Raw genomic sequence first — 57,671 nt, 5'->3', positions numbered from 1 at the left:
GATGACACGGTGATGGCGATTGAAATGACCGCCATGCCGGCGTCGGTGCTGCCCCATCCCCAGGCCATCGGCAATTCGTTGTACGAATACCTGGAAAGCATCGGCAAGCCCATCGTGCGCGCCTTGCAGCACATCCAGGCGATCAATGCCTCGGACGAGTTCGCCGCACTGGTGGGCATCGCCCCCGGCACCGCCATGCTGCTGATGACCCGCGTGGGCTACACCGCCGACAACACGCCGATTGAAATCACCGACACCTACTGCCGCAACGATTACTACGACTTTGTCGCAGAACTGCGCCGCCATGATTATTCCGCCGAATTGCGAACTTAGAGAACTGCCCATGACTGAAGACAATATCCTCACGCCCAGCGGCTGGATGCGCGGTCGCCTGGTGCATGAGCACGGCAAGGTGGTCGCCATTGACGGCACGCCGTGCGACCCGGCCGACAACGACCTGCCCTACCTGCTGCCGGGCTTTATCGACCTGCATGTGCATGGCGGTGGCGGCGCGGACATCATGGAAGGTGCGGGCGCCTTCGAGACCATTACCCGTACCCACGTGCGTTTTGGCACCACCTCGCTGCTGGCCACCACCATGACGGCGCCGGTGGAAGAAATCTCCCGGGTGCTTGGTGAGCTCGGCACGTTCTGCGAACAGCGCCCAGCCGGCAGCGCCCGCGTACTTGGCGTGCACCTGGAAGGCCCCTACATCAATCCGGGAAAACTCGGCGCCCAACCCAACTTCGCCCACACCGCGTTGATGCAGGAAGTGGAAGCCTACCTGCGCCTGGCGCCGATCCGAGTGATCACCATCGCCCCGGAAATCGCCGGCCACGACGGCCTGATCCGCGCCCTCAGCGAACGCGGCGTGCGCATGCAGATCGGCCACACCCTGGGCAGCTATGAAGAAGGCGTTGCCGCCCTGGCCGCTGGCGCCACCAGTTTTACCCACTTGTACAACGCCATGAGCCCGCTGCATCACCGCGAACCTGGCATCGTCGGCGCCGCGCTGGCCCACGCCCAGTACGCCGAGCTGATCCCGGACTTGCTCCACGTGCACCCCGGCGCCATGCGTGTGGCGTTGCGCTCGATTCCTTGCCTGTACTGCGTCACCGACTCCACCGCCGCCGCCGGCATGCCCGATGGCGAATACAAGCTGGGCAGCCACACCGTGACCAAATGCCTGGGCGGCGTGCGCCTGGCCGATGGCACCCTGGCCGGCAGCACCCTGACCATGGATCAGGCGCTGCGCAACCTGGTGAAAATCGGCCTGCCGCTCAGCGAAGCCTCACAACGCCTGTCGCAATTTCCTGCGGACTATCTGGGCCTGGAAGAACGCGGCCGCCTGCAACCCGGCAGCTTTGCCGACTGCGTGCGCCTGGACCGCTCCCTGACACTCACCGACGTAATGGTCGAAGGAGACACCATTGACTTCAAAAATGCTTGAAGAGGCCCTGGCCTCCTGCGACGCCGTCGCGGCGCAACTGCAACGCCTGGACCCGATGCTGGAAGAGATTGCCGGCCGCCTGCGCCGCCAGCCGCCGCAAGTGGCGATGACCATCGCTCGCGGCAGCTCCGACCATGCCGCCAGCTACTTCGCCTACCTGGCCATGCAGCACGTGGGCATTCCGGTGGCGTCGCTGCCGATGTCGGTGGTGACCCTGTTGCAGGCGCCGATGAAAGTCAGCGGCCAGGTGGCGTTTGGCTTCTCCCAATCGGGGCAGAGCCCGGATTTGGTCAACAGCCTGCGCCTGTTGCGCAAACGTGGCGCCCTGAGCATCTCACTGGTCAACGCCGAAGACTCGCCGCTGGAAGCTGCCTGTGAATTCCACGTGCCGCTGTGCGCCGGGCCGGAACTCAGTGTGGCCGCCACCAAGAGCTTTATCGCCACCCTCAGCGCCAGTGCACAGTTGATCGGCCACTGGAATCAAGAAGCCGACTTGCTGCAAGCCTGCCAGGCCTTGCCCGAGGGCCTGCTTGACGCCGCCAGACAGGATTGGCGCACGGCCATCGACGCGCTTAAAGATAGCCAGCGCTTGATGGTGATCGGCCGTGGCGCCGGGTTTGCCATCGCCCAGGAAGCCGCGCTCAAGCTCAAGGAAACCTCGGCGATCCAGGCCGAAGCCTTCAGCAGCGCCGAAGTGCGCCACGGGCCGATGGCGCTGATCGACGAAAACTATCCCCTGCTGGTGTTTGCCCCACGCGGCGCCGAGCAGGCCGGCCTGCTGAGCCTGGCCGCCGACATGCGCCAACGCGGTGCCCGCGTGCTGCTGGCCGCACCGGATGACATCGCCGAACGCGACCTGACCCTGAGCCGCGCCGAACACCCAAGCCTGGACCCGATCCTGGCGATCCAGAGCTTCTATGTGATGGCCGCAGGCCTGGCTGAAGCTCGGGGCATGGACCCGGACCAGCCGCGCCACCTGAGCAAAGTCACCCGCACGCACTAAAGCGGCGTTTTCCTGATGAGTACCGTGCCCATGCCCAACAACAATAATCCATTGACCCTTAGCGCCCCCTTGAGTGGGCCGGTGCTGGCCCTGAACCGCGTCCCCGACGAAGTGTTCGCCAGCGGCGCCATGGGCGACGGTCTCGCTATTGACCCATTGAACGACTGCCTGCAGGCGCCCTGTGACGGCGTGATCATCCATGTCGCCCGCACCGGGCATGCCCTGACCCTGCGCGCCGACAACGGTGCCGAAGTGTTGATGCACATCGGCATCGACACCGTGCAACTCAATGGCGAAGGCTTTGCCTTACTGGTGAAGGAAGGCGCACGGGTGAGCCAAGGCCAGGCGCTGGTGCAGTTTGACCTGGACCGCGTTGCGCGCCAGTGCAAGAGCCTGGTGAGCCTGATCATCCTCACTAACAGCGACCGTTTTGCGCTGACGCCTGTGGCAGTGAAAAGCGTAAAGGCCGGTGAGCCGCTGATGCAACTGGCCCCGCGTTCGGCCACCGCCGTGCAAGCAGCTGTGGATAACTCCAGCGCCGAAGCCAGCGCCAGCGTGCACATCACTCACCGTGGCGGCTTGCATGCGCGCCCTGCCGCACTGGTGCGCAAGACGGCGCAAGGTTTCAGCAGCCAATCGCGGCTGCACATCGGTGATAAATCAGCGGCGTGCGACAGCCTGATCGGCCTGATGGGGCTGGGTATTGGCGAAGGCGACGAGGTACGGGTGACCTGCCGTGGCACCGATTGCGAAGCCGCGTTGCAGGCATTGGTCGCCGCGCTGTCTGTGGTGGTGCATGAGGAACATCACGCGCCGGTCGTGGCCACGCCCCGCCGCGTGAATACCCAAGCCAATGTACTGCAAGGCGTGTGCGCGGCACCGGGCCTGGTGTGCGGGCCTTTGTTCCACCTGACGGGCATCGAGCTGCCGGAGGACACCGGCGCTCACAACATCGACGAGCAACGGCAACGGCTGGATACGGCCCTTGAGCAAGTGCGCGGCGAAATCCGCAGCACCCTGGACCACGCTCGCCAACGCAAGAACGTCGAGGAAGAAGACATCTTCGCCGCCCACCTCGCCCTGCTGGAAGACCCTGCATTGCTCGACGCGGCCACCGCAGCCATCGCACAGGGCAGCGCCGCCACCCACGCCTGGCGCGATGCGATCCAGGCCCAATGCGCCGTGCTGTTGGCCTTGGGCAAGCCGCTGTTTGCCGAGCGCGCCAACGACCTGCGCGACCTGCAACAGCGAGTACTGCGTGCGTTGCTGGGTGAAGCCTGGCATTTCGAACTGCCGGCGGGGGCGATTGTCAGTGCCCATGAGCTGACACCTTCGGACTTGCTGCAACTGAGCGCGCAGCAGGCGGCAGGCATCTGCATGGCCGAAGGCGGCGCGACTTCCCATGTGGCGATTTTGGCCCGAGGCAAAGGCCTGCCGTGTCTCGTCGCCCTGGGCAATGAAGTGCTCGACGTTCCCCAAGGTCAACGGGTGGTGCTCGACGCCGCCAACGGCCGCCTGGAACTGGCCCCCAGCGAAGCGCGCCATGCCGAAGTCCATCAGATTCGCGAAACACAGAAATTGCGACGCCAGCAGCAACAGACCCAAGCCCGGCAAGCGGCACTCACCACTGACGGCGTGACGGTTGAAGTCGCGGCGAATGTCGCCTCCAGCACCGAAGCCCAACTGGCGTTTGCAAACGGCGCCGATGGCGTCGGCCTGCTGCGCACCGAATTCCTGTTTGTCGACCGTCGCACCGCGCCGGATGAGCAGGAACAACGCCAGGCTTATCAGGCCGTGCTGGATGCCATGGGCGACAAGTCGGTGATCATTCGCACCATCGATGTGGGCGGCGACAAGCAGCTCGACTACCTGCCGCTGCCGGTCGAAGCCAACCCGGTGTTGGGCCTGCGCGGCATTCGCATGGCCCAGGTACGTCCGGAACTGCTCGACCAGCAATTGCGCGCCTTGCTGCAAGTCTCGCCGCTGGGGCGTTGCCGCATCCTGCTGCCGATGGTCAGCGAGGTGGAGGAACTGCTGCAGATTCGTCAGCGCCTGGATGAGTTGTGCGTGGAGTTGGCACTGACCGAGCGCCCCGAACTGGGGGTGATGATCGAAGTGCCTGCCGCCGCGCTGATGGCCGAAAAGCTCGCCGAGCATGCGGACTTTTTGTCCATCGGCACCAATGACCTGTCCCAGTACACCCTGGCCATGGACCGCGACCACGCAGGCCTGGCCGCCCGTGTCGACGCGCTGCACCCGGCGCTGTTGCGGCTGATCGCCCAAACCTGCATCGGCGCAGCCAAGCATGGCCGTTGGGTTGGCGTGTGCGGCGCGCTGGCATCTGACCCGCTGGCCACGCCCGTGCTGGTCGGCCTGGGCGTCACCGAGCTGTCGGTGAGCCCGCCGCAGATCGGAGAGATCAAGGACCGCGTTCGCCACCTGGACGCGGCGCAATGCCGGCAACTGAGCCAGGAGCTGCTCGACCTGAGCAGCGCCAAGGCCGTTCGCCAAGCCTGTCAACACCACTGGCCGCTGAGCTGAAAACAACAAGAATAGGGAGACACGCCATGTACCAACACTTTATCGAAGGCCTGCAACGCCTTGGCCGCGCCTTGATGCTGCCGATCGCGATCCTGCCGATTGCCGGCCTGTTGCTGCGCCTGGGCGACACCGACTTGCTCAACATCGCGGTGATGCACGACGCCGGCCAGGCGATCTTCGCCAACCTGGCGCTGATCTTCGCCATCGGCATCGCCGTGGGTTTTGCTCGCGACAACAACGGCACCGCCGGCCTGGCCGGGGCGATTGGCTACCTGGTGATGATCTCCACACTCAAGGTGATGGACACGTCCATCAACATGGGCATGCTCGCCGGTATCGCCAGCGGCCTGATGGCGGGCGCGCTGTATAACCGCTTCAAAGACATCAAGCTGCCGGAGTACCTGGCGTTCTTTGGCGGGCGACGCTTTGTACCGATTGTCACCGGTTTTTCGGCGGTGGGCCTGGGCGTAATCTTTGGCCTGATCTGGCCGCCGATCCAGCACGGCATCAACAGCTTCGGCGTATTGCTGATGGAAAGCGGCAGCCTCGGTGCGTTCGTGTTTGGCGTGTTCAACCGCCTGCTGATCGTCACTGGCTTGCACCACATCCTCAACAATATGGCGTGGTTCGTATTCGGCACGTTTACCGACCCGGCAACCGGCGCGGTGGTCACGGGCGACCTGACCCGCTACTTCGCCGGCGACCCGAAAGGCGGCCAGTTCATGACCGGCATGTTCCCGGTAATGCTGTTCGGCCTGCCAGCGGCGTGCCTGGCGATGTACCGCAACGCGTTGCCGGAGCGGCGCAAAGTCATGGGCGGGATTTTCCTGTCGATGGCGCTGACCTCATTCCTCACCGGGGTGACCGAGCCGATTGAATTTGCCTTCATGTTCCTGGCGCCGTTCCTCTACTTGCTGCATGCGCTGCTGACCGGCCTGTCGATGGCCGTGACCAACATGCTCAATATCCACCTGGGCTTTACCTTCTCCGGTGGTTTTATCGACATGGTGCTGGGCTGGGGCAAGTCTACCAATGGTTGGCTGGTGGTACCGGTGGGCCTGGCCTACTCGGTGATCTACTACACGGTATTCAGCTACTGCATCCGCCGCTTCAACCTGAAGACGCCGGGCCGGGAAGATATCCAGGTGGTGCAGGCTGAAGCGATGAGTGATAACCAACGTGCGACGGCTTATATCCAGGCGCTGGGTGGGGCTGAGAATCTGCTGAGTGTGGGTGCTTGCACCACGCGGCTGCGGTTGGACATGGTTGATCGCAACAAGGCGGTGGATGCAGAGTTGAAAGCGCTGGGTGCCATGGCTGTGGTTCGGCCGGGGAACGGCGGCAGCTTGCAGGTAGTGGTCGGGCCGATGGCCGATAGCATTGCTGATGAGATTCGCTTGGCGATGCCGGGGTTTGTTGCCGCAACGCCTGTAGCGGTTGCGCCTGTGGATAAGCCGGTGGCGGTGAATGTACACGAGGCCGAAAAGTGGCTGAATGCCCTGGGTGGCCGAGAGAATGTGCGCCAACTGGAAGCGGTAGCGATGACCCGGTTGCGGGTGGAGTTGGGGGATGATTCGGTGCTGTCTGAAGCGGACCTCACTGCGCTGGGTTGCAAGGGTGTGAGCCAGCTGGATAGCGGGGTTTGGCACTTGTTGATTGGTGACAAGGCTTTAGGTTTGGGTGAGGCTTTGGAGCGGTTGGTTACCCGCCCTATCAACGCCTGACCGATCGTTCCCACGCTCTGCGTGGGAATGCCGCCCCGGACGCTCTGCGTCACGCCCTGCGCAAGGGTGACGCTGAGCGTCACAGGATGCATTCCCACGCGGAGCGTGGGAACGATCAGTTAGCCGTGGCTGCTGACACTTCGTGAAGATCCAGCACCCGATCCACCATCAACTGGATCCCTTCCACCATCCGATGAATCCCCAGCACTGCATCACGCAGGGAGCCGTCGACATCAAAAGCCAGTTGACCCGCCAGTGCCTGCACGGATGCCAGGTCTTGGGAGGCGTTGGCAAGCAGGGTTTCGGTGTTCAGACTGGGTAGTACGGTGAAGATCTGGTCGGACGGTGAATCACCAGCTTGGCGGGACTCGGCTTGAGATGAGATTGAACCAGTTAGCAAGTTGTCGCTGATCATCATTAAACTCCATATGGAATAGGCTCCTAGTGATTTTTCAGGCTTGCAGTCCCGGTCACTGAATTGGCAGCGACTCGAGAAGGTTAGTTGTGCGAGTTCCGACGGACAACCTGAAAGGCTTGTCGGAAATCTCCTAGAGCTGAAGATATCGCAGACAGCAAAAACTCGGCCTAAGCCGTAATGCCGTTCAGTTAAGGCATTTTGTAGGAGCGAGCTTGCTCGCGAAAAACTCACAGGCGCCGCGTTCATTCAGGAAGCACGCGTTATCGTTGACGCTTTTCGCGAGCAAGCTCGCTCCTACAGAGGGCGATATACGCTTAACTGAACGGCATTAGGCCTAAGCCGGGTTCTTTGATAGCTATCTATACCTAGGCAGACGCCGCACGCTGTTCGGCTTCATAGTGGCGGGTCTGAAAAGGCATCAAGGTCTGAACCTTCAAACCCAGACCCTCACTTAACCCCCAGGACATTGCCAGTTCGTCACGACGACTGCGCAACGCAACAACGCCTTGTGGTTTCACGTATTGCCTGGACGCTGAAAACAGTTCAAGCGCCTTCAACGCTTCCTTTACCCGACTATCTGTCGCACACGAAAAGCGCGTGAATCGCTCAAGCAAATAACCCGCGCGACGAAGCTCCACCTCACTGGAGTGTTCCTCCATGAACACCCTCACCTCGCCCACAAGATTCGTATCCGAATACCACACAGCTTTCGCTGCACTGACCAGGGCAGCATCATCAGCCTGGTTCAAAGGGCTTTTGACCAGTGTGTCCAAGGCGGACGAGAGGACTGGACCGTTAAAAGGCTTCGCCATCCGCTGTCTCCAGATAATCATGCAAGATATTAGTGAGTATGGATTGGGGTGACTCTTTGTTGCCAACATACATATCAATCGCCTGCAATGCCAGCTGACGGAGCTCAGCGGTCACTATGAAGCCAGCCTTGAGCAACGCCATGATGTCATCTAGATCCTGATCAGTGGCTCTGCCCAGTTTGGAGATTGCAATGTCGATAGGCGCAGCTATATGAAGATGCAATGCAGACTCAAGAGGAAACTCTTCCAGGGGAAGACTTCGCTCCCAGTAGTCTTCGTGAAGCGGACCAAAGCTAGTGTTGTATTGGAGGTCATAGTTCAGCTCCATCACACGGCCGGACTGCTCATCGAAAAACTGCTCCGGAAACTCTGCCAACAGTGTCTGTAGACGCAGCTTGTCTCGAAAATTCGCACAGTAGATCTCCGCATCAACATCTGTGGAAATACGATGGTGCGTATATAGATGGACAGCACAACCGCCGAAGACAATGACCTTGACCGCGCCAGGTTTGGCCCCCTCAAGCGTCAATTCCACTTCAATGGATCTGAACATTGAAACCAAGGCTTGTCCTAGTGCGCTACTTGTATTGAGGCGGGGAACAACGGTATTTGGCAATTCCATCACTGACTATCAAACCCGAATGCAAGATTACAGGGCGGGCCTTGAGTTCAAATCCCGATCACTGAACTGACAGCGACCGAAGAAGGCTATTGAGACAGGTTCCGAGGGACAACCTGAAAGGCTTGTCGGAAAGTTCTGAGGCGCCTGCACCGGCGCCATCGCAGGCAAGCCAGCTCCCACAGTGGGTTGATGCATAACAGGACAACATGATCAAACTGTGGGAGCCGGGCTTGCCCGCGATGAGGCCCTCACAGGCACCAAAAAACCCGCTGACCAAACTGGCCCAGCGGGTTTCTTGTTTACGCAATCAACGAATCAAAAATCCGCCAACTGCCACACCTCATACGCCGGTGTCTCATACGGGTGACTGAGTTTCAAAGCAGCCACAACAGCCACAATCAACTCATCCGCCACCACCAGCTCAACCTTCCACTCTTCAACCACTTCAACCTGGCCCACCTGCCCGATAAACGGCTGGCTGCCGTCCAACGCGCGAAATTGGCCCTGGCCCAGCACTTGCCAGGCGCAGCTGTCGTAGTCGCCGATGCGCCCGCCGCCAGCGGTGAAGACGGCGGTTTTCACCGTATCCACATGGCTGTCGGGCACGAAGAAGGCGAGCTTGTACACGGCCTTAGTTCACCCACACGCGGGCGTTGCGGAACATGCGCATCCAGGCGCCGTCTTCGTTCCACTCTTCCGGGCGCCACGAGTTCTGCACGGCGCGGAATACGCGCTCCGGGTGCGGCATCATGATGGTCACGCGGCCGTCGCGGCTGGTAAGGCCGGTGATCCCGCGCGGCGAGCCGTTCGGGTTGGCCGGGTAGCTTTCGGTGACCTTGCCGTGGTTATCGACAAAGCGCAGGGCAACGGTGCCGGACAGGTCGGCTTCAAGCAACGCTTCTTCGCTGCTGAATTCGGCGTGGCCTTCACCGTGGGCGATGGCGATTGGCATGCGCGAACCGGCCATGCCCTGCAGGAAGATCGAGTTGGATTCCTGCACCTGCACCATGGCAACACGGGCTTCGAACTGCTCGGAACGGTTGCGCACAAAGTGCGGCCAGAACTCGCTGCCCGGGATCAGTTCGCTGAGGTTGGACATCATCTGGCAACCGTTGCACACACCGAGGGTGAAGCTGTCGTTGCGCTCAAAGAAGCCTTGGAACGCATCGCGGGCACGGCTGTTGAACAGGGCCGACTTGGCCCAGCCTTCACCGGCACCCAGCACGTCGCCGTAGGAGAAACCACCGCAGGCCACCAGGCCCTTGAACTCGTTGAGGTCAACGCGACCGGCGAGGATATCGCTCATGTGCACGTCGATCGCATTGAAGCCGGCACGGTCGAACGCGGCCGCCATTTCCACCTGGCCGTTGACGCCCTGCTCACGCAGCACGGCAACCTGTGGGCGGATGCCTTTTTTGATATAAGGCGCGGCAATGTCCTGGTTGACGTCGAAGCTGAGCATGGTGCTCAGGCCCGGGTTGTCTTCTTCCAGGATCACGTCGAATTCCTGCTCGGCGCAGTCGGCGTTGTCGCGCAGGCGCTGAATCTGGTAGCTGGTCTCGGCCCACTGGCGTTGCAGCAAGCGGCGCTGACCAGTAAAGACCGTGTCGCCGTTGAACGAGATATTGACTTCGCCGTTGTTGATCGGCTGGCCAATCACCGCCACGCACTCGGCCAGGCCAGCGGCGCTGAACTGGGCGAGCACGTCTGGGGTCGCGTCCTGGCGCACCTGGATCACCGCACCCAGCTCTTCGTTGAACAGGATGCCGTTGATTTCGGCAGCATCCTCGGCAACGCTGTCGAGCACGATGTTCAGGCCGCAATGACCGGCGAAGGCCATTTCGACAACGCTGGTCAGCAAACCACCGTCGGAACGGTCGTGGTAAGCCAGCAGGTGGCCGTCGGCATTCAGGCCCTGGATCACGGCAAAGAAGGCTTTGAGGTCTTCGGCGTCATCGACGTCCGGTGCCTGCTTGCCGAGCTTGCCATGGGTTTGCGCCAGGATCGAGGCGCCCATGCGGTTCTGGCCACGGCCCAGGTCGATCAGGATCAGGTCGGTGGTGCCCTTGTCCATGCGCAGTTGCGGGGTGAGGGTCTGGCGGATGTCGGTGACCGGCGCAAAGCCGGTGACGATCAACGACAGCGGCGAAGTCACGCTCTTGTCGGTGCCGTCTTCGTTCCAGCGGGTGGCCATGGACATGGAGTCCTTGCCCACCGGAATGGTGATACCCAGTTCCGGGCACAGCTCCATGCCGACAGCTTTGACCGTGTCGTACAGGCGTGCATCTTCACCCGGATGGCCGGCAGCGGACATCCAGTTGGCCGACAGTTTGATGTCGGACAGCTTGCCGATGCGCGAGGCGGCGATGTTGGTGAGGGTTTCACCAATGGCCATGCGGCCCGACGCCGGAGCGTCCAGCAAGGCCAGCGGTGTGCGCTCGCCCATAGCCATGGCTTCACCGGTGTACACGTCGAAGCTGGTGGCGGTGACGGCAACGTCGGCCACCGGCACTTGCCATGGGCCGACCATTTGGTCACGGGCAACCAGGCCTGTGATGGTGCGGTCGCCGATGGTGATCAAAAAGCTTTTGCTCGCCACAGCCGGGTGGTGCAGCACGCGTTCGATGCTGTTGGCCAGGTCCAGCGTGCTTGGGTCAAAATCATCGCCCAGTTCGCTTTCACGTACCGCCGAACGGTGCATGCGCGGGGCCTTGCCCAGCAGCACTTCCAACGGCATGTCCACGGGGCTATTGCCGAAGTGGCTGTCGGTGACGGTCAGCTGCGGCTCGGCAGTGGCTTCGCCGACCACGGCAAACGGGCAACGCTCGCGTTCGCAGATGGCCTGGAAGCGTGCGAAGTCTTCAGGACCGACGGCCAGTACGTAGCGTTCCTGGGATTCGTTACTCCAGATTTCGTGCGGGGCCATGCCCGGCTCGTCGTTTGGAATGTTGCGCAGTTCGAAACGGCCACCACGGTCGCCATCGTTGACCAGTTCCGGGAAGGCGTTGGACAAACCGCCGGCGCCGACGTCGTGGATGAAGCTGATCGGGTTCTTGTCACCCAACTGCCAGCAACGGTCGATGACTTCCTGACAGCGGCGCTCCATCTCAGGGTTTTCGCGCTGTACGGAAGCAAAGTCCAGGTCGGCCGAACTGGTGCCGGTGGCCATGGAAGAGGCCGCGCCGCCGCCCAGGCCGATCAGCATCGCCGGGCCGCCGAGCACGATCAGCTTGGAGCCAACCAGAATCTCGCCTTTCTTGACGTGCTCTTCACGGATATTGCCCATGCCGCCGGCCAACATGATTGGCTTGTGGTAGCCGCGCACTTCATCGCCACGCGGGGTGGTGATGGACTGCTCGAAGGTCCGGAAGTAACCAGTGAGCGCCGGGCGCCCGAATTCGTTGTTGAACGCGGCGCCGCCCAGCGGGCCTTCGATCATGATGTCCAGCGCGGTGACGATGCGCTCAGGCTTGCCGTACGGCACTTCCCACGGCTGTTCAAAGCCCGGGATCTGCAAGTTGGACACGGTGAAACCGGTGAGGCCCGCCTTGGGCTTGGCACCACGGCCTGTTGCGCCTTCATCGCGGATTTCGCCGCCCGAACCGGTAGCTGCGCCCGGGAACGGGGCAATCGCGGTCGGGTGGTTGTGGGTTTCAACCTTCATCAGGATGTGCACCGGCTCCTGCACCGCGCCGTACTGGCGGGTTTCAGGGTCCGGGAAGAAACGGCCGGCGACGGAGCCGACGATCACCGAGGCGTTGTCCTTATAAGCCGACAGAACGCCTTCGCTGTGCATCACGTAGGTGTTCTTGATCATGCCGAACAGGCTTTTTTCCTGGCTTTGGCCGTCGATATCCCAACTGGCGTTGAAGATCTTGTGACGGCAGTGCTCAGAGTTGGCCTGGGCGAACATCATCAGTTCGATGTCGTGGGGGTTGCGCTTCAAGCCGTTGAAGGCGTTGACCAGGTAGTCGATCTCGTCTTCGGCCAGGGCCAGGCCCAGCTCGGTGTTGGCCTTCTCGAGGGCGGCGCGGCCACCGCCCAGCACGTCAATGGCGGTGAGCGGCTTCGGCTCGGCGTGGCTGAACAGGCCGGCAGCCTGTTCCAGCTGGCTGACGATGATCTGGGTCATGCGGTCGTGCAGGCTGCTGGCGATCAGCTCGGCCTCGGCGTCGCTGAACTGGCCTGCCACGTAGAAGGCGATCCCACGTTCCAGGCGCTGGATTTTATCCAGGCCGCAGTTGCGGGCGATGTCGCTGGCCTTGCTCGACCAGGGCGAGATGGTGCCGAACCGCGGCAGAACCAGGAACAAGCGGCCAGTCGGCTCTTGAACGGGAACGCTTGGGCCGTACTTCAGAAGGCGTGCCAGCACTTGCTGTTCGTCGGCGGTCAAGACGCCGGTTACGTCGGCGAAGTGAGCAAATTCAGCGTACAGGCCTGTAACAGCTGGAACCTTCTGGCTCAGTTGCTCAAGGAGTTTGCTGTGGCGAAAGGCAGAAAGGGCAGGAGCGCCGCGCAGGATCAACATCTTCGGGACAGCCTCGGGAAGGGGTGTGCTTTGAGGCCGTGCATTCTAGCGTAAACCTTCGCCAACGGCACCCGAAACGCTACCGGTGGCCGCCGCCGAACGTCAGTTGGCACGCTTTGCCTGCGATCACGGCGTTCTGCAGAGCATTGGGCGCAGTTATTTTAACCGTCACAAACGGTCGCCAAGCCCCGTTTCTACGGGCTGCAGCACAGTTTTGCACTGGCTAGCAGACAAGTGCGCCGCTGTCGAGATATGGCGCCGTGAGCCGTTTGCGTATACTGCGCAAATGTTCTTCCCAACTGTTTCGCGCCTGCGATGTGTCAAATGGCTCATCGCCACCTTGCTCTTCCTGATGCTCAGTGCCTGTGTTGATAAACCCAGCACACTGGAGCGAATCAAGGAGGATGGCGTATTGCGGGTGGTCACTCGCAACAGTCCCGCGACGTATTTCCAGGATCGCAACGGTGAAACCGGCTTCGAATACGAACTGGTCAAACGCTTTGCCGACGACCTGGGGGTGAAACTGGAAATCGAGACGGCCGACAACCTTGACGACCTGTTCAACCAGTTGAGCAAACCCAACGGCCCGGTACTCGCCGCCGCCGGCCTGGTGAGCAGCGACCAGCGCCAGCAGCAGGTGCGCTTTTCCCACCCGTACCTTGAAGTCACCCCGCAGATCATCTACCGCAACGGCCAATCGCGCCCCACCAACGCCGCCGACCTGGTGGGCAAGAAGATCATGGTGCTCAAGGGCAGCACCCACGCCGAACAACTGGCGGCACTGAAAAAGCAGAACCCGGCGATTGAATACGAAGAATCCGACGCCGTTGAAGTGGTGGATTTGCTGCGCATGGTCGACGAAGGGCAAATCGACCTGACCCTGGTGGACTCCAACGAAGTGGCCATGAACCAGGTGTACTTCCCCAACGTGCGCGTGGCCTTCGACCTCGGCAATGCCAGCAACCAGAGCTGGGCGGTGGCGGCCGGTGAAGACAACAGCCTGCTCAACGAAATCAACAGTTACCTGGACAAGGTCGAGAAGAATGGCACCCTGCAGCGTCTGAAGGATCGCTACTACGGGCACGTCGATGTCCTTGGCTATGTCGGCGCCTACACCTTTGCCCAGCATCTGCAACAACGCCTGCCCAAGTACGAGAAGCACTTTCGCGCCTATGCCAAAGCCGAGAAAGTCGATTGGCGGTTATTGGCAGCCATCGGCTATCAGGAATCGCTGTGGCAACCCGCGGTCACGTCCAAGACCGGCGTGCGTGGCCTGATGATGCTGACCCAGAACACCGCCCAAGCCATGGGTGTTTCCAACCGCCTGGACCCCAAGCAGAGCATCATGGGCGGCGCCAAGTACCTGGCCCGGATCAAGGATGAGCTGGACGACAAGATCGCCGAGCCCGACCGTACCTGGTTCGCCCTCGCCGCCTATAACGTGGGCACCGGCCACCTGGATGACGCGCGCATCCTGGCAAAGAAAGAAGGCCTGAACCCGAACAAGTGGCTGGACGTGAAGAAGATGCTGCCACGCCTGTCGCAGAAGCAGTGGTACAGCAAGACCCGCTACGGCTATGCCCGCGGCGGCGAGCCGGTGCATTTTGTGGCGAACATCCGGCGTTACTACGACATCCTCACCTGGGTGACCCAGCCGCAGCTGGAGGGTAACCAGGTGGTGGAAGGCAATCTGCATGTGCCGGGTGTGGACAAGACCAAGCCTGCGCAAGACACCCCACAGCTATAAGAGCCTTAAGGCTTTTGTAGGAGCGAGCTTGCTCGCGAGAAACCCATAGGCGCCGCGTTTATTCAGAAAACACGCGTTATCGTTGGCGTTTTTCGCGAGCAAGCTCGCTCCTACAGAGGGCATTAGGGCAAGCCCTCACACACTTTTAGAGGCCGGTGAGCAGGTGGACCACGCCGCCCGGCAGCACCATCACGGCCGGTATACCCGCCGCCTTCAACGCCGACTCATCCAAACGCCCCGCCTCCCGCAATTGCACCCGCACCCGCGTGAGCGCCACGTGCTGCTGTGAGGTGACGTTGCCCTCCCCGCCCAATGCACTCAGCACCTCGGCCGACAACAGGCTCGGTGTCGGCGTGGTAACCGTCTCCGCCACCAGATCAGGCGTCAGGGCTTTCCAGAACGCACGCTGCAATTTCTCGAACATGCTCAGTGCTCCACGACAGGTGAGGTTTCAACGGTGGCCGCGTGGTACAGGCGCAGGGCCTCGCGTACTTGGTCGGCTTCTTCCAGGCCCAGCACCTGGCGGGCGATGATCTGGCAGTCGTGCAGGTCCAGCTCGCGCACGGCGGCCTTGATGGTGGGGATCAGCGGCACGCTGACCGACAACTCATCCACGCCCAGGCCGATCAACACCGGCACCGCCATGGTTTCGGACGCCAGCGCACCACACACGCCCACCCACTTGCCGTGGGCATGGGCCGCCTTGACGGTGATGTCGATCAGGCGCAGCACCGCCGGGTGAAAACTGTCGGCCTGGCTGGCCAGGCGTGGGTGGTCGCGGTCCATGGCCAGGGTGTATTGGGTGAGGTCGTTGGTGCCGATGGAGAAGAAATCCACATGGGGCGCGAATACATCCGCCATCAGCGCCGCGCTCGGCACTTCGATCATGATGCCCAGCTTGGGTAGTTCACTCAGGCCAAGCGCCTGTGCTTCCTCTTCGAGCATTTTGCGCGCCAGGTGCAGCTCCGACAGCAGGCTGACCATCGGCAACATGATATGCAGCCGCGCCAAGCCGGCGCTGGCAAGAATCGCACGCAACTGTTCACGCAACAGTTCGGGGCGCTCCAGGCATAGGCGGATCCCGCGCAGGCCAAGGAATGGGTTGGTCTCGCTGTCCATCGGCACATAGGCCAAAGGCTTATCGCCGCCCACATCCAGGGTACGCACCACCAGATTTCGTTCGGTGCCGAGGGCGCGGGCGATGGCGCTGTAGGTGTGGGCCTGCTCTTCTGCGCTCGGTGCACGGTTGCGTTCCAGGTAGAGGAACTCTGAACGCAGCAGGCCCACACCTTCTCCGCCCAGGGTCAGTGACTGCTCCACTTCCTGCAACGAGGCGACGTTGGCCGTGACCTCGACATGGTGACCGTCGCGGGTGACCGCCGCCCGTGAGGCCTGCGCCACTTCACGCTGGAGCCGCAGCTTTTGCTGTTGGCGCACGGCCTGCAGTTGTTCGATTTCGGCCAGGTTCGGCTCCAGCTGCAGCTCGCCTTTGTCGGCATTGAGCAGTATCCGTTTACCGTTGGCCAAGGCCAGTACTTGACTGGGTACACCGCAAAGGGATGGCAGGCCGAGGGCCCGGGCGAGGATGGCCACGTGGCTGGTAGCGCCACCGGCGACCGTGACAAAGCCCAGCACTTTGCTGGTATCCAGGCCAGCGGTTTGTGAGGGTGTCAGTTGTTCAGCGACCAGAATGGCGCACTCTGGCAGCTCCATGGACCGCTCTGGCACGCCCAGGATCAACTTGAGCACGCGCTGGCCGACGTCGGCCAAGTCCGCCGCACGCTCAGCCAGCAGCGTTTTACCCAAGCCTTCGAAAAGTCTGGCGGTCGCCACCGTGGCGCTGTTCCAGGCAAAGGCAGCGCTCTTGCCTTCGGCCAGCAGGCTATGGGCTTGTTCAAGCAGGGTCGGGTCTTCGAGCAACTCCTGATGGGCGCGGAAGATCTCGGCCTGGGCGCTGCCGGCTGCCTTGGCCTGCAACGCTTGCAACGCCTCGTTTGCCGCCCGCAGGCCACGGGCCAATGCGGTACGTTCGAAGGTTTCTCCGGCACCGGCTTCGGGAATCTCAAGCGCCGGTTCAGCCACTTGGACAACCTGGCCGAACGCCGAGCCAGGCGAGGCACAGATGCCTCGCAACACGGACGCCGAAGAAGCAGGCGCAGCGGGTTTGTTGATCGTCTCGACCGCCACTGGCAGCGTCTCGCCACAGCCCTCGAGCAACAATGCCACCAGCGCCTGAATCGCCGCCTCGGCATCCTCCCCCGCCGCGCTCACTTGCACGCTGTCGCCCTGGGAGGTCTGCAGCGCCATGATCGCCACAAGCGACTTGGCATTCGCGCTCAAGGTTTGCTTGTGCAGGAAAATGCTGGAACTGAACCCCTTCGCCGCCTGGGCAAACACCGCCGCAGGGCGGGCGTGCAAGCCGCTGGCATTGGGCAGGGTCACTGGCTTGGAGAACAGCGCATTGCCCTCCTCCTCGTCCACCTCAGCTTTCATTGGCCCGGGTGAGACCTGCAACAGTGGCTGGCCGGACTCGACCAGCGCCCGATCGGCCACCAACGGCACAAACGACTCGCCGCTCACAATGAGCATCAAGGTCAGCAGGCTGCGTGCATTGAGCGCGACATAGTCGGCATCGAACTCAATCAGCGGCTGCCCGGCCTCCACCCGCTGGCCCTCCTCGACCAGTCGGGTGAAGCCCTGGCCCGCCAGGTTCACGGTGTCCAGGCCAATATGCAGTAGCACTTGCACACCGTTATCGGCGGTGACGCTGACCGCATGGCCGCTGTCCTGAATGTTGCTGATCACCCCAGCCAACGGCGCGCAGAGGGTTTGCGAGGTGGGGTCGATGCACAGGCCATCGCCAATCACGCGGCCGGAAAATACCGGGTCGGGCACCTGGTCCAGCGCCAGCAAAACCCCGGACAAGGGTGCCAGCAGTTCCAGGGGTTGAGATGTGGTCATGACTTCACCTGTCTGTGTTGTTCTTTAAAAATCATTGGGGGCTACCGGATTACTTCCACCAATATTCGACCTGCATGCCTATGTTCGAGCCATGCCGCGCCGTGCCATAGGCGCCGGTGTCGGACAACGCCGAGCCCGCCGCCAGCTCATTGGCCGCACGCTTGGCCGCTTTGTTCCAGGACGCATAGGTGTAATACAACCGTACTTCCGGCCGCGCCCAGAACTCAGGGCCTTTGGGCGACCAGGTCGGGGCGAAGGTGAATTTGCTCAATTTGCGCGTACCGCCGACGGCATCGACCTGATCGTGCCCCAGCTCAGCGACCAATTTGAATTGCTCGCTGAGCGCATACGCCGGGCGCACACCCAGGGACATCCAGTTCTGATCCTGACGCCCTGGGCGAACATCTTTCTGGTACACCGCTTCAACTTGCCCGCCAAAACGCGGAGTCAGTTGCCAATCAAAGAACTCCACCGCGCGGTAACTTTTGCTGCTCTTGTCCAGCGCGGTATTGCCGGTGTAGCCCAGGCCGGTGCCGGGGCCTTCGCCGTACTGCAGGGCAAACTTGTTCTTGCCACCCAGGAAGGCTGCTTGCACATGCTGCGCCGTCAGCGCCCAGCCGCTGTTGGCGTCACGCCCACCGGCCTTGGCGATGTAGCTCAAGCCCAGTTCCAGTTCGCCACCGGGGTTGGTCTTGAAACCTGCGACGTTGAAGTCGTGACGGGTGGCGTATTCCTTCTGGTACAAGTTGTCCTTGCGCGACAGCGCGTAGCTGTATTTCAAACCGCCGATCAGCAGGTCCTCGATCCCGCCACCGGTGGCGCTCTGGTTCCAGTAGTAGAAGTCGGAGATATGGATATCGTTACGCTTGTAGTAACGCCGCCCGGCCCACAGCGAACCACCATTGAGGCTGGGCAGGTTGGACCATTGCGCATACATCTGCGGCATGCGCGCCGAGCCGTTGTTTTCACCCTGGAACTTCAGGGCGCGGTCGTACTGGTTGTAGAGGGAAGCCATGGCATCGACGCTGAACACCGAACCGTCGTCGAGGGTCAGCAAATCCTGACGCAGTTCCAGCTCGGCGTACTGCTCGCATTCGTTACCCAGGCGGTATTTGGTTTGCGCACCCGGCAGTTGGAAACATTGCTGCTTGCCACTTCCGGTTGACGTGCCCACGCCGCTGCGCAAATACCCGGCAAACTCCAGGGCCTGGGCGCCGAAAGGCAGAGTGAGGCACGTCGCTATAAGGCCCAGCTTTATTGTTGTTTTCATGAAGCGCTCCTTTTATTTTTATTGTTTTTTCTTACGGTCTTGCGTGACGCGATCACCTGTAGGAGCGAGCTTGCTCGCGAAGAATTTGCAGCCTCCACGCAACACCTGGAGGGGCGCGTTTTCGTTGACGATCTTCGCGAGCGAGCTCGCTCCTACAGGGGGTGTTTCAACCTGTCAGGTGCAGCACGAAGGATTCATAAGGACGTAACAGCACAGTGCTGGTACGCAGCGGGCAGTCGGGGTAGTTGCTGATCAGCAGGCGCTGCTCGCTCGCTGCATTGATCACGCCTTCGGGCAGTTGGATCTCGCACGGCGATCCATAGAAGTTGTTGAGTACCAACAGGCGCTCGCCGTGGCCTTCACGCAGGTACGCCCAGACCTGGAGATGGTCTTGCAGCAACGGGCGGTAAACGCCTTCCTGTATCAGCGGTTCGCGACGGCGCAGGTCGATCAGCCTGCGGTAGTGATGCAGCACCGAATCGGGGTCATCCATCTGGCTTGCGACGTTGATCTGCGCGGCATTGGCGGGGATGCCAATCCAGGGTTCACCGCGGCTGAACCCCGCGTTCGCTTCGGTGCTCCACTGCATGGGCGTACGCCCGTTGTCGCGGGACTTCTGCATGATCGCCGCCATGCTCGAGGCGTCGGACTCGCCCGCATCGCGCTTGAGCCGGAAGATGTTCAGGGTTTCCACATCACGGTACTGCGAGATGCTGTCGAAGCCTGGGTTGGTCATGCCAAGCTCTTCGCCCTGATACACATACGGCGTGCCCTGCAAAAAGTGCAGCGCCGTGGCGAGCATTTTGGCCGAGACCACGCGATATTCGCCGTCGTCACCAAAACGCGAGACCACCCGTGGCTGGTCGTGGTTACACCAGAACAGCGCGTTCCAGCCGCCGCCAGCCTGCATGCCCATCTGCCAGTCGGAGAAAATCTGCTTGAGTTGCAGGAAATCGAAATCGGCCTTCACCCACTTTTGCAGGTTCGGGTAGTCGACTTTCAGGTGGTGAAAGTTGAAGGTCATCGACAGCTCTTTCGACGCTGGATTCGAATAGCGAATGCAGTGTTCCAGGCGGGTGGAGGACATCTCGCCCACGTTGATCAGGTCATGGCCTTCAAAGACTTCACGGTGCATTTGCTGCAAGTATTGGTGCACGTTCGGGCCGTCGGTGTAGAAGCGGCGGCCATCGCTGTTGTCCTCGGGGAAGTCGGCGGGCTTGGAGATCAGGTTGATCACATCCAGGCGGAACCCACCCACGCCTTTGTCGCGCCAGAAGCGCATCATCTTGAACACTTCGGCGCGCACCTGGGGGTTATCCCAATTGAGGTCGGCCTGGGTATGGTCGAACAGATGCAGGTAGTACTGGCCAGTCTGCGCTTCGTATTCCCAGGCCGAGCCGCCGAACTTGGATTCCCAGTTGTTCGGCTGGTCGCGCCAGATGTAGAAGTCGCGGTAGGGGTTGTCGAGGCTGCTGCGCGCCTGCTGGAACCACTCGTGCTCGATGGAGGTGTGGTTGACCACGATGTCGAGCATCAGCTTGATGCCACGCTTGGCCGCTTCGCTGATCAGCAGCTCGCAATCGGCCATGGTGCCGTAGCTAGGGTCGATGGCGTAGTAGTCGCTGATGTCGTAGCCGTTGTCGCGCTGGGGCGAGCGCAGGAACGGGGTGACCCACAGGCAATCCACGCCCAGCCACTTGAGGTAGTCGAGTTTGTCCACGATGCCCAACAGGTCACCGGTGGCGTTACCCGCGTGGCTGTGGAAGCTTTTGGGGTAGATCTGGTAGATCACCGAGTGTTGCCAGGTTTGCATGGTGGGTTCCTTCAGTAGAGTTGGGTGCTGGCCCTTCTGGCCTCATCGCAGGCGAGCCAGCTCCCACACTTGAATGTGTTCACAAATCACTGTGGGAGCTGGCTTGCCTGCGATAGCGATCTTCAGGCGACCCGGTAACCAGGCCGAACGATCTTCATGCTCAACATGCACGTCAGCGCAAACGGCACGACCATCGCCACGACCATGCCAATCACGAACATCGGAATCGCGCTCGGCACGATCGAGATAAACCCGGGTAGCCCGCCGACGCCGATGGCCGAGGCCTGCACCTTGTTCAACGACAGGAAAATGCTGCCCAGCGCCGAGCCCAGCAGCGCGGCATAGAACGGAAACTTGAAGCGCAGGTTCACCCCGAACATCGCCGGCTCAGTGATGCCGAAGTAAGCGGAAATCGCCGAGGTCGAGGCCATGCTTTTGTCCCGCGCGTTGCGGGTCATGTAGAACACCCCGAGCGCTGCGCTGCCCTGGGCCAGGTTGGACATGACGATCATCGGCCAGATAAAGGTGCCGCCCTGAGTCGAGATAAGCTGCAGGTCGACGGCGAGGAACATGTGGTGCATGCCGGTGATCACCAACGGCGCATAAAGCAGGCCAAAAATCGCGCCGCCGACCATCGGGGCGATCTCGAACAGCGTCACCAAACCTTCGGTGATCAGGATGCCAAGGTGACGGGTCACCGGGCCGATGATCGCCAGGGCCAGCACGCCGGTGACGACGATAGTGGTGATCGGCACCACCAGCAGTTGAATGGCATTCGGCACCCGCGCCCGCAGCCACTTTTCGATCACGCTCATGACAAAGGCAGCCATCAGGATCGGCAGGATCTGCCCCTGGTAGCCCACCTTCTCGATCTGGAACCAGCCGAAGATATCGAAGTACGGCAGGCTCTGGCCGTCGAGGCCTGCGACCGCCTTGCCGTAGTTCCAGGCGTTGAGCAGGTCGGGGTGCACCAGCATCAGGCCGAGCACGATGCCGAGGATTTCACTGCCGCCGAACCGCTTGGCCGCCGACCAGCCCACCAGCGCCGGCAGGAACACGAAGGAGGTGTTGGCCATCAGGTTGATCAGGCTCCACAAGCCGTCCAGGTTCGGATAGGCCTCCAGCAGCGTCTGGCCTTCGATGAACATGCCCTTGGCGCCCATCAGGTTGTTCACGCCCATCAACAGGCCGGCGATGATCAGCGCGGGCAGGATCGGCATGAACACATCGGAGAACACCCGCACCAGACGCTGCAGGGGGTTGGTCTTGTCGCCGCCGGCTTTCTTGACGTCGGCAATGGTCGAGGCGGCCAGGCCGGTCAGTTCGCGCAGGGCGGCGTAGACCTTTTCCACTTCGCCGGGGCCGATCACCACCTGGAACAGGCCACCGGTAAAGAACGACCCCTTGACCAGGTCGACCTGGTTCAGCGCACTGCTGTTGACCAGGCTGGGGTCCTTGAGCGCCAGGCGCAGGCGGGTCACGCAATGGGCGGCCTGCTCAAGGTTTTCGCGGCCCCCGAGGTTGTCGAGAATCTCGCGGGCAATCGTTGAATAGTCGTGGCTCATGCTCGTTTTCCACTGTGATTGTTTTTATGGGTGGCAGTCGTTGGCAGCACGCCGAGGAGGGAAAAGTACTCGTCTGTACGAGTTAAATCAACAACTCGTCTGTACGAGTTACACTTTTGTTTATGCCTGCGAGCTTTCTGTCAGATTTTTCCCTGAGCCGCACCGCTGTCCAATGGACAAACCCCACCTCTGCCACTATGGTTCCTGCCTTGAACGCGCCGTCCACCTTCATAACGCCGGGCAAGAGCCATCCCATGAGCAAATACAACCAGATCTATACGGATCTGCTTGCCAGCATCACCACCGAACGCTTGCAACGCGGTACGCGCCTTCCCTCCGAAACCGAACTGATGGACGCCTACCAGGCCAGCCGTGGCACCGTGCGGCGCGCCATCGAGCAGTTGCAGGAACGTGGCTTTGCACAAAAAATCCACGGCAAGGGCACCTTTGTGTTGTCGCCCAACCCGATCGAGTTCCAACTGGGCGGCATCGTCAGCTTCCACGAGACCCACGCCGACCTGGGTGATGACGTACGTACCGACGTGGTCGAGTTCAGCCAGATCCCGTTGGAAGGCTCACTGCTGCAGCACATCGAGGCCGAACCCGGCACACTGATCACGCGCATCAAACGGGTGCGCCGCATCGGCGGCAAACGAGTGATCCTGGACATCAACCACTTCATCAGCGACCTGATTCCCGGCCTGGACCGCGACATCGCCGAGCAGTCGATCTACGCGTTTATCGAGCAAACGCTGCAGCTGCAGATCAGCTACGCGCAACGCACCATCGAAGCCTTGCCGCGCAGCAAGGACGACCAGGCGCATCTGGATCTGGAGGGGCAAAGCCATGTGATTGTGGTGAGCAACCAGACGTTTTTGCAGGATGGAAGGCAGTTCGAGTACACCGAGTCGCGGCATACGTTGGATAAGTTTTACTTTTCGGATGTGGCGCGGCGGTGAAACCTACCCAAAGGATTGGGGGGCATGGGGCGTCGGATCCGTCCCCCCTTAATCGATGGTGTAACCCCGCCGCTGATCAAACTCTTGATATTTGCGGGAGATCGCAGGATCGTCCGAACGCCCCTCGATCGTATCCGTAGTCACCAAGCCATTCAGGCCCCGGACGGAATGAATAGCGGCCTCCCATGCGTCAGGCTCAACGGGCGGCTCAATAAAGTCTTTTAAGTACGCATCCAGAATGCCCTTATCAGGCGTCTCGATTTCTTGACTCAAGGCAGACAGATAGGCCGACTTATCCGTGCGGCCCCAATTGATCGAGAATCCTGCGCGATGACAGAGGACTGAATGAACCACCAGCATCGTTCTTCCATTGCCATCGAGGAATGGATGCCCGTAAGCGAAAAAACCCATCACCAGGCCGGGTGATTTTTTAAGCACAGCCTTGTTCTGCCCCAAACGAAGCCCTTCTTCAACGGCTCTCTTGGTCTCGTACGGAAGACAAAAACAGGTGCCCGCTTTGGAGATCGCCAAGTCAGGAGAAGTCGTCATCCGGTCACTGCCTGCCCACGGATAAAGATCACCAAACAGAAGTGCGTGGACCTTTAAAAAATCGCGATACGTGATCGTGCTTTTCTTCGCTAAATAGGCCATCGCGTCAGCAAGGTTCGCCGTAAACAGATCATGTTCTAGTTGCTTGACGATATTGAGGTCTTTTTCACCCACAACGTTTCTGAGATAGCCCTTCGCGTCAAAGTCCTTGAATGGATCAAACACGCTGCTTTTCCCTCAAGTAGTTGGTAAGCAGGTGAACCGCTTCCAGACCGGTGACTTTTTTCTCTTTCTTGAGCGCGATGACCAAGTTCTCTATGACGTCAGTCTGAACATCGTCTCCCGCCAACCGAGAAACATTTTCTGCCCACTCATCTGCGTACGTCCGGATGTAAGCGACCTGGCATGCGTCCGCCAGATCCATCACGTAACGCCGTAGTCCAGATTTAGGAATGATCAAGGCCCCCGTTTTCGGATGACGCCGGACCGAGCTTTTCGGTTTACGGGAAGAGGCGAGTTCATTGACATAAACCACTGACCGTCCACCCAGCGATAACTTGCGTCGAATTCGGCGGCTACCCTTTATGCAAATCCGTGCATCTTTTGACGCGACCAAACGCCCGGCGCCGGATTTGGCGACCTGCACCGAAGCACTCACGCCCAGCCGTTGCAATACCTCAACGGCGAGCGTTTCAAGGTCAGCGACAGGAGTCACAACGCCTGTATCGGGGTGACGATAAGCTTTGGCGTAGATGCCAATGCCCATGCGGACGATCACGCCTTTGCGCATTAGCTCATCCAACGCGACAGAAACCTGTGAATGCCCGCCAAGCGTTGCGATATCCATACGCAGGATCACGTTTCCCAGCATGCCATCAATGGCACTCTGCATACGCTCTTCCAGCTTCATGAACAGACCTCCATGATCACGACCGCTCACAGTGAGCAATGGCATCAGCGTGTTAATTCGATCAGAAACAATACGGTAGCTTTGCTTCATTTCGATTATGGTCAAGCTCAGGAAATTCTCCAACCCTTCCCGGCTTGAAGTAGAGTTTGTACGGGTTCCCATTGGAAAGAAAGCACCGTGAGTATCCCCCAAAAATGGCGTGAACAATTCCCCCATGCGCTGATTGAACAACAGGCCATTGGTGAATCGCGCGCTGACGTCTTTCGCCTGCGCCAGGACGGTGGCACGGATCTGTTCGTGAAGTCCGAGCCCCTCGAGGAACACGGTGAGTTGGCAGACGAAATTGATCGGCTTAGGTGGCTGCAGCACATGGGTCTGCCGGCGCCTGCGGTCTTGGATGATGTTAAGGAGTCACACCGCCATTGGCTGCTAATGACCGCCGTACCGGGGCGGGACCTGGCCAGCACCAACGAGCTTCCTGCCGGACAAATCATTCACATCCTGGCGACCGCGCTACGTGCTTTACATCAGTTACCGGTGGCCCTCTGCCCCTTCGATCATTCACTTGAGCTGCGCATTGCACGCGCGCAGCAACACGTCATCGCCGGCCTCGTGGACGAGACAGACTTCGACGACGAGCGACTGGGGCAAAGCGCTGAGAATGCGTTTGCCGAGCTGGTGGCGACTCAGCCAAAGACTCATGATTTGGTAGTGACCCATGGCGACGCTTGCCTGCCGAACTTCATGGCAGCAGAGGGTTGCTTCAGCGGCTTCATCGACTGTGGACGCCTGGGGGTCAGCGATCGGTTTCAAGACCTTGCCCTGGCAGCACGAAGTATTGAAAGCAACCTGGGGCAGGAATGGGTGAAGCCATTTTTCGAGGTTTATGGCGTTGAGCCCGATGAGCAGTGTTTGAAGTTCTATTGTCTGCTGGATGAGTTTTTCTGACGCTGAGCGTACCGCTGCCCCCCTGTTCAAGCCTGTAATGCCGCCACCTAAGGACACAAAGTAACCCTATGGCGAGGGCGCTTGCTCCCGCTGGGGCGCGAAGCGGCCCCTCTTCTGCTGGCGAAGCAGCTTGTTACCGTTGAGTTACGCAGCGACCTGACAAACAGATTCAACCTTTCGTAGAATGCCGCCGTGGCTATGGAACACCTTCCTTCTAACCTCCTATGACCTAGGGGTTTCGCTCTCCACACTGCGCCTGCTTCTAGCAGGCGTTTTTACTTCAACTGCAACGCGAGCACGACGGCGGCCAAGGGAGAAAATCTAGTATGAATCAGGGGTTGTTCCTGCGTCGCCGTAGCAAAGTTCACGTCCCCAGCGGCACTGGCGGTGCCACGCGTGCTCAGGTCGCGTCGGCGGTCCGGGAAGTCGCGGCGTTCCGATGTGTACTGTCAGAATCGCTGATTGAGCAAATCGCTAAGCTGTCAGCAACAGAACTCAAGTACTGGCTGCGCGAAATTATCGGCGTTCTTCGGCGGGAAACTGGCGCTCATGTACATCACAAGCCGTTCTACCCTGACTTTCCAGAGCAGGTCCTGACGGCCTCAGAGGCGCAGTTGTACCTTAACGCAGTCAGTCACTACTTCACGCTATTACGTTTACCACCCACCGAACACGCTCGACCTGCGATGCTTGAAGGCAACTTCATATCCCGCGTTATCGAACCGGGAAGCGTATCTGAGTTCGAGTCACTCCTCGAACCGCTGATTTCATCACGCACCTCGCTCTCCGAACAGGAAACTGCCGACGTCATCTGGTTTATTCGAAAGTATCAAAGCGATGTGTTCCGACTGCTGCCTGAGTCCGTGCCGTTTCGGGAGATATGTGCACTGGTTGGCGGTGCACTTATCCTGCACGTAGCCGGCGATACGCAGGTGGATGCATTCCTGGAACGAAACGTCGAAACGGCGACAGACGTGCTACGGCTCGCTGTTGCGCTAAGTGGAGGAGACGTGTCACTGACGACAGCTTCGACACGTTTCAAGCCGATGAAGCGCTCAATGCGTCGCCTGCTATTGCGCCTGCTCGACAAAACACCCAACACTACAGAAGACGTGATGCGGAATGCTGAGAGGTGGAAACGCCTGGCTGAAGTAATGCATCCGGGCGACTACGCCGATAAGTACCCACAAGCGCTGGCGGCCATAACCGCAGCACGTCGCAACGAAACGTCAGGCTCATTTGGATCACAAGTCGAACCATTACTTGCCCAGCGTGACATCGCCATGCTTACGCCCATTCTACAAAATCGTCCTGGCGAGTTCGCACGACGGCTGGACGTGACCCTTCGGCGTGCAACGGAGCCAGAATCGGTCCTTGACGCGTTCGAGTCGGTTGCGGCACAAGTGTCCTCACCTGTTCTGCTGCAGTTGCTGGCTCAAGTACGCGCTCCTCGCCCACTTCCCCTGCGAGCATTTATACCCAAAGGCGCACTCGCCAAAGTCTACGCCATCAAGGATCGACGCGAACCTCTAGCCTCCAATGTGTTGGCTCGTGCTGCCAAAATCTGTGAGGACGCTCTCGTAACGCGTTTTGCGTCACTGCCGCCGCTAGGTCGTTGTTTTATCGATCCAGTACTACGCGATTACAGGGTACCGCTGGCGCAGCGCGCCTCATCGAAATCCCTGCGCACACTGGTGCGAGGCAGTCGGCTGCCTATACCTGACACCCGCTTCATTCGCCTGTTCCTGTGGTGGAAGAACGGGCATGGGCGCACGGATATCGACTTGTCCGCTGCATTTTTCGACGCCAACTTCGTGTTCATAGAAACGGTTGCCTATTACAACCTGAAGAGTTTCGGTGGTTACCACAGCGGCGACATCGTCGACGCGCCCGATGGGGCTTCGGAGTTCATCGACCTCGACCTAGATGTTCTCGTCGAGAAGGGTATTCGCTACGTTGTTACCTCTATCAACTCATACACCGAGCAGCCTTACTGCGATCTTCCAGAATGCTTCGCTGGCTGGATGGCTCGTGCCGACACGGGGTCAGGTGAAGTATTCGAGCCGAGCTCCGTGTTTGACCGTATCGATATCACATCCAACACAACGATCTGCCTGCCATTCGTAATGGACTTGCAAGAGCGGCGCATAATTTGGGCCGATCTGGGACTCACATCATCACCGAGGTGGAACAACGTCGAGAACAACCTCAGCGGAGTATCCTTGATGCTGCGGGCTTTAATACATACACCAAGGCCGGATTTGGAGACGCTATTCGACTTACATGCTCTAGCGCGGGGAGAACGCGTAGCCTCACCGCAGTTGGCACAGGCGGTGTTTGCGCCTGATCAAGGGATAACACCGTTCGATACGGATTTGATTCGATCACAGTTTCTCTAATATCTATGCCAGAATTTGCCAACGCAAAAAAGCCAAAAGCCCGCAATTACGCGGGCTCCAGGATATTTCATACTAGATCGTGCCGGTCAATGCCGGACGCCAATCACTCCCACTCAATCGTCGCCGGCGGCTTGCTCGACACGTCATAAGTAACGCGCGAAATACCTTCGATCTCATTGATAATCCGGCCGCTGACCGTCTCCAGCAGTTCGTAAGGCAGGTGTGCCCAACGCGCTGTCATGAAGTCGATAGTCTCTACGGCGCGCAGTGCAACAACCCATGCGTAACGACGACCATCGCCTACAACGCCAACCGATTTCACCGGCTGGAACACCACGAATGCCTGGCTGACCTTGTGGTACCAGTCGGCCTTGCGCAGTTCTTCGATGAAGATGTGGTCGGCGCGACGCAGCAGGTCGGCGTATTCCTTTTTCACTTCACCCAGGATACGCACGCCCAGGCCCGGGCCTGGGAATGGGTGGCGGTAGACCATGTCGTACGGCAGGCCCAGTTCCAGGCCCAGACGGCGGACTTCGTCCTTGAACAGTTCGCGCAGCGGTTCTACCAGCTTGAGGTTCATTTCCTCAGGCAGGCCGCCCACGTTGTGGTGGGACTTGATCACGTGGGCCTTGCCGCTCTTGGCGCCGGCCGACTCGATCACGTCGGGGTAGATGGTGCCCTGGGCGAGGTACTTGATGTTGTCCAGTTTGGTGGACTCGGCATCGAATACGTCGATGAAGGTGCGGCCGATGATCTTGCGCTTCTTCTCCGGGTCGGACTCGCCGGCCAGGTTGTTGAGGAACTGGTCCTCAGCGTTGGCGCGGATCACCTTGACGCCCATGTTCTCGGCGAACATGGCCATCACTTGCTCGCCTTCGTGCAGGCGCAGCAGGCCGTTGTCGACAAACACGCAGGTCAGCTGGTCGCCGATGGCCTTGTGCAGCAAGGCCGCCACAACCGAGGAGTCAACGCCGCCGGACAGGCCGAGCAGCACGTTGTCGGTGCCGACCTGGGCGCGCACTTGGGCGATGGCGTCTTCAGCGATTTTCGACGGGGTCCACAGGGCTTCACACTCGCAGATGTCGAGGATGAAGCGCGACAGGATGCGCCCGCCTTGCTTGGTGTGGGTCACTTCCGGATGGAACTGCACGCCGTAGTAGCGACGCTCGTCGCTGAACATGCCAGCGATCGGGCAGCTTGGGGTGCTGGCCAGGATGTGGAAGTCTTCCGGCATTTTGGTGACCTTGTCACCGTGGCTCATCCACACGTCGAGGCCGAACAAGCCGTCGGCGTCGATGTGGTCTTCGATGCCGTCCAGCAGGCGGCTCTTGCCGACCACGTCCACACGGGCATAACCGAATTCACGCAGCTCGGAACCTTCAACCTTGCCGCCCAGTTGCTCGGCCATGGTCTGCATGCCGTAGCAGATGCCGAATACCGGCACGCCCAGGTCGAATACCGCTTGCGGGCAGCGCGGGCTGTTGGCTTCGTGAACGGACTCGGGGCCACCGGCGAGAATGACGCCTTTGGGTGCGAATTCGCGGATCGCTTCATCGTCCATGTCGAACGGGTGCAGTTCGCAGTACACGCCGATTTCACGCACGCGGCGGGCGATCAGCTGGGTGTACTGGGAACCAAAGTCGAGGATCAGGATGCGGTGGGCGTGAATGTCGAGGGCCATGAAGTCAGTCTCGTCTAATGAATCAGAAACAACTCGGGGCTGAAGAACAGCCCCGGTTACTTAACATTTTGCTGGAAGGCTCAACCTACGCGGTAGTTTGGCGCTTCCTTGGTGATCTGCACGTCGTGGACATGGGATTCAGCCATGCCGGCGCCGGTGATCCGCACGAACTCTGGCTTGGTGCGCATTTCTTCGATGTTGGCGCTGCCGGTGTAACCCATCGAGGAACGCAGGCCGCCCATCAGTTGGTGGATGATCGCGCTCAGGGTGCCTTTGTACGGCACACGACCTTCGATGCCTTCCGGTACGAGCTTCTCGGCGCCTGCCGAAGAGTCCTGGAAGTAGCGGTCGGAAGAGCCTTGCGCCTGGGACATGGCGCCCAGCGAACCCATGCCACGGTAAGCCTTGTACGAACGGCCCTGGAACAGTTCGATCTCGCCTGGCGCTTCTTCGGTACCGGCAAACATCGAGCCCATCATCACGCAGGAGGCACCGGCAACGATGGCCTTGGACAGGTCACCGGAGAAACGGATGCCGCCGTCGGCGATCAACGGTACGCCGGTGCCTTCAAGGGCAGCGGCGACGTTGGCAATGGCGCTGATCTGCGGCACCCCCACACCGGCGACGATACGCGTGGTGCAGATGGAACCAGGGCCGATACCGACCTTGACCGCGTCGGCGCCCGCTTCGGCCAGGGCCTTGGCGGCAGCGCCGGTGGCGATGTTGCCGCCGATCACCTGCACGTCAGGGAAGTTCTGCTTGACCCAACGCACGCGGTCGATCACGCCTTTGGAGTGGCCGTGGGCAGTGTCGACCACCACCACGTCAACACCGGCAGCGACCAGGGCCGAGACGCGGTCACCGGTGTCTTTACCGGTACCGACCGCAGCACCAACGCGCAGACGACCTTGGTCATCCTTGCTGGCCAGCGGGTAAGCCTTGGCTTTTTCGATGTCGTTGACGGTCATCATGCCTTTGAGGGCGAATTTGTCGTCGACGATCAGCACGCGCTCGATGCGGTGCTTGTGCAGCAGTTCGCGCACATCGTTCTTGTCGGCGCCTTCCTTAACAGTGACGAGGCGCTCTTTAGGCGTCATCACTTCACGGACGGTGACTTCAAGGCGGTTCTCGAAACGCACGTCACGGGAAGTGACGATGCCGACCAGGTCGCCATCGTGCAGCACCGGGACGCCGGAGATGTTGTGCATGCGCGTGAGTTCGAACAGGTCACGCACGGTGGCGTCGGCTTCGATGGTGATCGGATCTTTCACCACACCGGCTTCGTAACGCTTGACCTTGCGCACTTCGGCAGCTTGCTGCTCGATGGTCATGTTCTTGTGGATGATGCCGATGCCGCCTTCCTGAGCCATGGCAATGGCCAGACGGGCTTCGGTGACGGTGTCCATGGCAGCGGAAACCAGGGGAATATTCAGCTCGATGCCACGGGTTAGGCGGGTCTTGAGACTGACTTCGTTAGGAAGCACCTCGGAATAACCGGGCACTAGGAGAATGTCGTCGAATGTCAGAGCTTCTTGGCTGATACGCAGCATCGCGGGGGCTCCCGAGCGGGAAAATGGAAGCGCGCCATTATATACATGCACCCTGCCGGGCTCAATGTAAAACTCTGACAAACTTGGTAATACTGATAGATGGAGAAAACCTGCCGCTTTTGCGTAGGAGCGAGCTTGCTCGCGAAGAACGCCAGGGCACCGCGTAAAACCCGGCAACCCGCGTTATCGTTGACGATTTTCGCGAGCAAGCTCGCTCCTACAGTTCGACTTTGACCCAGCTCATTTTTTGATCGAGCCAATCGGCAAACTCGTCGATAAAGCTCTGCTTGAAGCCCGCCTCCGCCCAGTTGTTGAAGATAAAACCCAGGTTGGAAAACCCGCACTCCTGCAGGAATAGAAAGCCGTTGATGTCGTCTTCATGCCCACACAGCGGGCAGGTGAAGTTATCGGTGTGGCCGGGCATCCAGTCTTCCAGGCTTTCAAACAGCGCCTCGCCGACTTCCTTGAGGCACTCCGGGCAGCCAGCTTCTTCGAGAAAGCCCTTGGCCGGGGTATAGATGCAACGCTTGTAGATGATCTCCAAGCCATTGACCGGCTCGTTGAACGGCAACGCCTCGGGATGCAGCACCACGGCGCGGGCGCCATCGGCCAGGGCGTAGCCCATGCGGTTGCCGGTGCGGCCGCAAGTGGTGAGCTCTTCCTTGATGATGTTCTTGCGCACCAGCCAGCGCACGATTGCCCGGGCGCGGGGTTCGTGGACCGGCAAGGTGGAGATTTTCGGGACAAGGATGCTTTGGGAGTTCATGGGAGTCCTGCGGTGTGGCTACTGGCGCCATCGCGGGCAAGCCCGGCTCCCACATTGGAATGCGATCAACTGTGGGAGCCGGGCTTGCCCGCGATGACGCCCGGGAGGACGGCAGCTTAATCCCTGAAAAAATCAGGTCAAGTACTCAAATACCGCCCGATCAACGCAATACCGCTGGCCAATACCAGCCAGGTCACCAACCGCACGAACGCCTCACGGGACAGCCGCATCGTCAGCCTGCGCCCACACCACAACCCCAGGGCCATCGCCGGCAACAGACAAACCGCCAACATCAATAACGGCCAATCGGCATACACCCCGGCAATCAGGAACAGACTCAAACGCACCACCGTGCTGCAACTGATCAGCGCACTTTGCGTGGCCCGCGCTGCGTCCTTGGGCAAACGGCTGTTCAGATAGATCGCATATAAAAAGCCGCCACTGCCAAATAGCGCACCAAACAGGCCACCCACAGTGCCCATGGGCATCGACCAGCCCGCCGCCAGCTGAGTCGGCCGTGCTTTCACCGCCAGGCTGTAGATCGCGTAGGCGCTGATAAACAGCCCCATCAACAGCAGCAACAGGTCCGAATGCAGGTTGAGCAAAAACACCACGCCCAGGGTGCAGCCGATGGCCATGCAGGGCAGCAACCGCAACAGTTCTGGCTTGTTCACATCGCGCCGCGTGTGCAGCAGGCCGCCAAACGCCGCGACAAAGTCCAGAAGCACCAGCAACGGGATAATCTTCGACAGCGGGATGAATAGAATCAGGATCGGCCCCGCCACCAGCGCGGTGCCGAACCCGGCAATGCCGAACACGATGTAAGCCACCGTCACGCCCAGGCCGATCACCAGCCAATCAACACCGCCGAACGACCACTGGCTCATCAACTCAACCGGGCCCATGACTTGTTCCTTCTAGTGAGATGCCGTTCACTTTAGCCATCGACGAGTGTTGCGACTAATATCTTCAAAGCTCGCCACCCATCTCAAAAAGGCATGACTTGTGATCTCCACTCGCCAACTGCGTTATTTCGTCGAAATCGCCGACAGCGGAAGCTTCAGTGCCGCCGCCGAACGCCTGTTCGTGGCGCAATCGGCGTTGAGCCGGCAGATCAAGGAGCTGGAATCCCACCTGCAAACCCCGCTGTTCGAACGCACTGCACGCCAGCCACGGCTGACGGCCGCCGGCGAAGCCTTCTACCCACGGGCGCGCAACCTGCTGAGTGAGTTGCTCAAGGCCAGCGACCTGGCGACGCAAGTGGGCCAGGGCCAACTCGGCACTCTGCGCCTGAGCCACTCGAGCACCGTGCCGATGAGCGGCGCGTTACTGCAAGGCATCAGCACGTGGCTGGAGCGCTGTCCCGGTGTGTCGATGGATATCGTCAAGCTCTCCTCCGAAGCCCAACTGGAGGAAATCGCCGAGGGGCGACTGGACGTCGGCCTGCTGCGGTTGCCGGTGTTGCATCAGCGCGAAGGCGTGCGCGTGGTGCCGTTGTACACCGAGCCGTTGGCGCTGGCAGTGCCGACGGATCACCCGTTGGCACGTGGCAACGCAGCGGTCGAATTAATGCAACTCAAGGACGAGGCGTTTATTTCGATCCCCCACCCTCAGCGCGGCGGGCTGAGTTATCTGTCAGCCGAATTGTGCATGCGTGCAGGTTTTTTCCCCAAGGCGGCGCGGGTGATGTCGCGCAAAACCACGCAGTTGCAATTGATCCAGGCCGGTTTCGGTATTGCCTTGTTACCAAAATCCATGCAGGACATCGCCCCGCCCAACGTGCACTTTCTGCCCCTGGCCGACCCGGACTGCCACAGCACCGTAGCCCTGGCCTGTGCGCAAGCGCCGAACACGCTGGTGGAGCAATTCTGTCAAACCCTGCACGAATGCCTATAAACTGCCGCCCATGATTAAAGATCCTTTTGCCCGTTTGGGCCTGGACCGCGAAGTCCTGACTGTCAGCCAGCTCAACGGCCGTGCGCGGGTGTTGCTGGAAGACGTATTCACCAATATCTGGGTGGAAGGCGAGATCTCCAACCTCGCCCGCCCGGCTTCCGGCCATGTGTATTTCACGCTCAAGGACAGTGGCGCCCAGGTGCGTTGCGCACTGTTTCGCAATAACGCGGCGCGGGTGCGGCAGGCGTTGAAGGACGGCCTGGCGGTGAAGGTGCGCGGCAAGGTCTCGTTGTTCGAGGGCCGTGGCGATTACCAACTGATCCTCGACACCGTGGAGCCGGCCGGCGACGGTGCGCTGCGCCTGGCCTTTGATGCCTTGAAGGAAAAACTCAGCGCCGAAGGCCTGTTCAGTGCCGAACGCAAAGTGGCGCTGCCGGTGCATCCCCGGCGCATCGGCATTATCAGCTCGCCCACCGGCGCGGTGATTCGCGACATCATCAGCGTGTTCCGCCGCCGCGCGCCGAGCGTTGAACTGACCCTGATCCCTACCGCCGTGCAAGGCCGCGAAGCAATCGCGCAGATTGTGCGGGCGCTGAAACTCGCCGACGCACGCGGTTTCGACGCGCTGATCCTGGCCCGTGGCGGCGGCTCCCTGGAAGACTTGTGGTGTTTCAACGAAGAGGCCGTGGCCCGCGCAATCGATGCCTGTGTTACCCCCATCGTCAGTGCCGTTGGCCATGAGACCGATGTGTCCATCAGCGACTTCGTGGCGGACGTCCGCGCCCCTACGCCCTCCGCCGCCGCTGAGTTGCTGGCCCCGGACGCCAGCCACCTGGTGCGCCAGGTAGAAAACTTGCAGCGCCGCCTGGTGATGCTGATGCGCAACCGCCTGAGCCACAGCCGCCTGCGCCTGGAAGGCATGGCCCGCCGCCTGCGCCACCCTGGTGAGCGCTTGCGCCAGCAGGCCCAGCGCCTGGATGACCTGGACATGCGCTTGCGTCGTGCGTTTGAGCGCAGCCTCAATACCCGTCGCGAGCGCCTGATTCGCCTGGAAACCCGCCTCGCCGGCCAGCACCCGGGCCGTCAACTGGCACTCTTGCGCCAGCGCCTGGACAGCCTCGCCGAACGCCTGCCCCGCGCCATGCGCGAAGGTCTCAAGGCTCGGCGCCTGCAACTGCAGAGTCAGGTGCAGACGTTGCAGGTGGTCAGCCCGCTGGCAACCCTGGGCCGTGGCTACAGCATCCTGTTGGACGAGCGCGGCCAGGCGATTCGCAATGCTGCTCAAACCCACACCGGCCAGCGCCTCACCGCGCGTCTGGGTGAAGGCCAATTGCAAGTGCGGGTGGAAGACAACCACCTGACACCCGTCACCCTTTCATTATTGGATTGATCGATGCCACGCCTACTGAGCCTGTTGATGCTGTTGTGCCTCACGTTTAACGCCCACGCCGACAGCTACATCACGCGAACCCTGAACAAACCTGTGCCCGGCGGCGTGGCCGTCGTCGAGCTAGGCCCTTCGGCCACTGCGCCGAAAGCCACCTACCAGGGCAAGCCGGTGCTGGTGGTCAAGGAGCAGGATAACTGGCTGGCGATTGTCGGCATCCCGTTGACGGTCAAGCCCGGTAACGAGCGCATCAGCAGCGGTGGGCGCAACCTGCCGTTTATCGTCGGCTACAAGAAGTACCCGGAACAGCGCATCACCTTGAAAAACAAAAGCCAGGTCAATCCCGACCCGGCCCAGCTCAAGCGCATCGAAAATGAGCTGGCCGTGCAGATCAAGGCTTACCGCAGTTTCAGCCCGAACCTGCCGAGCAACCTGGTACTGGACAAACCGGTGAGCGGGCCGCTGTCGAGCAAGTTTGGCGTGCGGCGCTTCTTCAATGGCGAAGAACGCAACCCGCACTCGGGCCTGGACTTCGCGGTGCCGGCCGGTACGCCAATCAAGACGCCTGCGAACGGCAAGGTGATCCTGGTGGGCAATTACTTCTTCAACGGCAACACGGTGTTCGTTGACCACGGCCAAGGCTTTATCAGCATGTTCTGCCATATGTCCAAGATCGACGTGAAGGTGGGCCAGCAACTGGTGCGCGGCGCGGTGGTGGGCAAGGTCGGCTCGACAGGCCGTGCGACCGGGCCGCATATGCACTGGAACGTCAGCCTCAACGATGCCCGTGTAGACCCGGCGATATTCATCGGTGCGTTTCAGCCCTGATTTTTATCCAATGTCCTGACACCGGGCATACCTCTTTTCTTACATTTGCAGCCGGAACCAACCGACCATACCCCATCACTTACCTGGCGACTTACAAGGACCGTAACGACACCATCTCCATTAAGTGATGAGGTTTTTTCTATGCTTGCGCCAACCAGTTCTACAGTCAAAAACCCTTTGGATCAGCTTCAACCCCTTCCCCAACCTGTCGAAACATCCACACCCCAGCTAGAAAAAAACCAGGCCGCCCCGGTCGTAGGGTCTTCGACCTACGCACCAGGCGATTTGCCTGTACCCGATTCGCCAAGTACTGCACCTGCCACCGTCACACCTCCACGCAATAGCAGCCTCATAGCGCAACACAACGAAGCCGCCCATGCGATACAGCAGCTCTACACAGAGCAACCGAACTTCAAGACTTTCCTGCAGCAACAACTGGCCACACTGTTCCCTGACCAGCCCCACCTCAATGTTGCAGACCTCACCTTCAAGCGTTGGCGCAAGCAAAACGATGGCAGTATAAAAACGCTGTCTGTAGAACCCTTTCTCGACGCACTGCATAAAGAAATCCAGGAACAGCTGCGTAACCCGGGGAAAAAAGCAGGCGAAGGCAACAACGTATACGGGGATTTTTTCACTCGAGGCGGTACCGGTGTGCCGCCCACCCTGGTCACCCCTTCACACTCACTGCACACGATTGCCCAGCGCATCGCCCAATACGCGACCACGCAGCAGAAGTTCTGGACCACGCCTCGCCAAAGCCCGCACAACCCGCACGTGCGAACCACACCACAGAACGAACTGTTGGCCTTGTACAAGCAGCAACTGGCAACCGTGGCCGCAGCGCGCACCAACGATGGCACCTTGAGCCCGGCCAGCAAACAACTGATCGACACGGCGCTGCAATACCCCACCTTGGCCGCGCGGGAAAATGCCTTTGCTGACGGTGCCCGCCCTGGGGTGTACCCAATCACCGTGGATGACGGTACTGAACGGGGTGCACTGCTGGCCGGGACCTTCCTCATCACCCAGACCGACGGCTCCTTCGCGACTGAGCCCGCATGGCCTAAAGGTCGGTCCTTGGCGCTCGACGACAGCCACGGCCCGGTGGTTCTGTATACCCCCAGTAAAGGGTTCGAGGAGTTCGCCACACCCGCCCAAGCCCGCGAGGCATTGGCCAAGCGCCTTGATGAAGGTGGAGTAGAGGCCGAACTGTTGTTGCAAACGCTGCCGTTGGCGCTGCAAAACCGAACAGAACAGCCCTCGGGAGATGACCTGACATGGCGCGTAGAGCCTGTGGCTGCGGAGGTACTGGCAGAGGGCATTTCGTGGATGCTCAAGCGCCAGCAAGAGGAAATCAATAAACAGCTCACCCAGACACTGACAGCCACTACGCCAGCTAACCCACTGACGGACCCGACGTCAGCCCAAGCCATAGATGAAGCCGCCGACTGGTCGTACCAGCTCGACAGCACCAATGCCCTGTTGGCTTACAACGCCAAGTTGATCGAAAAACAACAACCGCAGTGGTTGAAAAACCTGACCCCGGATCAAGAAGCCATCTTCCTGAAACTGGAACAGTGGGAGAAAAAAAGCACTGACGCGTTACTGCCCCTGCTTGAAAAAATCCCCTCCCTGTCGGATTTTGCACGCGACAGGATGAACGAGGCTATCAAGAAGCTGTACCCCACTGCGCAGATTGATGCCGATAAATTAAAGGTGCAGATAAACGAAACCACAGTCCAGGACAACTCGACCAGCTTCATCCTTGCAGACATGACCCTGGAGATATTCGGTAAACGCACAACGACCTCGTCAGAAAAAACGCAACTTTCACTGACGGATCTGGCGCTGAAAAATCCCACCGGTTTTCTTCCAAGAAGTCTCCAAAAAAAAACGACCATCACACTGACCTTGCCGTTGACTGACACCCAGGGCAACCCGATTCGCGATAGCAGTGGCAAGCCGATCATACTCAATGATGAACAGCTTAAAGCCTTGATCAAGACTGCAGATGTGGGAGGCCAATACGACAAACTGCTTAAAAAAGAACTGGCACCTGATGCCCCTTCAAATCTACGGGAGGCGTGGAAATCCAGCCTGAGCGATGCCATGGAGAAAGACGCCTTTCTCGCAGAGCTCAACCCTACTGCCTATAAAGAGCAGGCCGCCGAAGACAAGAACAGCAAACGCGCAGCGCAATGGGTTACGGCAATCCTGGACCACCCCGACCCCGCCAACCGCCCCAAAGTCGATGGCCAGAACATTATCGCCAATGCCCTGTACGACTATGGACAGCCGGTACATGGAGTGATGGTGATTGGCAACAAGGCCGATTCATCATTGGTGCTCTACACCCCCAAGGCGCCAGACGGCATCGCGTTTCGCGAAGTTGCGGACCAGAAGGCAATGGACGACTTACTGAAAAAAGACGAGTGGAAAGCCTATATCGCGGACAGAAAATCACCGGTCAAGAAAGATGATGTAGCTGAACGCGACGAGGCCGTCAGGGGGATCGCCAACAGTCCATTTACCGCCCTGGCACCCGATAAAGTCCTGGACATCGCCGGAAAAAGTATAAAGGTCATGCTCGGCGGCTCGGTACTCAAACCCATAGAGGGTAATGTTCAGGATCACCTGTACCACCAAAACGTTCAGATGATCGTCGACAAGGCAGACCATCAATCCGTCAGCAGTGCGGAAGTGGCCAAGCAATCGTTCATCAATATGGCGACGTACGGCGTCGAAGTGGGAATGGTATTCCTGGATTTTTTGCCAGGTGCCGGCAAGGTCGCAAGAGCCGGTACTCATCTGAGTAAGGCCGCTTTAATCGCTTTGCGCGCCAACCGAAAACTCCTGCCCAAGCTGACCAGCCATCCCGGCCTGGCGAAAACGATCTTCGTTGACTTCCTGCTGGCTACAGCCGGCATCAAAGGTGTTCGTGCCGCCCCACTGCGCCCGGTATTCAGGTCGTCGACTGCGGCGCGCGCGCCGACGCCACGCCAAGGCCCTATCACCTCAACGCCGACGCCACACACGCCTGCGCCAGCGACCGCCTCCACCAGCAGCGGCGCAGGCACTGTCGCCACGCGCTCTTCAACATCAGCCGCAACCCCAAGCCGGGACCTGAGCGCCTACACCGTACCGAATGAGGTCATCAGTGGCCGCCCCTTGAGGCCCGACGGCACTTACAACGTGGGGGACAACTGGTACGTACGCTTTACCGACAGTACCGGTGAAAACCGGGTTTACCAGATCGACTCGGCATTCCACGCCCGCAGCGGGCAAGTCAATATCATTGATCCGAATGCCCCTGCGACGGCGTCCAGAAGCAGCAGGATGGTGGCCTCCCTGCAATCGGCGGGGAACGGGGAGTGGCGGTTGAATGCGCTACCGGGTGGTCGAGGCAAAAGGGGTAGAACTGCACCACCCGACGACATCTATATGGACCGTATTCTTGCGGGTAATGGGACCGTTACTGGAGAACCAGGCGTTACCGGGAACATTCGGCGCTGGTTCATGCGTGATACGCGGAATTTTTACAACAATCGCCTGGCAAACGCGACGCCTACACGCGTAATCGAGCCCGCGATAACAACCAATAGAACACCTGAGGTGGCCATACAAAACGCCCTGTCTCAACCCGGTATACGTGGCCTAGTGTTTGGCGAACTGCATGACGAACCTGTAACGTTTCAACTACTGATCGACCAGATGCAAAACTTTGCAAACAGCGGTGTAACCACCGTTTACCTTGAGAACGCGATATTTTTGCGCAGTTGGCCAGGCATAACAGACGCGAGCCTACTGACGTCTCATACGGACTATCTGGGGATACGTATCTATCGCCCCGAATTCAGTGGCGGTCCAACTATGGTGGACGTCATCGCCGAAGCAGAGAGGCACGGAATAAAGGTCATAGGGCTCGAGCACCCACAATTAACGTCGCATATGGATAACCTTAAAGCCTGGCGAGCTAATCCAATATGGGAAGTTGATCGCCTCCGCGAGTTTAACTACTTCGCGACCCGTATCATGGAAGAACTCCCCGCTGGAGAAAAATATGTGGCAGTAGTAGGAATGGCGCATATGAATAATTATGACGGCGTTCCAGGTCTTGCAGAGTTGACAGGAGGGCTCGGGGTGTCCGTATCACCTAGCCTGAAAGGCAGCTCAAGCCTTGCCAGTCAGCCTCCTCATACTGCCCCCCCACCCTTGAAGTTCCTGCACGGCACCAGCACCCCAGAACCACGCGGAGACATTCACATTGACTACAACATCGACGCCCTGATCGTCTGACCGTCTCATCAGAGGAACACCATGCGGCCTTACCGCCGCATGACCACCCATTGCGCAGGAAGAATATTAAAAAGCACAAAAACAACAAAACCAGAATAAATCCGCAATAAAAACTCAAAAAAAAGCAATAAAATAGAAATCCTCTCAATTTTTTCCCACTGCTTGCCATCCTCCCATCTCGCGGTTAGGGTTGACTGCATGAAAACCTCTCACACCCTCATTCAGCTCCGCCAGCACCGCAGCCTGTGCCTTGTCAGCGCACGACTGCCAGGCTGAATCGATCTGCCTCGTCTTCAAGTTTTATCCCTAATAACAGTGCTACGGCAGGCCGCCTTTTCTCGGCCCCTACAACCAAGGATTTTCCGATGAGCATGCTCAAAGACCCGTCTTCGAAATACCGCGCGTTCCCGACCATCGACATTCCGGACCGTACCTGGCCGTCCAAGACCATCACCCAAGCGCCGATCTGGTGCAGCTCCGACCTGCGTGATGGTAACCAGTCGCTGATCGAGCCGATGGACGCGGTGAAAAAGCTGCGCTTCTGGAAGACTCTGGTCGCCGTTGGCGTGAAGGAAATCGAAGCCTCGTTCCCGGCCGCGTCGCAAACTGACTTCGACTTCGTACGTACCCTGATCGAAGACAACCACATCCCCGAGGACACCACCATCCAGGTGCTGACCCAGGGCCGTGAAGACTTGATCGCACGCACCTTCGAATCCCTGCGCGGCGCGAAGAAAGCCATCGTGCACTTGTACAACGCCACGTCGCCGTCGTTCCGCCGCATCGTGTTCAACCAGGACAAGGACGGCATCAAGGCCATCGCGGTCAACGCCGCCAAGTTGTTCGTCAAATACGCCGCCCAGCAGCCGGAAACCCAGTGGACGTTCGAATACTCCCCAGAGACGTTCAGCGCCACTGAGCTGGAATTCGCCAAGGAAGTCTGCGACGCGGTGATCGAGGTGTGGAATCCCACGCCTGAGCACAAAATGATCCTCAACCTGCCCGCCACCGTCGAGTGCGCCACGCCGAACATCTATGCCGACCAGATCGAGTGGTTCGGTCGCCATATCAACCGTCGTGACAGCGTGATCATCAGCTTGCACACCCACAACGACCGTGGCACTGGCGTGGCGGCCACCGAGTTGGGCCTGATGGCCGGCGCCGACCGTGTTGAAGGCTGCCTGTTTGGCAACGGCGAGCGTACCGGTAACGTCGATTTGGTCACCGTGGCGCTGAACATGTACACCCAGGGCCTGGACCCACAACTGGACTTCTCCGATATTGACGGCGTGCGCAAAGTGGTCGAAGAGTGCAACCAGATCCAGGTGCACCCACGTCACCCATACGTCGGCGACTTGGTACACACCGCGTTCTCCGGCTCGCACCAGGACGCGATCCGTAAAGGCTTCTCCCAGCAGAAAGACGATGCCTTGTGGGAAGTGCCGTACTTGCCGATCGACCCGGCGGACATTGGCCGCAGCTACGAGGCGGTGATCCGCGTGAACAGCCAGTCGGGCAAGGGCGGCATCGCCTACCTGCTGGAGCAGGAATACGACATCAGCTTGCCGCGTCGCATGCAGATCGAGTTCAGCCAGGTGGTGCAGGCCGAAACCGACCGCGTGGGCCTGGAGATGACCGCGCCACAGATCTACGCCTTGCTGCAGCGTGAATACCTGCAAGCCAACACGCCGTATGCATTGGTCAGCCATCGTCTGCAGGAAGAGAACGGCAACAGTTTTGTCGAGGTTGAAGTCTCGGGCAAAGGCCAGGGCGAAACCAACCTGCACTGGAAAGGCAAAGGCAACGGTGCGCTGGAAGCCTTGGTGGCCGGCTTGCCGATTGGCGTTGAGATCATGGACTACAACGAGCACGCGATTGGTGCGGGGACCAATGCCAAGGCGGCGGCCTATATTGAACTGCGCGTGAACGGCGAACGCCCGGTGCATGGTGTGGGGATCGATGAAAACATCACCACGGCCAGCTTCAAGGCGCTGTTCAGTGCGCTGAACCGTTCGTTGAGCCAGTTGGAAGCCAAAGCCGCGTAAGCATTGCCGTGATGCAAAAGGCCCCTGGGTGAGAGTCCAGGGGCCTTCTCGTTTCAATACCTTGTAGGAGCGAGCTTGCTCGCGAAAAACCCAAAGGCACCGCTGGCAACCTGATAACGCTGCGTTATCGTTCGCGTTTTTCGCGAGCAAGCTCGCTCCTACAGGAACTGAAAGCTATCGGCATCCAGGTTCGCCGGGAACCGCGTACGGTAAGCCGCCAGCTCCGCCGCATCCAGGATCACCTGGAACACCCCATCCGCCTCCCCCGCACTCAGCAACGTCTCCCCCTGGAAATCCAGCACCTGGCTATCGCCGGTGTAGGCAAAGCCCTTGCCGTCGGTGCCTACACGATTCACCGCCGCCACATAGCACAGGTTTTCAATCGCCCGTGCCGGCAACAGCCGATTCCAATGCTGACGCCGCGCCCCCGGCCAGTTGGCGGTGTACAGCAGCAAGTCCGTATCCTGGGCGTCGCGGCTCCACACCGGGAAGCGCAGGTCATAGCAGATCAGCGGACGAATGCGCCAACCCTTCAATTCGAACTGCACCTGGCGTTCACCTGGGGTGTAATGGTCATGTTCACCGGCCATGCGGAACAGGTGGCGCTTGTCGTAATGCAACACCTCGCCATCCGGCCGCGCCCACAGCAGGCGGTTGCGGTGGCTGCCATCGGCCGCCTGGATGATCACGCTGCCCGTTATCACGGCCTGATACTTTGCCGCCTGGGCCTGGAGCCAATGATGGGTAGGGCCGTTTTCCGGCTCGGCGAGGGCCGCTGATTCCATGGAAAATCCCGTGGTGAACATCTCCGGCAGCACGATCAAGTCGGCGCCTTTGGCCTGCTCCAGCAGCAACTCGAAGTGTTCGAAATTGGCCTGGCGGTCATGCCAGGCCAGGCTCGTCTGCACCAAGGCAATGTTCAGATTCGGCAATGTACTCAGATCACGCATAGTTTTTGCGCCGCATGTCGCAGCGTCTCCTCGCGTTTGGCAAAGCACAGGCGCACCAGGCGCTGGCCTTGGGGTGGGTGCTGGTAGAACACCGAAACCGGAATGGTCGCCACGCCATGTTCACGGGTCATCCACAGGGACATGGCGACGTCATCCAGGTCTGGGCGAATCTGTGAGTAATCCACCAGTTGGAAGTAAGTGCCGGTCACCCGAGTGAAGCTCAAGCGCGATGGCGCCAGCAGGTCGCAGAACAAGTCCCGTTTGGCCTGATAGAAGGCCGGTAGTTCTTCGACATGTTCCGGGTGTTCGGCCATGAAGTCCGCCAAAGCGTACTGCAAAGGGGTGACGCCGCAGAAGTTGACATATTGATGCACCTTGCGCAGTTCGGCGCTAAGGGCCGGTGGCGCGACCACGTAGCCGGTCTTCCAGCCTGTGACGTGATAGGTCTTGCCGAACGAGCTGACCACGAACGCGCGCTGATACAGCTCCTGATGGGCCAGTACGCTGACGTGGGGCACACCGTCGAACACCAGGTGCTCGTAGACCTCATCGCTGACCAGGTAGATATCGCGGTCGCGGATCAGTTCGGCCAACTGGTCCAGTTCGGCACGGCTGATCAAGGCACCGGTGGGGTTGTGCGGGCTATTGAGGATGACCATGCGCGTACGCGGTGAAAGCGCAGCCTTGAGTTTCTCGAAGTCCAGGGCAAAGCCTTGCAGGCTCAGTTGCACATGCACGCAGCTGCCACCGGCCAGTACCACCGAAGGCTCATAGCTGTCGTAGCTGGGGTCGAACACGATGACTTCATCGCCGCTGCGAATCACCGCCTGGATCGCGCAAAAGATCGCTTCGGTGGCGCCAGGAGTGATGGTCACCTCGCTGTCAGCATTGACTGTGGCGCCATAACTGCGAGCAATCTTGGCCGCCACTTGCTGGCGCAGCGCCGGCAAGCCAGTCATGGGGGCGTACTGGTTATGGCCGAGGGCGATGTGCTTGCCCACCGCATCGAGCAAGCCTTGAGGCCCATTGAAATCGGGAAAACCCTGGGACAGGTTGAGCGCGCCGGTTTCGGCGGCGAGTTGTGACATGGTGGTGAAAATGGTCGTGCCGACGTTTGGCAGCTTACTGGTGATCATGGGAGCCCCCTTCGGGTGAGCTGCAAGTTTTAAGCTGCAAGCTGCAAGCAGGTCAAGGGGCAAACCGCCAAGCACAAAAAAGGGCTCTGAATGAGCCCTTTTTTGTGCTTGGCGGTTTGAGCTGCAAGCTACAAGCTGCGAGCAAATCCGCTTTAGCTTGCAGCTTGCAGCTTACAACTTGCCGCTGCTACTTTTTATCACGGCGCTTCTTGTCGGCCTTCTTGTGGTGAGTCATCAAACGACGCTTCTTGTTCACCTGACGGTCGGTCAGTGTGTTCTTGTTGCCTTCGTATGGGTTATCGCCACCTTTGAACTCGATACGGATCGGCGTACCGACCAGCTTCAAGACACGGCGGTAGGTGTTTTCCAGGTAACGCACGTACGACTTGGGCACCTTCTCGATCTGGTTACCGTGGATCACGATAATCGGCGGGTTGGCACCCCCCAAGTGGGCGTAACGCAGTTTGATCCGGCGGTTGTTGACCATCGGCGGTGCGTGCTCGCCCACCGCGTCTTCCAGGATCTGGGTGAGGCGGTTGGTCGGCCAGCGGGTGACCGCAGACTTGAACGAGTTCTGGACGGACGCGTAGAGGTTGCCCACGCCAGTGCCGTGTAGTGCCGAGATAAAGTGGATATCGGCGAATTCGACGAAGAACAAGCGGCGTTGCAGCTCGATCTTGACGAAATCACGCTCGCTCGGCGTCATGCCGTCCCACTTGTTAATCGCGATCACCAGCGCGCGGCCGGCTTCCAGGGCAAAGCCCAGCAAGTTGAGGTCGTGGTCTACCACGCCTTCGCGGGCATCCATCACGAAGATCACCACGTTGGCGTCTTTGATCGCCTGCAGGGTTTTGACCACGGAGAACTTTTCAACTTCTTCGTGGATCTTGCCGCGCTTGCGCACACCGGCCGTGTCGATCAGCGTGTACTTTTCCTCGTTGCGTTCGAACGGGATGTAGATGCTGTCGCGGGTAGTACCGGGCTGGTCGTAGACGATAACGCGGTCTTCACCGAGCATACGGTTGACCAGGGTCGACTTGCCGACGTTCGGGCGGCCGATGATAGCGATCTTGATACCGTCTTTTTCGCTCGGGCCCGGAATGCGCTTGGCTTCCTCGCCTTCAGCAACGATCTCTTCTTCGCCCTCTTCTTCCTCGACGTCATCCTTGGGGAAGTCGCGCAGGGCGATTTCCAGCATCTGGGTGATGCCACGACCATGGGCACCAGCGACCGGGATCGCGTCGCCCAGGCCCATCGGGCTGAATTCGGCACGGGCCGCTTCAGGATCGATGTTGTCGATCTTGTTGGCGACCAGATAGGAACGCTTGTTGCGCTTGCGCAGGTGCTCGCCAATCATCTGGTCGGCAGCGGTGTAGCCCGCGCGGGCGTCCACCAGGAACAGCACCACATCGGCTTCTTCGATAGCGAGCAGCGACTGCTCGGCCATCTTTTCGTCCATGCCATGCTCGTCACCGGAGATACCACCGGTGTCGACAATAATATAGGAGCGCCCTTGCCACTTTGCCTCACCGTATTGGCGATCACGGGTCAGACCGGACAAGTCGCCGACAATGGCGTCGCGAGTCCTGGTCAGGCGGTTGAACAAGGTGGACTTGCCGACGTTAGGTCGGCCCACCAGGGCGATTACGGGAACCATGCGGCTCTCCACTTCGTTATTTCAGAAAATACAAAAGCCGCTGCAGGGCAGCGGCTGGTGCTCGGGGCGGCATTTGAAATGCCACATGCCCTGCTCTGGCACTACTACTGTAGGAGCGAGCTTGCTCGCGAAAAACCCGAGAACGACGCGTTTATCCAGAAAACCCGCGTTATCGTTGACGTCCTTCGCGAGCACGCTCGCTCCTACACCGAGCATTGAAACAGGGCCGCCTGGGGGGTTACCCCAAGCATAGTCAAACCTTTACTTGATGGTCAGGGCTTCCAGCTTGCCGCCGTTGCCATACACATAAAGCATGTTACCCACCACCAGCGGACGCGCACGCAGGCCGTCGCTGTCGATACGCTGGCGACCGACAAAACGACCGTCTACCTGGCTCAGCAGGTGCAGGTAGCCTTCGAAGTCACCCACCGCCACGTAGCTGGAGAAGACTTCCGGTGCCGACAGTTGACGGCGAGCCAGGGAGTCATTGCTCCACAGTGCAGTGGTGGAACGCTCATCGACACTTTCAACGGTGCCGGATGCCAGGCTCACATAGACGCTGCCAAACCCTTGGGCGACACCCGCATAGCTGGAAGCATCACGCTGCCAGTTGATGCGGCCGCTCTGCAGGTCCAGCGCGGCAACACGGCCCTGGTAGGTGGCGACGTAGAGAGTTTCACCCGACAGCAGCAAGCCGCCGTCGATGTCCACAACGCGATCCAGTTCGGAACGACCTTGCGGGATGGCCACACGAGTTTCCCAGGCCGGCACGCCGTTCTGGGTATTGAGGGCAACCACTTTACCGGTCGACAGGCCAGCAACGGCGAGGTTGTTGGTCACAATCGGACCACTGGTACCGCGCAGGGTCAACACCGCAGGGGTGCTGTCGTACAACCAGCGTTGGTCGCCGGTGGAGGCATCCAGGCCGATCACGCGGTCGTCCTGGGTTTGCACCACGACGATATCGCCGTTGGTCGCCGGCGCCGAGAGCACTTCACTGGTCACGCGAGCGCGCCATTTCTCTTCACCGGTGCTGGAGTCCAGCGCGACCACGTCACCCTTGAGCGTACCGATCAGCACCATGCCGTAGCCGACGCCCACACCGCCGGAAACCGGCAGCTCGAGGTCTTTCTTCCACTTGACGTCGCCGTTCATGCGATCCATGGCAACTACAACGCCAGTGGAATCAGTGGCCACGATGTTGTCGCCGTCAATCGCCGGCTGCAACAGGTTGTAGAGGTCGCCCTGCCCATCACCAATGGATTGGCTCCATTGTTTTTGCAGGACCACTTCTTCCTTGAAGCTGGTCAGCTCGGCAGGCGGCAGTTCTTTTTTGCTGTTGCTGCTGCAACCCGCGGCCAAAACGGCCAGAGCCAGCAATGCTGCATGTTTCCAACGGATCACGTCACGCATCCCCTTTGGCCAAGTCGTCGAGCTTGATTTGTAAGCCACCGACCGCCGCTTCATCAGACAGCGCCGCCTTGGCTTTTTGGTACGCAGCATGGGCTTCGTCGGTACGACCCAATTGGACCAAGAGGTCGCCCTTGAGCTCTTCGCGAGTGGCCACGAATGCCTTGTCAGCATCGCCGTCGAGCAGTTTGAGTGCTTCGTCAGCCTTGTTCTGTGCCGCCAATACCTGTGCCAGGCGCTGACGTGCGATTTCACCCAGGGTCGGGTTGGTCGGCTTGTCGGCAATGGCCTTCAGCTCGGTGGCCGCGTCATCCAGCTTGCCGGTATCGACCGCGACTTTAGCGACGAACAGGCTGCCGTATTGGGCGTAAGTGCTACCGCCGAATTCGTTCTTCAGCTTGCCGGCCAGGTCTGCCACCTGCGCAGGGTCAGGCTTGCCGTCCGGGGTCAGGGTAGTTTCCAGCAGTTGCTGATAAACGATCGAGGCGCCTTGGGACTGGTTGGCCTGATACTTGGTCCAGGCTTGCCAGCCGAACACCACCACTAAAGCCAGCAGACCGCCCGTAACCAGGGGCTTACCGTTACGCTGCCACCAGTCCTTGAACTCGGCCAGTTGCTCATCATCAGTACTCGACACCCCAATACTCCTTAATCGCTAAATTCGGCTGTTCGACAGCTTCAACCCTGCACAACGCAGGTGGCCAAGTGCGCAGCGAGCGCATCAAAGGCAATGTTCTGTTGTTCGCCCTGGCCACGCAGGGGTTTGAAACCTACCACTTGCTGGGCCAGCTCGTCATCGCCGAGGATCAGTGCGTACAGCGCACCGCTCTTGTCGGCCTTCTTGAACTGGCTCTTGAAGCTACCAGCGCCGGCATTGACCTGCAGGCGCAGGCTCGGCAGTTGGTCGCGCACTTTTTCGCTCAAGGCCAGGGCCGCCAGTTCGGCAGCCTCGCCGAAGGCGCACAGGTACACGTCCACCTGACGGGAAATTTCTTCCGGGACCTGCTCCAGGGTTTCCAGCAGCAGGATCAGCCGCTCGATGCCCATGGCAAAGCCTACGCCTGTGGTCGGCTTGCCGCCCATTTGCTCGACCAGGCCGTCGTAGCGACCACCAGCACACACGGTGCCCTGGGCGCCGAGCTTGTCGGTGACCCACTCGAACACGGTCTTGCTGTAGTAGTCGAGGCCACGCACCAGCTTGGGGTTGATCACGTAGGGAATACCGGCTGCATCCAGGCGAGCCTTGAGGCCCTCGAAATGCACCCGGGAATCGTCGTCCAGGTAATCAGCCATTTTCGGCGCATCGACCAGCACGGCCTGGGTGTCGGCGTTCTTGGTATCCAGGACGCGCAACGGGTTGGTCTTCAGACGGCGTTGGCTGTCTTCGTCCAGCTTGTCCAGGTGGGCCGACAGGTACTCGACCAGGGCTTCGCGATAGCGACCCCGGGACTCGCTGGTGCCCAGGCTGTTGAGTTCAAGCTTGACCGCGTCACGAATGCCCAACTGGCCCCACAGGCGCCAGGTCAGCACGATCAGCTCGGCGTCGATGTCCGGGCCGTCCAGGTTGAACACTTCGCAACCGATCTGGTGGAACTGGCGGTAACGGCCTTTCTGCGGGCGCTCGTGGCGGAACATCGGGCCGATGTACCACAGCTTCTGGGTCTGGCCACCACCGGTGATGCCATGTTCCAGTACGGCGCGCACGCACGCGGCCGTGCCTTCCGGTCGCAGGGTCAGGGAGTCGCCGTTACGGTCTTCAAAGGTGTACATCTCTTTTTCGACGATGTCGGTCACTTCACCGATGGAGCGCTTGAACAGTTCGGTGAACTCGACGATCGGCATGCGGATCTGCTTGTAACCGTAGTTATCCAGCAGGCGCGCGACGGTGCTCTCGAAGTAGCGCCACAGTGGCGTCTGCTCCGGCAGGATGTCGTTCATGCCACGAATGGCTTGCAGAGACTTGCTCACATCAGATCCTTAAATTCGGTCAATCAGCCGCGAGCGATCAGCGCTGCGTCAGCGGCGACCTTCTCGGCCGCTTTCTCGCGGATCAGCTTTTCCAGCTCATCCACCAGATTGTCATTCGTTAGCTTCTGCGACGGCTTGCCGTCGATGTAAATCAGGTTCGGTGTACCACCGGTCAGGCCCACGTGGGCCTCTTTGGCCTCACCCGGCCCGTTGACCACACAACCGATCACTGCGACATCCAGCGGCACCAGCAGGTCTTCGAGGCGCAACTCCAGGTCGTTCATGGTTTTCACCACGTCGAAGTTCTGCCGCGAGCAACTCGGGCAGGCGATGAAGTTGATACCACGGGAACGCAAACGCAGGGATTTGAGAATGTCGTAGCCAACCTTCACTTCCTCTACGGGGTCTGCCGCCAGGGAGATGCGGATAGTATCGCCAATCCCTTCGGCGAGCAGCATACCGAGACCCACCGCAGATTTCACCGTGCCTGAGCGCAAACCGCCCGCTTCGGTGATACCCAGGTGCAGCGGCTGCACGATTTCCTTGGCCAGCAGGCGATAGGCTTCTACGGCCATGAACACGTCGGAGGCCTTTACGCTGACCTTGAAGTCCTGGAAATTCAGGCGTTCAAGGTGTTCAACGTGGCGCAGTGCAGACTCAACCAAAGCTGCCGGCGTGGGCTCGCCGTATTTTTTTTGCAGGTCTTTTTCCAGGGAGCCGGCGTTGACGCCGATGCGGATCGGAATACCACGATCCCGGGCAGCATCAACCACGGCACGCACGCGATCTTCACGCCCGATGTTGCCGGGGTTGATACGCAGGCAGTCCACACCCAGTTCGGCCACGCGCAACGCGATCTTGTAGTCGAAGTGAATATCGGCAACCAGTGGCACCTTGACCAACTGTTTGATACGACCAAAGGCCTCGGCTGCGTCCATGTCCGGAACGGACACCCGCACGATGTCCACGCCGGCAGCTTCCAGACGGTTGATCTGGGCCACGGTGGCGGCCACATCGTTGGTGTCGCTGTTGGTCATGCTCTGCACTGCGATGGGGGCGTCGCCACCCACCGGCACCGAGCCGACCCAGATCTTGCGCGATACGCGACGTTTGATTGGAGATTCGCCGTGCATGACTATTGTCCCAACTTGAGGCGAGCAGTCTCGCCACTGGTGAACGGCGCCACGTCTACAGGCTGGCCGTTGTAGGCCACTTGCGCGCCACGGGCGAAGCCCAGACGCAGCGTCAAAGGAGGCTTGCCGCCCTGGTCAAGCGTATCTCCCTTACGCTTCAAACCACTGAACAGCACTTTGCCGTTGCCATCGGTGACCTGCGTCCAGCAGTCAGCGATGAAGGTAATCTGTACGCGCCCATCACCGGCAATCAACGCAGGGGTGGTGGGAGGCGACATCGCCGGCGCTGCGGGTGCGGCTGGCGCAGGGGTCGCGGGTGCAGGTGCAGGTGCAGGTGCAGGTGCTGCCGGAGCCTGAGCCACGGGTGCTGCCGGAGTGGTCGGAGCAGCCGGGGCTGGTACCGCAGCCGTCACAGCCGGGGCCGTGCCAGCGTCTGGCGCGGGTTGCTCGGCAGTGGCCGGCGCTTGCGGCGCGGCTTGCCCTTCTACCACGGCCTGGTCTTCCGGCTCGTCCAGCGGGTGGATCTGGGTAGTGCCGTCGGCGCTTTCGACTTCGACATGTTCCATGGCATTGCTGGTCAGGTCTTTGTTGCGCAGGGAGGTCTGGTCTTGCCACCAGACGAAACCGCCGCCGACCACGGCAATCAGCAACAACAGGCTGACAATTCGCAAAATCGTGTGGGAAACCCGCGTTGGCTCCTCGATACGCCCCAACCCATGGACATTACTGCCCTGGGCGTCGGTACCGGTGAACTGGTCGAACTCCTGGACCAGCACGGCCTGGTCGATACCCAGCAATTTGGCATAGGCGCGGATATAGCCGCGGGCAAAGGTGTGCCCAGGCAGCTTGTCGAACGCGCCGGCTTCCAGGTTGGCCAGGGAGGTGCTGGTCAAATTGAGCTTGAGGGCCACTTCCGCCAGCGACCAACCATTGCTTTCGCGGGCCTGGCGCAAGGTTTCGCCTGGGTTGACGCGATTAGCTGCTACATCTTCCGGGTGCGCGGCTTTCATCATTGCTCCGACAGGTATTGCTGATATTCCGGCGTACCGGGATAGAGTCGTTCGAGTTGCTGGCCAAAACGTGCGGCCGTGTCGTGTTCTTCATGAACCGTCGCCAGGCGCACACCGAGCAATAGACTACGTGCATTTTGCCCGCTCAGCAGGCTAAAACGCTCGTAATAGTCACGTGCCGGCACATAATGCCTGTCTTCGTAAGACAACTCAGCCATTTCGAGCAATGCCCGTGGCTGGTGACTATTCAAATGCAGGGCTTTTTCCAGTTGCTGGCGGGCGCTGTCGCGTTGGCCGAGGCGCATCGAGGTCACACCGAGGTTCTCGAACACCCGCGAACGTTGCGGGTAGAGGGTATCGGTGGAAGCTTGCTGGAAATAACGTAACGCCAGGTCATACCGCTTCTGCTCGAACAGGAAACTGCCGTAGTTGTTCAGCAGCCGCGGGTCGGCAGGACGGGAGGCCAGGGCCTTGTGAAAATAGCGGTCGGCCAGCTCGGGCTCGGCCTGGGCCTGAAACACCAGGGCCAGCGCGGCATTGGCATCGGCATCATCGGCGTCCAGTTCAAGGGCCTTTTTCAACGGCACCTTGGCCTGCTCGCTCATGCCTTGGCGCAGGTACCCCAAGCCCAGTTGCACATAGGCAACTCGCGCCTCATCACGGCCTTTATCAGTGCGCAACGGGCTGTCATGGCCCGATGAAACGCAACCGGCCGCGAGGCCGGTAAAGAGTAAAAGCAGCGCAAGGCGCAAGGGCATAGAGATCCTCTCTCAGATTCGATTCACAGCGATTTGCGGTAAATCTTCAGCGGCGTTAAGTTCGCGCACGGCGATATAACGTTCACTGCGGCGGGTGCGGTCCATCACCTGCCCTACCAATTGGCCACACGCGGCGTCGATGTCTTCACCACGGGTGGTTCGCACGGTGACGTTATAGCCGGCCTGGTGCAGTTGATCCTGGAAACGACGGATGGCGTTGTTGCTCGGCCGCTCGTAGCCAGAATGGGGAAACGGGTTGAACGGGATCAGGTTGATCTTGCACGGGGTGTCCTTGAGCAATTCGATCATCTCGACCGCGTGCTCCAACTTGTCATTGACGTCCTTGAGCATGGTGTACTCAATGGTCAACACGCGCTTCTCACCCAGGGTCGCCATATAACGCTGGCACGACTCGAGCAGCATCTTAAGCGGATACTTCTTGTTGATCGGCACCAATTGGTTACGCAATGCGTCATTAGGTGCGTGCAGCGACAACGCGAGGGAGACGTCGATGTGCTTGGCCAGCTCATCGATCATCGGTACCACGCCGGAGGTCGACAGGGTCACACGGCGCTTGGAGATGCCGTAGCCCAGGTCGTCCATCATCAAATGCATGGCCGCAATCACGTTGTCGAAGTTCAGCAGCGGCTCACCCATGCCCATCATCACCACGTTGGTGATGGCACGGTCGACGGTCGCCGGGACGCTGCCAAAGGATTTGTTGGCAATCCACACCTGGCCAATGACTTCGGCGGCGGTGAGGTTGCTATTGAAGCCTTGCTTGCCGGTGGAGCAGAAACTGCAGTCCAGGGCACAGCCTGCCTGGGACGAAACGCACAAAGTGCCACGTTTGCCCTGGGGAATGTACACGGTCTCGACACAGCTGCCGGACGCCACGCGCACGACCCATTTACGGGTGCCGTCGCTGGAAATGTCCTCGCTGACCACTTCGGGACCACGCACCTCGGCAATGGCCTTGAGCTTGTCGCGCAGGGCCTTGCTGACGTTCGTCATGGCGTCGAAATCGTCGACGCCAAAGTGGTGAATCCACTTCATTACCTGACCGGCACGGAAACGCTTCTCCCCGATTGAGTCGAAGAATTTCTCCATTTCCGGCTGAGTCAGACCCAGCAGGTTGGTTTTAACAGTCGATGTAGTCATGGATTCACCCTCACTCTTTAAGCCAATGCTTAGCGAGCGGTTACTTCAGTAGCAGCGAAAAAGTACGAGATTTCGCGAGCAGCAGCAGCTTCGGAGTCCGAGCCGTGAACAGCGTTGGCGTCGATGGATTCAGCGAAGTCAGCACGGATGGTGCCGGCAGCAGCTTCTTTAGGGTTGGTAGCGCCCATCAGCTCACGGTTCAGAGCGATAGCGTTTTCGCCTTCCAGAACCTGGACAACAACAGGACCGGAGATCATGAAGGCAACCAGGTCGCCGAAGAAGCCACGAGCGCTGTGCTCAGCGTAGAAGCCTTCAGCTTCAGCCTTGGACAGTTGCTTGAGTTTCGAAGCTACAACCTTCAGGCCGGCTTTTTCGAAACGAGTGGTGATCTCGCCGATGACGTTTTTTGCAACAGCGTCAGGCTTGATGATGGAGAAAGTACGTTGAACAGCCATGGTGTAACTCCAGAAACGGTAATTTACGAAAAATTAAACCCGCGAATTATACGCGGGTTATTGGGTATTGCCTAACTGCGTAAAAAGGCGGCTCAGTCTGCTTCTTCGATCCACAGGCCTTGAATCGCCTCCAGGACCTTTTCGCCACCCCGGTCAGGGATGTCGTCAAAATCCGGCAGCGCCATTACGAGGTTGCGCAGCTTGACGAAGTTCACGGTAAGAGGATTGACCTCAGGATGAGCTTCAGCAAGTTGTATAGCGATTTCTTGTACATCAACCCATTTCAGGCTCATGACATTTCCTTGAATCAATGCGGCGCTTCGGCCGCATGGTTGAGCGAATATTTCGGGATTTCGACGGTGAGGTCTTCAGTCCCCACTTTCGCCTGGCAACTCAGGCGCGACGTCGGTTCAAGGCCCCACGCCCGATCAAGATAGTCTTCTTCCAGGTCATCAGCCTCATTGAGGCTATCGAAACCTTCACGAATGATGCAGTGACAGGTGGTGCAGGCATTCACACCGCCACAGGCACTTTCGATCTCGATATGATTGTCGTGGGCAACTTCAAGCAGGGACTTGCCGGTCTCAGCCTCCACGACCTTGCCCTCAGGGCAATGTTCGGCGTGCGGTAGAAAAGTGACCTGCGGCATCAGTTATTCCTCAATTTCATTCAGGTTGCGGCCCGCCAGCGCGGCTTTAACCGTCTGATCCATACGGCGAGCGGCAAAGGCATCAGTCACTTGCGACAGGCGCTTGGTCTGTTGCTCGATGGCGTAGCCATCGTTGCCTTTCATCAGTTCGGCCAGTTCCTGCATTTGCAGGTCAATGACCATGCGTTCTTCGGCATCCAGCAGGCGCTCGCCGTCGGCTTCAAGGGCACCCTGCACCGCTTCGAGCAGGCGCTGGGCATCCACTTGTTGCTCGCGCAATACGCGGGCGACCTTATCGTCACCGGCATACTGGAACGAATCCTTGAGCATCTTGGCGATTTCGCCATCGGTGAGGCCGTAGGACGGCTTGACCTGGATGCTGGCCTCCACGCCCGAGGCCAGTTCGCGCGCAGCCACGCTGAGCAAGCCATCGGCATCGACCTGGAAGGTCACGCGAATCTTGGCGGCACCGGCCACCATCGCCGGAATGCCACGCAATTCAAAGCGCGCCAGGGAGCGGCAGTCGCTGATCAACTCGCGCTCACCTTGCAGCACATGAATCATCATGGCTGTCTGGCCGTCTTTGTAGGTGGTGAAGTCCTGGGCGCGCGCGACGGGGATGGTGGTGTTGCGCGGAATCACCTTCTCCATCAGGCCGCCCATGGTTTCCAGGCCCAGGGACAACGGGATCACATCGAGCAACAGCAATTCGCCGCCATCGCGCTTGTTGCCAGCCAGGGTATCGGCCTGGATGGCAGCGCCGATGGCGACGACTTGATCCGGGTCGATTTCGGTCAATGGTTGACGCCCAAAGGCCTCGGCGACCGCTTCACGCACGCGCGGCACGCGGGTGGAACCGCCGACCATGACCACTGCACCGACGTCTTCCAACTCGATACCGGAATCACGCACAGCACGACGGCAGGCCTTGAGGCTGCGGGCAACCATCGGCTCGATCAGCGCATCAAAGGCTTCGCGGGTCAGCTGTGCCGACCAGTCACCGTAGGACACTTCAACAGAAGCAGCGTCCGTCAGCGCCTCTTTGGCCGCGCAGGCCGTTTGCAGCAGGTTGCGCTGCGCACCTGGGTCCAGGTCGGCCGACAAGCCAGCACTGCTGATGATCCAGCCAGCAATGGCGTGATCGAAATCATCGCCACCCAGGGCGCTGTCGCCGCCGGTTGCGAGCACTTCAAACACACCGCCGGTCAGGCGCAGGATCGAAATATCGAAGGTGCCGCCGCCCAGATCATAAATAGCGACCAGGCCTTCAGCGTGCTGATCGAGGCCGTAGGCCACCGCCGCCGCAGTCGGCTCGTTGAGCAGGCGCAGCACGTTCAAGCCGGCAAGTTTCGCCGCATCCTTGGTGGCTTGGCGCTGGGCGTCATCGAAATACGCCGGAACAGTGATCACCGCCCCTACCAGCTCACCGCCCAAGGTGCTTTCTGCACGCTGGCGCAGCACCTTGAGAATGTCAGCAGACACTTCCACCGGGCTCTTGGGCCCCTGGACGGTGTCGATGAACGGCATATGGGATTCACCGCCGACAAAGCGGTACGGCAGTTGGTCGCCCAATTGCTTGACGTCGGACAACCCACGACCCATCAAGCGCTTGACCGACAACACCGTGTTCAAGGGGTCTGCCGACGCGGCCAACTTGGCCGATTCGCCCACTTCGATGCGGTCGGCGTGATAACGCACGGCGGACGGCAGGATCACCTGCCCATCGGCATCGGGCAGTGGCTCGGACAGGCCACTGCGCAAGGCAGCAACCAGGGAATTGGTGGTGCCCAGGTCAATCCCGACCGCCAGGCGACGCTGGTGCGGTTGAGGGCTTTGGCCGGGTTCGGCGATTTGCAGTAGAGCCATGGTAATCAGGTCTTATCTGTCTATCAGGCGTGCATCACGGGCAGCACTGGGTTAATCGTCGAGGCGCTCTTCTAACTGGCGCACTTCGTAGGTGAGCTTGTCGAGGAATTGCATGCGCCGCATCAGGCGTTCGGCCTGCTCACGTTGCGCCGCATCATCCCAACAGGCTGCGAAGCTTTCGTTGAGCTCATCCTGGGCCGCCTTCAGACGGCGCTTGAAGACCACGACACCAGCCACATCGGCTTCGTCCTGCAAGTCTTCGAGCTCTTCGCGCCACTGCATCTGCTGCATCAGGAAGTCCGGATCATGCACGGTGACTTCCATCGGCAACTCACCACCCTTCATCGCCAGTAAATAACGTGCGCGTTTCGGGGGGCTTTTGAGCGTCTGATAGGCTTCGTTGAGGCTGGCCGATTGCTCCAGCGCCAAGCGTTGCTCACGCTCGGAAGCGTCGGCGAAGCGGTCCGGATGCACGCCACGCGCCAACTCACGGTAGCGCGTAGCAAGCTGCTCAAGGTCCAGCCGAAAGCTCGGCTGCAGCTCGAATAAAGCGAAATGACAAGGAGTACCCACGAGTAGCCTCAGATGTTGAAGCTTTCGCCGCAGCCACATTCACCGCGCACGTTAGGGTTGTTGAACTTGAAGCCTTCATTCAACCCTTCCTTGACGAAATCGAGTTCGGTGCCGTCCAGGTAGGTCAGGCTTTTCGGGTCGATAATCACTTTCTCGCCGTGACTTTCGAACACCTGATCCTCTGCAACCACCTCGTCGACAAACTCCAGCACGTAGGCAAGGCCGGAACAGCCCGTGGTGCGTACACCCAGACGAATCCCCTCACCTTTACCGC

47 protein-coding genes (2 of these 47 cut by a window edge) are annotated in these 57,671 nt (G+C 59.9%); 14 read left to right on the top strand and 33 right to left on the bottom strand.

Annotation, left to right across the window (positions count from 1 at the left end):
* The 5 genes in view from DK871_RS08105 to nagE are tightly spaced (at most 30 nt apart) and all read left to right on the top strand, a layout consistent with a single transcriptional unit that may run on beyond the window.
* On the top strand, positions 1 to 333 hold the 3' end of the coding sequence (locus tag DK871_RS08105; protein WP_003193978.1) for a GntR family transcriptional regulator. The gene continues 426 nt to the left of window position 1, outside the view; only the last 333 of its 759 coding nucleotides appear in the window; its start codon lies off the left edge, out of view; the stop codon is at positions 331 to 333.
* A 10-nt stretch (positions 334 to 343) separates the two neighbouring features.
* The gene (nagA, locus tag DK871_RS08100) at positions 344 to 1,450 is read left to right on the top strand and encodes an N-acetylglucosamine-6-phosphate deacetylase (protein ID WP_047711706.1); all 1,107 of its coding nucleotides are present in this window, start codon (positions 344 to 346) and stop codon (positions 1,448 to 1,450) included.
* Positions 1,431 to 2,453, top strand: a complete 1,023-nt coding sequence (locus tag DK871_RS08095) for an SIS domain-containing protein (protein WP_161904619.1) — start codon at positions 1,431 to 1,433, stop codon at positions 2,451 to 2,453. Before nagA ends, DK871_RS08095 begins: the two co-directional genes overlap by 20 nt.
* A gap of 30 nt (positions 2,454 to 2,483) precedes the next feature.
* Complete coding sequence (gene ptsP, locus DK871_RS08090; protein WP_161904624.1) at positions 2,484 to 4,994, top strand: phosphoenolpyruvate--protein phosphotransferase; 2,511 nt, start codon at positions 2,484 to 2,486, stop codon at positions 4,992 to 4,994.
* A 26-nt stretch (positions 4,995 to 5,020) separates the two neighbouring features.
* Complete coding sequence (nagE, locus tag DK871_RS08085) at positions 5,021 to 6,718, top strand: N-acetylglucosamine-specific PTS transporter subunit IIBC (protein ID WP_161904618.1); 1,698 nt, start codon at positions 5,021 to 5,023, stop codon at positions 6,716 to 6,718.
* Between the two features lie 115 nt (positions 6,719 to 6,833).
* Here nagE and DK871_RS08080 read toward each other — a convergent pair whose 3' ends face one another.
* The 5 genes from DK871_RS08080 to purL all read right to left on the bottom strand — a co-directional run bounded on the left by DK871_RS08080 (position 6,834) and on the right by purL (position 13,098).
* The gene (locus DK871_RS08080) at positions 6,834 to 7,133 is read right to left on the bottom strand and encodes a DUF6124 family protein (protein WP_256677398.1); all 300 of its coding nucleotides are present in this window, start codon (positions 7,131 to 7,133) and stop codon (positions 6,834 to 6,836) included.
* Between the two features lie 368 nt (positions 7,134 to 7,501).
* Positions 7,502 to 7,948 carry a hypothetical protein gene (locus DK871_RS08075; protein ID WP_161904617.1) on the bottom strand — a complete coding sequence of 149 codons (447 nt, stop codon included), beginning with the start codon at positions 7,946 to 7,948 and terminating at the stop codon, positions 7,502 to 7,504.
* Positions 7,932 to 8,570: a DUF6036 family nucleotidyltransferase gene (locus tag DK871_RS08070; protein ID WP_161904616.1), complete on the bottom strand. Its 639-nt coding sequence runs from the start codon at positions 8,568 to 8,570 to the stop codon at positions 7,932 to 7,934. The genes DK871_RS08075 and DK871_RS08070 overlap by 17 nt, the downstream gene beginning before the upstream one ends.
* A gap of 315 nt (positions 8,571 to 8,885) precedes the next feature.
* Positions 8,886 to 9,197, bottom strand: coding sequence for an NGG1p interacting factor NIF3 (locus DK871_RS08065; RefSeq protein ID WP_161904615.1), 312 nt, complete (start codon positions 9,195 to 9,197; stop codon positions 8,886 to 8,888).
* 4 nt (positions 9,198 to 9,201) lie between these two features.
* On the bottom strand, positions 9,202 to 13,098 hold the full coding sequence (gene purL / locus DK871_RS08060) for a phosphoribosylformylglycinamidine synthase (RefSeq protein WP_032895414.1): 3,897 nt from the start codon (positions 13,096 to 13,098) through the stop codon (positions 9,202 to 9,204).
* A 286-nt stretch (positions 13,099 to 13,384) separates the two neighbouring features.
* On the opposite strand from purL, the gene mltF reads away from it, so the two are divergent.
* Complete coding sequence (gene mltF / locus DK871_RS08055; RefSeq protein WP_161904614.1) at positions 13,385 to 14,845, top strand: membrane-bound lytic murein transglycosylase MltF; 1,461 nt, start codon at positions 13,385 to 13,387, stop codon at positions 14,843 to 14,845.
* A 145-nt stretch (positions 14,846 to 14,990) separates the two neighbouring features.
* Here the strand turns inward: mltF and DK871_RS08050 are convergent, their stop codons facing one another.
* The 5 genes from DK871_RS08050 to treP all read right to left on the bottom strand — a co-directional run bounded on the left by DK871_RS08050 (position 14,991) and on the right by treP (position 22,454).
* Positions 14,991 to 15,269: a PTS transporter subunit EIIB gene (locus DK871_RS08050; protein WP_161904613.1), complete on the bottom strand. Its 279-nt coding sequence runs from the start codon at positions 15,267 to 15,269 to the stop codon at positions 14,991 to 14,993.
* Between the two features lie 2 nt (positions 15,270 to 15,271).
* Positions 15,272 to 17,806 carry a phosphoenolpyruvate--protein phosphotransferase gene (gene ptsP / locus DK871_RS08045; protein WP_161904612.1) on the bottom strand — a complete coding sequence of 845 codons (2,535 nt, stop codon included), beginning with the start codon at positions 17,804 to 17,806 and terminating at the stop codon, positions 15,272 to 15,274.
* Between the two features lie 49 nt (positions 17,807 to 17,855).
* The gene (locus tag DK871_RS08040) at positions 17,856 to 19,076 is read right to left on the bottom strand and encodes a carbohydrate porin (RefSeq protein ID WP_161904611.1); all 1,221 of its coding nucleotides are present in this window, start codon (positions 19,074 to 19,076) and stop codon (positions 17,856 to 17,858) included.
* Between the two features lie 166 nt (positions 19,077 to 19,242).
* The gene (gene treC, locus DK871_RS08035; RefSeq protein WP_161904610.1) at positions 19,243 to 20,889 is read right to left on the bottom strand and encodes an alpha,alpha-phosphotrehalase; all 1,647 of its coding nucleotides are present in this window, start codon (positions 20,887 to 20,889) and stop codon (positions 19,243 to 19,245) included.
* A 122-nt stretch (positions 20,890 to 21,011) separates the two neighbouring features.
* Complete coding sequence (treP, locus tag DK871_RS08030; RefSeq protein ID WP_161904609.1) at positions 21,012 to 22,454, bottom strand: PTS system trehalose-specific EIIBC component; 1,443 nt, start codon at positions 22,452 to 22,454, stop codon at positions 21,012 to 21,014.
* A 254-nt stretch (positions 22,455 to 22,708) separates the two neighbouring features.
* On the opposite strand from treP, the gene treR reads away from it, so the two are divergent.
* Positions 22,709 to 23,413, top strand: coding sequence for a trehalose operon repressor (treR, locus tag DK871_RS08025; RefSeq protein WP_161904608.1), 705 nt, complete (start codon positions 22,709 to 22,711; stop codon positions 23,411 to 23,413).
* A 48-nt stretch (positions 23,414 to 23,461) separates the two neighbouring features.
* Here treR and DK871_RS08020 read toward each other — a convergent pair whose 3' ends face one another.
* Both DK871_RS08020 and DK871_RS08015 read right to left on the bottom strand, forming a co-directional pair.
* Positions 23,462 to 24,187: a Fic family protein gene (locus tag DK871_RS08020; protein ID WP_161904607.1), complete on the bottom strand. Its 726-nt coding sequence runs from the start codon at positions 24,185 to 24,187 to the stop codon at positions 23,462 to 23,464.
* Entirely contained in the window at positions 24,180 to 24,977 is a 798-nt protein-coding gene (locus tag DK871_RS08015) for a hypothetical protein (RefSeq protein ID WP_161904606.1), read from the bottom strand. The genes DK871_RS08020 and DK871_RS08015 overlap by 8 nt, the downstream gene beginning before the upstream one ends.
* A 72-nt stretch (positions 24,978 to 25,049) precedes the next feature.
* Between DK871_RS08015 and DK871_RS08010 the strand changes: the two genes are divergently transcribed.
* Both DK871_RS08010 and DK871_RS08005 read left to right on the top strand, forming a co-directional pair.
* A complete protein-coding gene (locus tag DK871_RS08010) occupies positions 25,050 to 25,820 on the top strand; it encodes an APH(3')-II family aminoglycoside O-phosphotransferase (protein ID WP_161904605.1) in 771 nt (256 codons plus the stop codon).
* A 326-nt stretch (positions 25,821 to 26,146) separates the two neighbouring features.
* Positions 26,147 to 28,219: a TerD family protein gene (locus DK871_RS08005; protein WP_161904604.1), complete on the top strand. Its 2,073-nt coding sequence runs from the start codon at positions 26,147 to 26,149 to the stop codon at positions 28,217 to 28,219.
* A 103-nt stretch (positions 28,220 to 28,322) separates the two neighbouring features.
* Here the strand turns inward: DK871_RS08005 and guaA are convergent, their stop codons facing one another.
* From guaA to DK871_RS07985, 4 genes are all read right to left on the bottom strand, one after another.
* Positions 28,323 to 29,900, bottom strand: a complete 1,578-nt coding sequence (guaA, locus tag DK871_RS08000; protein ID WP_003193997.1) for a glutamine-hydrolyzing GMP synthase — start codon at positions 29,898 to 29,900, stop codon at positions 28,323 to 28,325.
* An 80-nt stretch (positions 29,901 to 29,980) separates the two neighbouring features.
* Positions 29,981 to 31,450, bottom strand: coding sequence for an IMP dehydrogenase (gene guaB / locus DK871_RS07995; protein ID WP_003193998.1), 1,470 nt, complete (start codon positions 31,448 to 31,450; stop codon positions 29,981 to 29,983).
* Between the two features lie 217 nt (positions 31,451 to 31,667).
* Entirely contained in the window at positions 31,668 to 32,216 is a 549-nt protein-coding gene (locus tag DK871_RS07990; protein ID WP_005791157.1) for a hypothetical protein, read from the bottom strand.
* A 137-nt stretch (positions 32,217 to 32,353) separates the two neighbouring features.
* Positions 32,354 to 33,121 carry a sulfite exporter TauE/SafE family protein gene (locus DK871_RS07985; protein WP_161904603.1) on the bottom strand — a complete coding sequence of 256 codons (768 nt, stop codon included), beginning with the start codon at positions 33,119 to 33,121 and terminating at the stop codon, positions 32,354 to 32,356.
* Positions 33,122 to 33,221: 100 nt separating this feature from the next.
* Between DK871_RS07985 and DK871_RS07980 the strand changes: the two genes are divergently transcribed.
* From DK871_RS07980 to leuA, 5 genes are all read left to right on the top strand, one after another.
* The gene (locus DK871_RS07980) at positions 33,222 to 34,112 is read left to right on the top strand and encodes a LysR family transcriptional regulator (RefSeq protein ID WP_161904602.1); all 891 of its coding nucleotides are present in this window, start codon (positions 33,222 to 33,224) and stop codon (positions 34,110 to 34,112) included.
* Between the two features lie 10 nt (positions 34,113 to 34,122).
* Positions 34,123 to 35,502, top strand: a complete 1,380-nt coding sequence (xseA, locus tag DK871_RS07975; protein ID WP_161904601.1) for an exodeoxyribonuclease VII large subunit — start codon at positions 34,123 to 34,125, stop codon at positions 35,500 to 35,502.
* Positions 35,503 to 35,505: 3 nt separating this feature from the next.
* A complete protein-coding gene (locus tag DK871_RS07970; RefSeq protein ID WP_098950435.1) occupies positions 35,506 to 36,327 on the top strand; it encodes a M23 family metallopeptidase in 822 nt (273 codons plus the stop codon).
* A 141-nt stretch (positions 36,328 to 36,468) separates the two neighbouring features.
* A complete protein-coding gene (locus DK871_RS07965) occupies positions 36,469 to 40,626 on the top strand; it encodes a membrane-targeted effector domain-containing toxin (RefSeq protein ID WP_161904600.1) in 4,158 nt (1,385 codons plus the stop codon).
* Positions 40,627 to 40,991: 365 nt separating this feature from the next.
* Positions 40,992 to 42,671: a 2-isopropylmalate synthase gene (gene leuA / locus DK871_RS07960; RefSeq protein ID WP_014719812.1), complete on the top strand. Its 1,680-nt coding sequence runs from the start codon at positions 40,992 to 40,994 to the stop codon at positions 42,669 to 42,671.
* A gap of 158 nt (positions 42,672 to 42,829) precedes the next feature.
* Here the strand turns inward: leuA and DK871_RS07955 are convergent, their stop codons facing one another.
* The 17 genes from DK871_RS07955 to iscA form a co-directional block, all read right to left on the bottom strand.
* On the bottom strand, positions 42,830 to 43,621 hold the full coding sequence (locus DK871_RS07955; RefSeq protein WP_161904599.1) for an amidohydrolase: 792 nt from the start codon (positions 43,619 to 43,621) through the stop codon (positions 42,830 to 42,832).
* On the bottom strand, positions 43,609 to 44,757 hold the full coding sequence (locus DK871_RS07950; RefSeq protein ID WP_161904598.1) for a pyridoxal phosphate-dependent aminotransferase: 1,149 nt from the start codon (positions 44,755 to 44,757) through the stop codon (positions 43,609 to 43,611). The genes DK871_RS07955 and DK871_RS07950 overlap by 13 nt, the downstream gene beginning before the upstream one ends.
* 187 nt (positions 44,758 to 44,944) lie before the next feature.
* Entirely contained in the window at positions 44,945 to 46,414 is a 1,470-nt protein-coding gene (gene der, locus DK871_RS07945; protein WP_003194008.1) for a ribosome biogenesis GTPase Der, read from the bottom strand.
* Between the two features lie 21 nt (positions 46,415 to 46,435).
* Positions 46,436 to 46,609: a hypothetical protein gene (locus DK871_RS29020; RefSeq protein WP_156995565.1), complete on the bottom strand. Its 174-nt coding sequence runs from the start codon at positions 46,607 to 46,609 to the stop codon at positions 46,436 to 46,438.
* Between the two features lie 66 nt (positions 46,610 to 46,675).
* Positions 46,676 to 47,827 carry an outer membrane protein assembly factor BamB gene (gene bamB / locus DK871_RS07940; protein ID WP_032903676.1) on the bottom strand — a complete coding sequence of 384 codons (1,152 nt, stop codon included), beginning with the start codon at positions 47,825 to 47,827 and terminating at the stop codon, positions 46,676 to 46,678.
* On the bottom strand, positions 47,820 to 48,461 hold the full coding sequence (locus tag DK871_RS07935) for a YfgM family protein (RefSeq protein ID WP_003194010.1): 642 nt from the start codon (positions 48,459 to 48,461) through the stop codon (positions 47,820 to 47,822). The genes bamB and DK871_RS07935 overlap by 8 nt, the downstream gene beginning before the upstream one ends.
* A gap of 41 nt (positions 48,462 to 48,502) precedes the next feature.
* Positions 48,503 to 49,792, bottom strand: coding sequence for a histidine--tRNA ligase (gene hisS / locus DK871_RS07930; RefSeq protein ID WP_161904597.1), 1,290 nt, complete (start codon positions 49,790 to 49,792; stop codon positions 48,503 to 48,505).
* 23 nt (positions 49,793 to 49,815) lie between these two features.
* Complete coding sequence (ispG, locus tag DK871_RS07925; protein ID WP_003175952.1) at positions 49,816 to 50,925, bottom strand: flavodoxin-dependent (E)-4-hydroxy-3-methylbut-2-enyl-diphosphate synthase; 1,110 nt, start codon at positions 50,923 to 50,925, stop codon at positions 49,816 to 49,818.
* A gap of 2 nt (positions 50,926 to 50,927) precedes the next feature.
* Entirely contained in the window at positions 50,928 to 51,935 is a 1,008-nt protein-coding gene (locus DK871_RS07920) for a RodZ family helix-turn-helix domain-containing protein (RefSeq protein WP_161904596.1), read from the bottom strand.
* Positions 51,935 to 52,693, bottom strand: coding sequence for a type IV pilus biogenesis/stability protein PilW (gene pilW, locus DK871_RS07915; protein ID WP_161904595.1), 759 nt, complete (start codon positions 52,691 to 52,693; stop codon positions 51,935 to 51,937). Before pilW ends, DK871_RS07920 begins: the two co-directional genes overlap by 1 nt.
* 12 nt (positions 52,694 to 52,705) lie before the next feature.
* Positions 52,706 to 53,854 (bottom strand): 23S rRNA (adenine(2503)-C(2))-methyltransferase RlmN, encoded by a 1,149-nt coding sequence (gene rlmN / locus DK871_RS07910; RefSeq protein ID WP_003194014.1) that lies wholly within the window; start codon positions 53,852 to 53,854, stop codon positions 52,706 to 52,708.
* A 29-nt stretch (positions 53,855 to 53,883) separates the two neighbouring features.
* Positions 53,884 to 54,309 (bottom strand): nucleoside-diphosphate kinase, encoded by a 426-nt coding sequence (ndk, locus tag DK871_RS07905; protein ID WP_003175956.1) that lies wholly within the window; start codon positions 54,307 to 54,309, stop codon positions 53,884 to 53,886.
* 92 nt (positions 54,310 to 54,401) lie between these two features.
* On the bottom strand, positions 54,402 to 54,602 hold the full coding sequence (gene iscX / locus DK871_RS07900; protein ID WP_032879605.1) for a Fe-S cluster assembly protein IscX: 201 nt from the start codon (positions 54,600 to 54,602) through the stop codon (positions 54,402 to 54,404).
* Positions 54,603 to 54,616: 14 nt separating this feature from the next.
* Positions 54,617 to 54,958: an ISC system 2Fe-2S type ferredoxin gene (gene fdx / locus DK871_RS07895; RefSeq protein ID WP_161904594.1), complete on the bottom strand. Its 342-nt coding sequence runs from the start codon at positions 54,956 to 54,958 to the stop codon at positions 54,617 to 54,619.
* 3 nt (positions 54,959 to 54,961) lie between these two features.
* Complete coding sequence (hscA, locus tag DK871_RS07890; RefSeq protein ID WP_032895387.1) at positions 54,962 to 56,824, bottom strand: Fe-S protein assembly chaperone HscA; 1,863 nt, start codon at positions 56,822 to 56,824, stop codon at positions 54,962 to 54,964.
* A gap of 51 nt (positions 56,825 to 56,875) precedes the next feature.
* On the bottom strand, positions 56,876 to 57,397 hold the full coding sequence (gene hscB / locus DK871_RS07885; protein WP_032895386.1) for a co-chaperone HscB: 522 nt from the start codon (positions 57,395 to 57,397) through the stop codon (positions 56,876 to 56,878).
* Positions 57,398 to 57,405: 8 nt separating this feature from the next.
* Positions 57,406 to 57,671 carry the 3' portion of an iron-sulfur cluster assembly protein IscA gene (iscA, locus tag DK871_RS07880; RefSeq protein ID WP_003175963.1) on the bottom strand. It continues 58 nt past the right edge of the window, so 266 of the gene's 324 nt are visible here — the last part of the coding sequence; the start codon falls outside the window, past its right edge — the gene reads right to left on this strand; it ends in the stop codon at positions 57,406 to 57,408.

The organism is Pseudomonas sp. L13, assembly GCF_009935965.1.
Lineage (GTDB): Bacteria > Pseudomonadota > Gammaproteobacteria > Pseudomonadales > Pseudomonadaceae > Aquipseudomonas > Aquipseudomonas lactis.
The sequence above is the reverse complement of the archived record's forward strand: the minus strand, read 5'-3'. Positions and strand labels throughout refer to the sequence as shown.

Coding starts and splice junctions, on each gene's coding strand:
- DK871_RS07990 (WP_005791157.1), bottom strand. CDS start 32,216: ATGAACTCCCAAAGCATCCTTGTCCCGAAAATCTCCACCTTGCCGGTC.
- purL (WP_032895414.1), bottom strand. CDS start 13,098: ATGTTGATCCTGCGCGGCGCTCCTGCCCTTTCTGCCTTTCGCCACAGC.
- DK871_RS08040 (WP_161904611.1), bottom strand. CDS start 19,076: ATGAAAACAACAATAAAGCTGGGCCTTATAGCGACGTGCCTCACTCTG.
- guaB (WP_003193998.1), bottom strand. CDS start 31,450: ATGCTGCGTATCAGCCAAGAAGCTCTGACATTCGACGACATTCTCCTA.
- DK871_RS07985 (WP_161904603.1), bottom strand. CDS start 33,121: ATGGGCCCGGTTGAGTTGATGAGCCAGTGGTCGTTCGGCGGTGTTGAT.
- treP (WP_161904609.1), bottom strand. CDS start 22,454: ATGAGCCACGACTATTCAACGATTGCCCGCGAGATTCTCGACAACCTC.
- DK871_RS07955 (WP_161904599.1), bottom strand. CDS start 43,621: ATGCGTGATCTGAGTACATTGCCGAATCTGAACATTGCCTTGGTGCAG.
- bamB (WP_032903676.1), bottom strand. CDS start 47,827: ATGCGTGACGTGATCCGTTGGAAACATGCAGCATTGCTGGCTCTGGCC.
- rlmN (WP_003194014.1), bottom strand. CDS start 53,854: ATGACTACATCGACTGTTAAAACCAACCTGCTGGGTCTGACTCAGCCG.
- DK871_RS08050 (WP_161904613.1), bottom strand. CDS start 15,269: ATGTTCGAGAAATTGCAGCGTGCGTTCTGGAAAGCCCTGACGCCTGAT.
- hscA (WP_032895387.1), bottom strand. CDS start 56,824: ATGGCTCTACTGCAAATCGCCGAACCCGGCCAAAGCCCTCAACCGCAC.
- leuA (WP_014719812.1), top strand. CDS start 40,992: ATGAGCATGCTCAAAGACCCGTCTTCGAAATACCGCGCGTTCCCGACC.
- DK871_RS07950 (WP_161904598.1), bottom strand. CDS start 44,757: ATGATCACCAGTAAGCTGCCAAACGTCGGCACGACCATTTTCACCACC.
- ndk (WP_003175956.1), bottom strand. CDS start 54,309: ATGGCTGTTCAACGTACTTTCTCCATCATCAAGCCTGACGCTGTTGCA.
- DK871_RS08080 (WP_256677398.1), bottom strand. CDS start 7,133: ATGATCAGCGACAACTTGCTAACTGGTTCAATCTCATCTCAAGCCGAG.
- ptsP (WP_161904624.1), top strand. CDS start 2,484: ATGCCCAACAACAATAATCCATTGACCCTTAGCGCCCCCTTGAGTGGG.
- DK871_RS08070 (WP_161904616.1), bottom strand. CDS start 8,570: ATGGAATTGCCAAATACCGTTGTTCCCCGCCTCAATACAAGTAGCGCA.
- DK871_RS07920 (WP_161904596.1), bottom strand. CDS start 51,935: ATGAAAGCCGCGCACCCGGAAGATGTAGCAGCTAATCGCGTCAACCCA.
- iscX (WP_032879605.1), bottom strand. CDS start 54,602: ATGAGCCTGAAATGGGTTGATGTACAAGAAATCGCTATACAACTTGCT.
- guaA (WP_003193997.1), bottom strand. CDS start 29,900: ATGGCCCTCGACATTCACGCCCACCGCATCCTGATCCTCGACTTTGGT.
- ptsP (WP_161904612.1), bottom strand. CDS start 17,806: ATGACCACATCTCAACCCCTGGAACTGCTGGCACCCTTGTCCGGGGTT.
- pilW (WP_161904595.1), bottom strand. CDS start 52,693: ATGCCCTTGCGCCTTGCGCTGCTTTTACTCTTTACCGGCCTCGCGGCC.
- ispG (WP_003175952.1), bottom strand. CDS start 50,925: ATGCACGGCGAATCTCCAATCAAACGTCGCGTATCGCGCAAGATCTGG.
- fdx (WP_161904594.1), bottom strand. CDS start 54,958: ATGCCGCAGGTCACTTTTCTACCGCACGCCGAACATTGCCCTGAGGGC.
- nagE (WP_161904618.1), top strand. CDS start 5,021: ATGTACCAACACTTTATCGAAGGCCTGCAACGCCTTGGCCGCGCCTTG.
- der (WP_003194008.1), bottom strand. CDS start 46,414: ATGGTTCCCGTAATCGCCCTGGTGGGCCGACCTAACGTCGGCAAGTCC.
- treR (WP_161904608.1), top strand. CDS start 22,709: ATGAGCAAATACAACCAGATCTATACGGATCTGCTTGCCAGCATCACC.
- xseA (WP_161904601.1), top strand. CDS start 34,123: ATGATTAAAGATCCTTTTGCCCGTTTGGGCCTGGACCGCGAAGTCCTG.
- DK871_RS07970 (WP_098950435.1), top strand. CDS start 35,506: ATGCCACGCCTACTGAGCCTGTTGATGCTGTTGTGCCTCACGTTTAAC.
- DK871_RS08075 (WP_161904617.1), bottom strand. CDS start 7,948: ATGGCGAAGCCTTTTAACGGTCCAGTCCTCTCGTCCGCCTTGGACACA.
- treC (WP_161904610.1), bottom strand. CDS start 20,889: ATGCAAACCTGGCAACACTCGGTGATCTACCAGATCTACCCCAAAAGC.
- DK871_RS08005 (WP_161904604.1), top strand. CDS start 26,147: ATGAATCAGGGGTTGTTCCTGCGTCGCCGTAGCAAAGTTCACGTCCCC.
- DK871_RS07965 (WP_161904600.1), top strand. CDS start 36,469: ATGCTTGCGCCAACCAGTTCTACAGTCAAAAACCCTTTGGATCAGCTT.
- nagA (WP_047711706.1), top strand. CDS start 344: ATGACTGAAGACAATATCCTCACGCCCAGCGGCTGGATGCGCGGTCGC.
- mltF (WP_161904614.1), top strand. CDS start 13,385: ATGTTCTTCCCAACTGTTTCGCGCCTGCGATGTGTCAAATGGCTCATC.